Source organism: Methylobacterium sp. ARG-1, from assembly GCF_001262595.1.
In the GTDB taxonomy this organism is placed as follows: domain Bacteria; phylum Pseudomonadota; class Alphaproteobacteria; order Rhizobiales; family Beijerinckiaceae; genus Methylobacterium; species Methylobacterium brachiatum.
Map to the genome: position 1 here is coordinate 1 of NZ_LHCD01000026.1, position 54,977 is coordinate 54,977.

Annotated in this window: 58 protein-coding genes and 1 pseudogene (1 of these 59 running past the window's edge); 33 read left to right on the forward strand and 26 right to left on the reverse strand. The window is 71.1% G+C overall.

The genetic code is table 11. The features are described 5' to 3' along the window. From AKJ13_RS20905 to AKJ13_RS20925, 5 genes and pseudogenes are all read right to left on the reverse strand, one after another. Positions 1-346: pseudogene (locus AKJ13_RS20905) on the reverse strand (two-component sensor histidine kinase); the annotation flags it as partial. Beyond that, entirely contained in the window at positions 343-1,089 is a 747-nt protein-coding gene (locus tag AKJ13_RS20910) for a response regulator transcription factor (protein WP_007563949.1), read from the reverse strand. The gene AKJ13_RS20910 and the pseudogene AKJ13_RS20905, both read right to left, overlap by 4 nt. Positions 1,090-1,101: 12 nt before the next feature. Then, positions 1,102-1,788 carry a hypothetical protein gene (locus tag AKJ13_RS20915; RefSeq protein WP_007563950.1) on the reverse strand — a complete coding sequence of 229 codons (687 nt, stop codon included), beginning with the start codon at positions 1,786-1,788 and terminating at the stop codon, positions 1,102-1,104. 7 nt (positions 1,789-1,795) lie between these two features. Beyond that, complete coding sequence (locus tag AKJ13_RS20920) at positions 1,796-2,782, reverse strand: cation diffusion facilitator family transporter (RefSeq protein ID WP_050735097.1); 987 nt, start codon at positions 2,780-2,782, stop codon at positions 1,796-1,798. A gap of 47 nt (positions 2,783-2,829) precedes the next feature. Beyond that, the gene (locus AKJ13_RS20925) at positions 2,830-3,585 is read right to left on the reverse strand and encodes a cation transporter (RefSeq protein WP_050735098.1); all 756 of its coding nucleotides are present in this window, start codon (positions 3,583-3,585) and stop codon (positions 2,830-2,832) included. 106 nt (positions 3,586-3,691) lie between these two features. Between AKJ13_RS20925 and AKJ13_RS20930 the strand changes: the two genes are divergently transcribed. Next, positions 3,692-4,198, forward strand: a complete 507-nt coding sequence (locus AKJ13_RS20930) for a helix-turn-helix domain-containing protein (RefSeq protein WP_306308044.1) — start codon at positions 3,692-3,694, stop codon at positions 4,196-4,198. A 145-nt stretch (positions 4,199-4,343) separates the two neighbouring features. Here the strand turns inward: AKJ13_RS20930 and AKJ13_RS20935 are convergent, their stop codons facing one another. Continuing rightward, positions 4,344-4,769: a helix-turn-helix domain-containing protein gene (locus AKJ13_RS20935; RefSeq protein WP_007563956.1), complete on the reverse strand. Its 426-nt coding sequence runs from the start codon at positions 4,767-4,769 to the stop codon at positions 4,344-4,346. Between the two features lie 69 nt (positions 4,770-4,838). Here AKJ13_RS20935 and AKJ13_RS20940 point away from each other — a divergent pair, with 69 nt between their 5' ends. Both AKJ13_RS20940 and AKJ13_RS30635 read left to right on the forward strand, forming a co-directional pair. Beyond that, positions 4,839-5,261: a hypothetical protein gene (locus AKJ13_RS20940; protein ID WP_007563959.1), complete on the forward strand. Its 423-nt coding sequence runs from the start codon at positions 4,839-4,841 to the stop codon at positions 5,259-5,261. Beyond that, a complete protein-coding gene (locus tag AKJ13_RS30635) occupies positions 5,261-5,485 on the forward strand; it encodes a GDCCVxC domain-containing (seleno)protein (RefSeq protein WP_007563961.1) in 225 nt (74 codons plus the stop codon). Before AKJ13_RS20940 ends, AKJ13_RS30635 begins: the two co-directional genes overlap by 1 nt. Positions 5,486-5,614: 129 nt before the next feature. Here the strand turns inward: AKJ13_RS30635 and AKJ13_RS20945 are convergent, their stop codons facing one another. From AKJ13_RS20945 to AKJ13_RS20995, 11 genes are all read right to left on the reverse strand, one after another. Then, positions 5,615-5,890, reverse strand: coding sequence for a MerR family DNA-binding transcriptional regulator (locus tag AKJ13_RS20945; RefSeq protein ID WP_007563962.1), 276 nt, complete (start codon positions 5,888-5,890; stop codon positions 5,615-5,617). A gap of 327 nt (positions 5,891-6,217) precedes the next feature. Continuing rightward, positions 6,218-7,522 carry a hypothetical protein gene (locus AKJ13_RS20950; RefSeq protein WP_007563965.1) on the reverse strand — a complete coding sequence of 435 codons (1,305 nt, stop codon included), beginning with the start codon at positions 7,520-7,522 and terminating at the stop codon, positions 6,218-6,220. 66 nt (positions 7,523-7,588) lie between these two features. Beyond that, on the reverse strand, positions 7,589-8,386 hold the full coding sequence (locus AKJ13_RS20955) for a GNAT family protein (protein ID WP_050735099.1): 798 nt from the start codon (positions 8,384-8,386) through the stop codon (positions 7,589-7,591). A gap of 121 nt (positions 8,387-8,507) precedes the next feature. Further along, positions 8,508-9,218 carry a transglycosylase SLT domain-containing protein gene (locus AKJ13_RS20960; protein ID WP_050735100.1) on the reverse strand — a complete coding sequence of 237 codons (711 nt, stop codon included), beginning with the start codon at positions 9,216-9,218 and terminating at the stop codon, positions 8,508-8,510. Then, a complete protein-coding gene (locus AKJ13_RS20965; protein ID WP_050735101.1) occupies positions 9,218-9,928 on the reverse strand; it encodes a copper-binding protein in 711 nt (236 codons plus the stop codon). Before AKJ13_RS20965 ends, AKJ13_RS20960 begins: the two co-directional genes overlap by 1 nt. Positions 9,929-10,003: 75 nt before the next feature. Next, positions 10,004-10,294, reverse strand: coding sequence for a copper-binding protein (locus tag AKJ13_RS20970; RefSeq protein WP_050735102.1), 291 nt, complete (start codon positions 10,292-10,294; stop codon positions 10,004-10,006). Positions 10,295-10,457: 163 nt separating this feature from the next. Beyond that, complete coding sequence (locus tag AKJ13_RS20975; protein ID WP_043380886.1) at positions 10,458-11,876, reverse strand: copper oxidase; 1,419 nt, start codon at positions 11,874-11,876, stop codon at positions 10,458-10,460. 41 nt (positions 11,877-11,917) lie between these two features. Then, positions 11,918-13,450: a TolC family protein gene (locus AKJ13_RS20980; RefSeq protein WP_050735103.1), complete on the reverse strand. Its 1,533-nt coding sequence runs from the start codon at positions 13,448-13,450 to the stop codon at positions 11,918-11,920. 47 nt (positions 13,451-13,497) lie between these two features. Then, positions 13,498-13,794, reverse strand: a complete 297-nt coding sequence (locus AKJ13_RS20985) for a hypothetical protein (protein WP_050735104.1) — start codon at positions 13,792-13,794, stop codon at positions 13,498-13,500. 168 nt (positions 13,795-13,962) lie between these two features. After that, a complete protein-coding gene (locus AKJ13_RS20990; protein ID WP_064774651.1) occupies positions 13,963-14,400 on the reverse strand; it encodes a hypothetical protein in 438 nt (145 codons plus the stop codon). A gap of 236 nt (positions 14,401-14,636) precedes the next feature. Then, positions 14,637-15,248, reverse strand: coding sequence for a DUF2231 domain-containing protein (locus tag AKJ13_RS20995; protein ID WP_050735106.1), 612 nt, complete (start codon positions 15,246-15,248; stop codon positions 14,637-14,639). Positions 15,249-15,770: 522 nt separating this feature from the next. On the opposite strand from AKJ13_RS20995, the gene AKJ13_RS21000 reads away from it, so the two are divergent. The 8 genes from AKJ13_RS21000 (at position 15,771) to AKJ13_RS21030 (ending at position 24,217) form a co-directional block, all read left to right on the forward strand. Next, complete coding sequence (locus tag AKJ13_RS21000; RefSeq protein WP_039903061.1) at positions 15,771-16,325, forward strand: sigma-70 family RNA polymerase sigma factor; 555 nt, start codon at positions 15,771-15,773, stop codon at positions 16,323-16,325. Then, on the forward strand, positions 16,322-16,972 hold the full coding sequence (locus AKJ13_RS21005) for a DUF1109 domain-containing protein (protein ID WP_050735107.1): 651 nt from the start codon (positions 16,322-16,324) through the stop codon (positions 16,970-16,972). The genes AKJ13_RS21000 and AKJ13_RS21005 overlap by 4 nt, the downstream gene beginning before the upstream one ends. A gap of 359 nt (positions 16,973-17,331) precedes the next feature. Then, positions 17,332-17,574: a hypothetical protein gene (locus AKJ13_RS31480; RefSeq protein WP_039903393.1), complete on the forward strand. Its 243-nt coding sequence runs from the start codon at positions 17,332-17,334 to the stop codon at positions 17,572-17,574. 577 nt (positions 17,575-18,151) lie between these two features. Then, the gene (locus AKJ13_RS21010; protein ID WP_050735108.1) at positions 18,152-18,565 is read left to right on the forward strand and encodes a hypothetical protein; all 414 of its coding nucleotides are present in this window, start codon (positions 18,152-18,154) and stop codon (positions 18,563-18,565) included. Between the two features lie 81 nt (positions 18,566-18,646). Beyond that, positions 18,647-19,051, forward strand: a complete 405-nt coding sequence (locus AKJ13_RS21015) for a FixH family protein (protein WP_050735155.1) — start codon at positions 18,647-18,649, stop codon at positions 19,049-19,051. Then, on the forward strand, positions 19,048-20,571 hold the full coding sequence (locus tag AKJ13_RS21020; RefSeq protein ID WP_050735109.1) for an efflux RND transporter periplasmic adaptor subunit: 1,524 nt from the start codon (positions 19,048-19,050) through the stop codon (positions 20,569-20,571). The genes AKJ13_RS21015 and AKJ13_RS21020 overlap by 4 nt, the downstream gene beginning before the upstream one ends. Beyond that, positions 20,568-23,720: a CusA/CzcA family heavy metal efflux RND transporter gene (locus AKJ13_RS21025; protein WP_050735110.1), complete on the forward strand. Its 3,153-nt coding sequence runs from the start codon at positions 20,568-20,570 to the stop codon at positions 23,718-23,720. The genes AKJ13_RS21020 and AKJ13_RS21025 overlap by 4 nt, the downstream gene beginning before the upstream one ends. 20 nt (positions 23,721-23,740) lie before the next feature. Then, a complete protein-coding gene (locus AKJ13_RS21030; protein ID WP_050735156.1) occupies positions 23,741-24,217 on the forward strand; it encodes a DUF411 domain-containing protein in 477 nt (158 codons plus the stop codon). Positions 24,218-24,459: 242 nt separating this feature from the next. Here the strand turns inward: AKJ13_RS21030 and AKJ13_RS21035 are convergent, their stop codons facing one another. From AKJ13_RS21035 to AKJ13_RS21055, 5 genes are read right to left on the reverse strand one after another with little or no spacing between them, the layout of a single operon-like run. Then, positions 24,460-25,620, reverse strand: a complete 1,161-nt coding sequence (locus tag AKJ13_RS21035; protein ID WP_050735111.1) for an MFS transporter — start codon at positions 25,618-25,620, stop codon at positions 24,460-24,462. Positions 25,621-25,627: 7 nt separating this feature from the next. Beyond that, positions 25,628-26,923 carry an arsenic transporter gene (locus AKJ13_RS21040; protein ID WP_050735112.1) on the reverse strand — a complete coding sequence of 432 codons (1,296 nt, stop codon included), beginning with the start codon at positions 26,921-26,923 and terminating at the stop codon, positions 25,628-25,630. A gap of 35 nt (positions 26,924-26,958) precedes the next feature. Beyond that, complete coding sequence (gene arsC / locus AKJ13_RS21045; RefSeq protein ID WP_050735113.1) at positions 26,959-27,384, reverse strand: arsenate reductase (glutaredoxin); 426 nt, start codon at positions 27,382-27,384, stop codon at positions 26,959-26,961. Then, on the reverse strand, positions 27,384-27,911 hold the full coding sequence (locus AKJ13_RS21050; RefSeq protein ID WP_050735114.1) for an arsenate reductase ArsC: 528 nt from the start codon (positions 27,909-27,911) through the stop codon (positions 27,384-27,386). Before AKJ13_RS21050 ends, arsC begins: the two co-directional genes overlap by 1 nt. Next, positions 27,904-28,263 carry a metalloregulator ArsR/SmtB family transcription factor gene (locus tag AKJ13_RS21055; RefSeq protein ID WP_050735115.1) on the reverse strand — a complete coding sequence of 120 codons (360 nt, stop codon included), beginning with the start codon at positions 28,261-28,263 and terminating at the stop codon, positions 27,904-27,906. Before AKJ13_RS21055 ends, AKJ13_RS21050 begins: the two co-directional genes overlap by 8 nt. A 50-nt stretch (positions 28,264-28,313) precedes the next feature. Here AKJ13_RS21055 and arsH point away from each other — a divergent pair, with 50 nt between their 5' ends. The 9 genes from arsH (at position 28,314) to AKJ13_RS21095 (ending at position 36,599) form a co-directional block, all read left to right on the forward strand. Further along, positions 28,314-29,060, forward strand: a complete 747-nt coding sequence (gene arsH / locus AKJ13_RS21060; protein ID WP_050735116.1) for an arsenical resistance protein ArsH — start codon at positions 28,314-28,316, stop codon at positions 29,058-29,060. A gap of 35 nt (positions 29,061-29,095) precedes the next feature. Further along, on the forward strand, positions 29,096-29,401 hold the full coding sequence (locus AKJ13_RS31485) for a hypothetical protein (protein WP_124262909.1): 306 nt from the start codon (positions 29,096-29,098) through the stop codon (positions 29,399-29,401). Between the two features lie 131 nt (positions 29,402-29,532). Next, on the forward strand, positions 29,533-29,745 hold the full coding sequence (locus AKJ13_RS21065) for a heavy-metal-associated domain-containing protein (RefSeq protein ID WP_050735117.1): 213 nt from the start codon (positions 29,533-29,535) through the stop codon (positions 29,743-29,745). Between the two features lie 94 nt (positions 29,746-29,839). Further along, entirely contained in the window at positions 29,840-30,316 is a 477-nt protein-coding gene (locus AKJ13_RS21070) for a hypothetical protein (RefSeq protein WP_050735118.1), read from the forward strand. A gap of 371 nt (positions 30,317-30,687) precedes the next feature. Beyond that, on the forward strand, positions 30,688-31,020 hold the full coding sequence (locus AKJ13_RS21075; protein WP_050735119.1) for a four-helix bundle copper-binding protein: 333 nt from the start codon (positions 30,688-30,690) through the stop codon (positions 31,018-31,020). 56 nt (positions 31,021-31,076) lie between these two features. Beyond that, complete coding sequence (locus AKJ13_RS21080; protein ID WP_050735157.1) at positions 31,077-31,574, forward strand: DUF305 domain-containing protein; 498 nt, start codon at positions 31,077-31,079, stop codon at positions 31,572-31,574. Positions 31,575-31,658: 84 nt separating this feature from the next. Further along, positions 31,659-34,100 carry a heavy metal translocating P-type ATPase gene (locus AKJ13_RS21085; RefSeq protein WP_050735120.1) on the forward strand — a complete coding sequence of 814 codons (2,442 nt, stop codon included), beginning with the start codon at positions 31,659-31,661 and terminating at the stop codon, positions 34,098-34,100. A gap of 8 nt (positions 34,101-34,108) precedes the next feature. Continuing rightward, positions 34,109-34,843 carry a DUF4396 domain-containing protein gene (locus AKJ13_RS21090; RefSeq protein WP_050735121.1) on the forward strand — a complete coding sequence of 245 codons (735 nt, stop codon included), beginning with the start codon at positions 34,109-34,111 and terminating at the stop codon, positions 34,841-34,843. Positions 34,844-35,480: 637 nt separating this feature from the next. Further along, positions 35,481-36,599: a DNA-binding protein gene (locus tag AKJ13_RS21095; RefSeq protein WP_050735158.1), complete on the forward strand. Its 1,119-nt coding sequence runs from the start codon at positions 35,481-35,483 to the stop codon at positions 36,597-36,599. Between the two features lie 464 nt (positions 36,600-37,063). Here the strand turns inward: AKJ13_RS21095 and AKJ13_RS21105 are convergent, their stop codons facing one another. From AKJ13_RS21105 to AKJ13_RS21120, 4 genes are all read right to left on the reverse strand, one after another. After that, complete coding sequence (locus AKJ13_RS21105; RefSeq protein WP_050735159.1) at positions 37,064-38,386, reverse strand: hypothetical protein; 1,323 nt, start codon at positions 38,384-38,386, stop codon at positions 37,064-37,066. Positions 38,387-38,574: 188 nt separating this feature from the next. Then, the gene (locus AKJ13_RS21110) at positions 38,575-38,889 is read right to left on the reverse strand and encodes a metalloregulator ArsR/SmtB family transcription factor (RefSeq protein ID WP_050735123.1); all 315 of its coding nucleotides are present in this window, start codon (positions 38,887-38,889) and stop codon (positions 38,575-38,577) included. Positions 38,890-39,516: 627 nt separating this feature from the next. Continuing rightward, positions 39,517-39,849 carry a hypothetical protein gene (locus AKJ13_RS31490; protein WP_050735124.1) on the reverse strand — a complete coding sequence of 111 codons (333 nt, stop codon included), beginning with the start codon at positions 39,847-39,849 and terminating at the stop codon, positions 39,517-39,519. Positions 39,850-39,866: 17 nt separating this feature from the next. After that, positions 39,867-40,652 carry a hypothetical protein gene (locus tag AKJ13_RS21120; RefSeq protein WP_050735125.1) on the reverse strand — a complete coding sequence of 262 codons (786 nt, stop codon included), beginning with the start codon at positions 40,650-40,652 and terminating at the stop codon, positions 39,867-39,869. A 758-nt stretch (positions 40,653-41,410) separates the two neighbouring features. On the opposite strand from AKJ13_RS21120, the gene AKJ13_RS21125 reads away from it, so the two are divergent. From AKJ13_RS21125 to AKJ13_RS21180, 13 genes are all read left to right on the forward strand, one after another. After that, the gene (locus AKJ13_RS21125) at positions 41,411-42,439 is read left to right on the forward strand and encodes a hypothetical protein (RefSeq protein ID WP_007565570.1); all 1,029 of its coding nucleotides are present in this window, start codon (positions 41,411-41,413) and stop codon (positions 42,437-42,439) included. 89 nt (positions 42,440-42,528) lie between these two features. Further along, complete coding sequence (locus AKJ13_RS21130; RefSeq protein WP_050735126.1) at positions 42,529-42,960, forward strand: hypothetical protein; 432 nt, start codon at positions 42,529-42,531, stop codon at positions 42,958-42,960. Between the two features lie 54 nt (positions 42,961-43,014). After that, entirely contained in the window at positions 43,015-43,806 is a 792-nt protein-coding gene (locus AKJ13_RS21135; protein WP_050735127.1) for a metallophosphoesterase, read from the forward strand. Between the two features lie 84 nt (positions 43,807-43,890). Next, positions 43,891-45,834: an AAA family ATPase gene (locus AKJ13_RS21140; RefSeq protein WP_050735128.1), complete on the forward strand. Its 1,944-nt coding sequence runs from the start codon at positions 43,891-43,893 to the stop codon at positions 45,832-45,834. After that, on the forward strand, positions 45,831-46,811 hold the full coding sequence (locus AKJ13_RS21145; RefSeq protein ID WP_050735129.1) for a hypothetical protein: 981 nt from the start codon (positions 45,831-45,833) through the stop codon (positions 46,809-46,811). Before AKJ13_RS21140 ends, AKJ13_RS21145 begins: the two co-directional genes overlap by 4 nt. A 68-nt stretch (positions 46,812-46,879) precedes the next feature. Continuing rightward, positions 46,880-47,755, forward strand: a complete 876-nt coding sequence (locus AKJ13_RS21150; RefSeq protein WP_236961630.1) for a 3'-5' exonuclease — start codon at positions 46,880-46,882, stop codon at positions 47,753-47,755. A gap of 503 nt (positions 47,756-48,258) precedes the next feature. After that, positions 48,259-49,665: a hypothetical protein gene (locus tag AKJ13_RS21155; RefSeq protein WP_082317051.1), complete on the forward strand. Its 1,407-nt coding sequence runs from the start codon at positions 48,259-48,261 to the stop codon at positions 49,663-49,665. Positions 49,666-50,193: 528 nt separating this feature from the next. After that, positions 50,194-50,694 carry a hypothetical protein gene (locus AKJ13_RS21160; RefSeq protein WP_050735132.1) on the forward strand — a complete coding sequence of 167 codons (501 nt, stop codon included), beginning with the start codon at positions 50,194-50,196 and terminating at the stop codon, positions 50,692-50,694. Positions 50,695-51,166: 472 nt separating this feature from the next. Next, positions 51,167-51,337: a hypothetical protein gene (locus AKJ13_RS31965; RefSeq protein ID WP_160320619.1), complete on the forward strand. Its 171-nt coding sequence runs from the start codon at positions 51,167-51,169 to the stop codon at positions 51,335-51,337. Between the two features lie 92 nt (positions 51,338-51,429). Continuing rightward, entirely contained in the window at positions 51,430-52,629 is a 1,200-nt protein-coding gene (locus tag AKJ13_RS21165; RefSeq protein WP_050735133.1) for a hypothetical protein, read from the forward strand. Then, positions 52,629-53,324 (forward strand): TnsA endonuclease N-terminal domain-containing protein, encoded by a 696-nt coding sequence (locus AKJ13_RS21170; protein ID WP_050735134.1) that lies wholly within the window; start codon positions 52,629-52,631, stop codon positions 53,322-53,324. The genes AKJ13_RS21165 and AKJ13_RS21170 overlap by 1 nt, the downstream gene beginning before the upstream one ends. Continuing rightward, positions 53,321-53,542 (forward strand): hypothetical protein, encoded by a 222-nt coding sequence (locus AKJ13_RS21175; RefSeq protein WP_050735135.1) that lies wholly within the window; start codon positions 53,321-53,323, stop codon positions 53,540-53,542. The genes AKJ13_RS21170 and AKJ13_RS21175 overlap by 4 nt, the downstream gene beginning before the upstream one ends. Further along, on the forward strand, positions 53,524-54,977 hold the 5' portion of the coding sequence (locus AKJ13_RS21180) for a DDE-type integrase/transposase/recombinase (protein ID WP_050735136.1). 808 nt of this gene lie beyond the right edge of the window; only the first 1,454 of its 2,262 coding nucleotides appear in the window; the start codon lies at positions 53,524-53,526; the stop codon falls past the right edge of the window. The genes AKJ13_RS21175 and AKJ13_RS21180 overlap by 19 nt, the downstream gene beginning before the upstream one ends.

Here is a 54,977-nt window from a genome sequence, read left to right on the forward strand (position 1 = left end):
CGAGGACCGGTTCGAGGGCGAGGAGGCGGTCGCGCAGGTCCCGGAGCGCGGGATCGGTCGCCCCCGGGGGGCGAGCCGGCGCTGGGGCGTCCCAGCCGATCTCGAAATGGTTCGACGAGAGGGCCTCGGCCTCGTCAGCCCGCTCCTCCGGCGGGCGCCGCGACACGGCCTCGCGCGCGATGACGAGTTGGCGGGCGACCTCGGTGGCGAAGGCCTCGTCGGCGGCGGCCGCCGCCGAGAGGCGGTAGATCGCCAGCGCGCCGCCATGGACGAGGAGCACGGCCAGGAGCAGGACGACGACGGTGCGCCCCTCCAGGCTGCGGGCGAGGCCGAGGACGCCCCTCATGCCCGCTCGACCTTGGCGGCCAGCATGTAGCCGGTGCCCCGCACCGTCTTGATGACGGCGGCCGTCCCCGCGGGCGGTTCGAGCTTGCGCCGCAGCCGGCTGACCAGGGTGTCGACGCTGCGGTCCGACGGCGCGGAGAGGCGCCCGCGGCCCATCTCCAGGATCTGCTCGCGGCCGAGCACCCGGCCCGGGTGTTCCAGGAACACCAGCAGCAGGTCGTGCTCGGCGCCCGACAGGTCGACGGCGGCGCCTTCGGGATCGGTCAGGGCGCGGCTGCGCAGGTCGAGCCGCCAGCCGGCGAAGGCGAGGGATTCCGGCCGCGACGCCGCGCTCGGCACCGGCGCGAGCGCCGACCGGCGGAGCACCGCCCGGATCCGGGCGAGGAGTTCTGGGCGCCCGAACGGCTTGGCGACGTAGTCGTCGGCGCCCAGTTCCAGGCCGAGCACCCGGTCCGCCTCCTCGTTGCGGGCGCTCAGCATGATGACCGGGACGGTGCCCTTCGCCCGCAGGGCCCTGAGCAGGTCGAACCCGGACGCGCCCGGCAGCATGACGTCGAGGAGGACGAGGTCAACCGGCGTGTCGGGCAGGAGCGACCACATCTCGGCGCCGCCGCGGCAGCCCGTGACCCGGAAGCCGCTCTCCCGCAGGATGCGGCCGACGAGCACGCGCATGCCGTCGTCGTCCTCGACGAGCAGGATGTGGGCCTCGTCCGGGAGGGACCTGGTTTCGCCCGCGGCAAGCATTCCGGATACAGCCTAGCCGATCATCCCGTCGAGCAGGAGCAGCAGCAGGAAGCCCGCGAAGAACATCGCCGTCACCCAGGGGCGGTCCTCGGTCTCGTGCGCCTCGATGAGGAGTTCCTCGGTCACGAGGTACAGCAAGGCGATCAGGCCGAAGGAGAGGAAGCCGGCCTGGACGGCGGCGGGCAGCGAGCCGACGGGCCCGCCGAGCAGGGCTCCGAGCGGGAGCAGCAGCACGAGGGCGGCCGTCAGGCCGACCACCTTGCCCTTCGACGCGCCGCCCTCGCCGAGTTCGTTCGCCACGGTTAGTCCCAGGAACAGCACCTCGATGGTCAGCGCGACGGTGAGCAGGATGCCGGCCTTCGCCCCGGCCGCGAAGGCGATGCCGAGGACGAGGCCGTCCACCAGGATGTCGATGCCGGTGACCGACATCAGCCCGGCCGGCCCCTTCACCCGCTTCTCCAGGATACGGACGAGGAGCATCGCGGCGACGCCGAGCGCGCCCCCGACCAGCATGGCCCAGGGCGATCCGGCATGCTTGACGTCGGGCAGGATCTCGCCCGCGGCCGCCGCGAAGACGACGCCCGCGGCGAAGTGCTGGATGGCGCTGACCAGGACGGGGCCCGGCCGCAGGTTGACCGCCACCGCCGCGCCGACGACGGCGGCCGCGGCGGGGATCAGGGTATAGGACCAGGCTTGCATGCCGCGCTCAGACCACGTGGTCCGGAGCCAGGGCGCAGGCGGTGGCCTCGCTCGTCTCCACCTGGAGGGTCGTGTGGCTGATGCCGAACCGCTCCCTGATGCCGGTGGCCGCCGCCATCAGGAAGGCGTCGTCGGGACGGCCGCCGGGCATGAGGAGGTGCGCCGTGAGGCAGGTGTCCGTGGTGCTCATCGCCCAGATGTGCAGGTCGTGCAGGGCCGCGACGCCGGGCAGCCCTTCGAGGTGGCGGCGTACGGCGACCGGGTCGATGCCCGGCGGGACGGCGGCGAGGGACAGCGTAAGACTGTCTCGCAGGAGCCCCCACGTGCTCCAGACGATGACGGCCACGATGGCGAGGCTCACCACCGGATCGAGCCACGTCCATCCGGTGTAGAGGATGACGAGGCCGGCGATGACCACCCCGGCCGAGACGGCGGCGTCGGCCGCCATGTGCAGGAACGCCCCGCGGATGTTGATGTCGCCCTTGGCCCCGGAGGCGAACAGCCACGCGGTGATGCCGTTCACCAGGATGCCGATTGCGGCCACGACCATCACGGTCTTGCCTGCGACCGGGACGGGCTCACCGAACCTCTGGATCGCCTCCCACGCGATGGCGCCGACGGCGACCAGCAGGAACACGGCGTTGAAAAGGGCCGCCAGGATCGACGAGGCCTTCATCCCATAGGTAAACCGCGCGCTCGGGGCCCGCCTGGCCAGCACCGTCGCGATCCAGGCCACGATGAGGCCGAGCACGTCCGAGAGGTTGTGGCCGGCATCGGCGAGCAGGGCCACCGAGTTCGCCAGGACCCCGTAGGTCGCCTCGACGGCCACGAAGCCGACGTTGAGCGCGATGCCGATGGCGAATGCCGTCCCGAAGCTTGCGGGGGCATGGCTGTGCCCTGGCCCATGGGAATGCCCGGCATGGTCGTGACCCGCCTCGCCGTCGTGGTCATGCGATCCGTGATCATGTCCTGCGCGTGCGTCGTGTGATGTCATGGTCGTCCCTGTATCCGTCTTGGTCTGTACGCGGATCGGTGCGCGCCTTATCCGGACGCCGCGGTTCGCGTCGTGACGGCGCCTTCGCGATACTCCGCCCAGGCCTGCCGCAGGATCTGCACCGACGAGGTCAGGAAGATGCCGGCCATCACCGCCGCGACGGCGAGGTCGGGCCAGGCCGACGCGGAACCCCAGACACCGAGCGCAGCCACCATCACCACGACGTTGCCGATGGCGTCGTTGCGCGAGCACAGCCAGACCGAGCGCACGTTGGCGTCGCCGTCCTTGTAGGGGCGCAGCAGCAGTACCGAGCCGAGGTTGGCTGCCAGGGCCATCAGCCCGATGACGCCCATGACCTCGGCCTTGGGCACCCCGAGCACCAGGACGTGGTAGGCAGTCGAGCCAAAGACCCAGACTGCCATCACGCTGAGGGACAGCCCCTTGGCGAGCGCCGCCGTGGCCCGAGCCCTGAGGGACGCTCCGATGACCGCGAGGCTCAGGCCGTAGGTGACCGTGTCGCCCAGGAAGTCGAGGGCGTCGGCCTGGAGCGCCTGCGAGCCGGCAAGGTGCCCGGCGGCCATCTCGGTCAGGAACATGGCGCCGTTGACGGCGATGACCGTCCACAGCACGCGCTTGTAGCGCGGGTCGACCCCGTCGAAGACGGGCACGCCCCCAGAGCAGCCGCAGGCATCCCCCGTGCCGCAATCGCCCCCCGCGACGACCTGCGGCGGCGCCGCCGGATGCGCACGTTCCGCCCTCGATGCCTGACAGCCAACGGTCGAGCCGCAGCACTCCTTGGCCATGACGCCTCCTTTCCAAGTCGTGGACGACTGCCTACTTCCTCCAGCGACTAGAGGAGCAAGCGGAAAAATGGAGCTGTCGATAGGCGAGCTGTCGCGGCGTACCGGCGTGCTCGCCACGACCATCCGCTACTACGAGACGGCCGACTTGATGCCGCCGCCGCCGCGGACGGAAGGCGGCCGCCGCCGCTATGGGCGGGCTGACATCGAGCGCCTGGCCTTCATCCGCCACGCGCGCGAGCTCGGCTTCGAGGTGGACGCCATCCGTGAGTTACTGGCGCTGGCCGCCCAGCCCGACCGCTCCTGCGCCGAGGTCGACAAGATCGCCCGGCGTCACATGGCCGAGGTCGAGCGCCGCATCGAGCGGCTCATGGCCCTGAAGGGCGAGCTCGCCCGCATGACCGACGCGTGCGGCCAAGGCCGGGTCGGCGAGTGCCGTGTCATCGAGGTCCTCTCGGACCATGCCTGCTGCGAGGATGAGGGCCACCGCGCTACCCGGAGCCGGCGTCCCACAAGGCCGGAAGCGAAGCAGGGAGCCCGGCCCCGGAGCGCATCGTCGTCGACATTCGATCAGGAAGACGACATGATATTTCGGGAGGGCCGGGCTCAGCCGTGATTGGGACTTCCGAACATTCGAGGTTTGAAGCAACCGAATGCCAGGACCGCTTCCTGTAACCGCTCTGGTTCGCGGCCGGAGCGGACCGACGGTGGGGGCCTCTGGGTCTACCGAGGATGCAGGCGTCGGATGGGTGCTCCGAAGCTCACTCGGCGGGGTCGATCATATCGAGCACCGGGCATCCAGGAGCCGCCCCACCGGGGCACTGCTCGATGGTTTCGGCCAGGAGACGTTCGAGCCTTGACAGGTCCGCGATCTTCGCACGCACCCGGTCAAGGTGGTGCCTCGCGATCCCCTGTCCCTCGCGGCAGGTTGCCTTACCAGGCCGACGCAGTTCGAGCAGCGCCCGAACCTCGTTCGGCGTGAAGCCAAGTTCGCGTCCGCGACGGATGAAGGCCAGGGTGCGCTCGTGCTCGACGCCGTAGGACCGATGGCCACCCTCGGTGCGCGGGGGCGAAGGGAGTAGGCCGACCTTCTCGAAGTACCGGATGTTCTCGATGTTGACGCCGGTCCGCAGCGACAATTGACCGATGGTCAGGGCCCCGCTTCGCGCCCCCTTAGCCGTACCCATGAAGATCGCCCTTGATCCTGTAGTGGCTACAGGATGCAGGGTAGCCGAGGATCACGATGGATACGAGACATGACCCTCGATCAGACACCGCCTGCCGAACGACCCGTCCACGAACCGGCCGCGGTCAGCGTTGGCAGCATCGCTGCGCTCGGCGCCATCACGGGGCTCGGTGCCCTGGCGGCCTCGTCGTGCTGCGTGCTGCCCATAGTCTTGGGCGGCCTCGGGATCGGTGCTGGGGTCTTCACGGTCCTCGGCGTGCTCGCCTCTCTTCGCACGCCGCTGATGCTCGTCAGCGTCCTGGCGGTCATCGCCGGCTGGTTCTTCTACGCGCGGCGGCGACGGGCTGCTTGCGGGCCGGATGGATCATGCCCAGCTCCGCGTCGGTCATCCGCCCCCCTGGTGCTTCTCAGCCTCGCCACGCTGTTCATCGCCGCCGCTGCGGCCGGGAGCTACTTTGAGCCCGCCCTGATCAAGATGCTGCGGACAGCCTGATGAAGCTGATCTCGATCCTGACCTGTCCGCATTGTGGGCACCGGGCTTCGGAAACGATGCCGACCGACGCCTGCCAGTTCTTCTACGAATGCCCTGGCTGCGGCACTCTGCTCCGCCCGAAGAAGGGCGATTGCTGTGTATTCTGCTCGTACGGCGATGTCCCGTGCCCGCCGATCCAGGAAGCTCAGGAACGAAATGAACCGGCGAGCTGCTGCAAGGGCTGAGCAGCCATACTGTTTAGCTCCATCACGCCCACCCGGTGAGTGGCGCTGCGCCAAAACCGAGGTCGGCTTGCGCAAACCCATCCGAACGCCGTGCGGGTCGCCTGATGCAAAGCGTCCCAGTCTGGCGCGCTAAGGACAAAAACACTGCCGGCGCAGCAGCCAGAAACCTGCCCAGAATCGTAGGATTGTGAACGTGGCGCACGCGCGCCCCATGGCAGCCAGCGGCGGCGCGACTATCGACGGATGCCGCGCGTGCACGAACCGCAGCCTGCGCACCTCGTCCTCGGCGTAAACCCGAAGGCCCGACACCGACCGGGTCGGTGTCGGGATCAGGCCCGTCCGCACGTAGTAGCGGATCATCTTGGGCGAGATCCCGCAGGCGCGTGCCACCTCCCCGATCCTCATCGCCCCACTCCTAGTTCCGTCGAGGCACGTCGGCGCACCCGGATGAGTCTGGACGCCGCGACCGACCCGGCCCCGCGACCGCTTCGCTCGGCTCGAACGCCGGTGTGATCCGGAGCGTGCTCGCATCGCCGCCGGCCGAGCCGCGCCGGACGGCCTTAGGGCACGCGACGTCGCCGTGGCCGGAAGCACCGACGGTGGAGCCCCGAGGGCCGCGGTCGCCTTCGCTACCGGGGGCGGCCGCGCCAGGACCTCGTATGGTGCGGGCCCCGGGAGGCGGAGCGGGGGGAGGCCGCGGTCGGGGAACGGCACAGGTTGGGCGCCCGTCGGCTAGGCCGCCTCCCGTGCCGAAACCGACCTCGTGATGCCTGGCTGAACGGCAGCCGGAAGGTCGACGGCCCGCGTGACCTCGGCGAAGCGCGCCGCCGCGTCCGACCAATCCTGGGCGAAATCGAACAGCTCCCTGAGGGCGGGCGCGATCTCCTTGTAGGCCGCGAGCGCCGCCACCAGGGCGCCGAGCGTGAGGCGGCCTTGCACGACGAGATAGCCGCCGATCAGGAAGAAGAAGAACGGCGTGAGGTTGGACGTGTAATTGTACAGGCTCTTGATGCCGCCCTTCATGTCGTTGATGGCGACGCGGAGCCGCTCAAGCTCCTCGACGTGCGCCATGTGGCGCCGCAACGACGAGGCGGATGCATCGCGCTCCGCCGCGGAAGGGGCGAGGCCCGGACGCCCGGCGACCTCGGGCGTGGTGACGAGGGCGCCCAGCGTCCGCGTGGCGAGGACGCGCTGCCGGACCTTCGCGTTCAGACGCCTTTGGAGGCGCGGCAGGACCGTAAGCTGCACCGGCAGCATGATCAGCGCGGCGAAGGCAAGGGCGACGTCCTGGAGCAGGAGGAAGGCGACGCTCGTGACCAGCACGCCCCCCTGCACGATGGGGACCGCGACGAGGCTGCCGCCGAAGTAGCCGATGGGCTCGACTTCCTGGACCGCCACGGCGGAGAGCGTCGTGCGGCGTTCGACCGAGCGCTCCGTCCGCACGCGCCGCAGGACGGCCAGGCGCAGGCGTCGCACGACCCGCTCGTTGACGCGTCCGCGGACCCGGTTCGCCGCGTACTTCAGGAGGCCGTTCACGGTGAGGACGGCGAGGTAGCCGGCGCACAGCGCGAACAGGAGTTCCGTGCGGCCGAGGGGGAGTCCCAGGAACGTCATGCCGGGATGCCCGTCGCCCCGCGCGTCGTCGAGCGTGTGGTTGACGATGTGCTTGGGTATCTCAAGGGTCAGCCAGGCGGCCGGCAGCGTGGCGAGAGACAGGAAGACCAAGCGGACCTGGATGCCCGCCGTGGCACCCAGGACGTATGCCTCCAGGCGCCGTCCCGGCCGGAGCGCGAAGCCGCGATGCCGACGGCCACGGGACGGGGCGTCCCGCAGGGCATCGGTGGCTCCCGCCGCGGCGACAGCATCCGCCGTCCGCCGACGGCGGCGCAGCGCGGCGCGGCCGACGAGCCACGCGGTCCACACAGGCGCCACGACGAAGACGAGGAGGGCATCGGCGACGATCCACCAGTGGCCGTGTGGGTAGTCGAGGCCCGTGAGCCTGTGGGCGAGGGCGTGGATGGCTTCGATTGCCGTCACGGGGCGGATCGGTCCGAATGTCCGGGAGGGGAGGGCGCGCTTCGCGGCCCGGCGTGATTGATGGGCTCAGTCGGCATCCGGCGGCTCCGCCTCTCGTGCGTCCACCTCCGACTGGATGCCGTCCCCTGGGTGAGCGCCGTAGCCCTCGTCCCGCGGCGTGGCGCGCGCGCCGCGACCCACGGCCCCCGCCCGCGGTTCGAATCGGACGGTTCGGAACGTCCCGAAGGCGAACTGGCGTCTCGTGCGGATCGAACAGGGTCTGAAGCCCGCCCGTTCGACCGCCTTGAGGGAGGCGGCGTTGTCGGCGTCGACGAAGGCCACCAAGTGTCCCTTGCCCAGTGACCGGGCGCGTTCGGCGATCAGGTACACGGCGGCGGCCATGGCGCCCAGGCCGCGGAAGCCCTTCGGCGTGAAGGCGTTCTCCAGCATGGCCTCGTCGGCTGCCAGAACCGGCAGGGCCCCGGACCGACGGACCGCGTCGCCGTAACCCGGGTCGGTGAGCCACTGGACGTGGCACGGGCGGCCCGACCTGACCTCTTCGAGCACGTAGCAGCGGCTCGGCAGGACGCCGTGCGCGGCGGCACGCAATCGCCACTCGACGTCATCGCGTTCGCGTTTCGCCGCCTCGTCGCCGCCGGAGGGGAAGAGGGCCGCGAGGTCGTCCGGCCGGAAGTCGCGCAATCGCACCGGGATTTTGGCGACCGGCGGTTCGATGGCGACCGACAGGTTCCGCCCAAAACCTATCGAGACCCGCCTGGAGTAGGGGCCCAGGGCGATGCGCCGGGCCACCCTGGCGCGCAGCATCGCCAAGCCATCGCCGAGGGAGCCGTCGCCGCGCGCGTGCGGGTAAGGCTTGAACGTCATGCCGAGCCTCCCTCCATTCGCCGCCGGCGCACCAGGGCGGCCATGCGTCGACGCGCACGGGTGACCGGCGCCTTCCGGCGCACCCAGGGGAGCGGCGGGAGCGCCGCCCATTCGGGCCGCATCAGCCGCCCTCCATGATCCGGGCGGTCCGGATCTCGACGGCCCGGACGCGCGCGACGTGCGCGGCCCAGAACCGGTTCGCGAGGAACATGACGGCCGTCGGCGCCGCGCGGGTTTTCGATGCGGATGTCCGCGGGATGCCGGGACCGGCCGTCGCCGCGACCGCCGCGAGCGGCGACCCCATGGCGGCCAGCCGGTCGTGGGCGCGCCGGCAGTGATCGACGGAGTGCGGCGTCATGCGCTCCTCGCCGTGGCCGGCACGATACTTGGCCAGGGCACGGCAGACATCGCCGCCCGCGAGGCTCCAGGCCCGTGCGAGGTAGGCGACGCCGAAGCGGATGTTCGTGGCAGGGTCGAGAAGTTCCGCGGCCGGCCCGCGATGACCGAGCATCGCCGCCGTGGCCGGCCGGACCTGCATCAACCCGAGTTCGCCGACCGTTCCGACCGCCCCGGCGTCGTAGCCGCTCTCGACGAACGCGACCGCCTCGGCGAGCGCGGGCGGGACCCCGCGTGCCGTCGCCTCCCGCATGAGGAGTTCGCCATAGGCGGTGCGACCGCGGGCCTTGGCGTTCCCGGGGGCCGTGGCCGTCGCGGATGGTCCCGCGGTGCCCTCCGCCGCGGCCGCCCCGGCGCCGGCAACGGCGGCGAGGCCGAGGAGGACGCCCAGGGCGCGAGGTGCCGCCGGGCGTGGGACGTTCCGGCCGTATCCCACTACTTGGCTTTCTGGATGCGGGTGACGGCGATCGAACCGTTCACGCGGTCGGCCGAGAACCGCACCCGCTCGCCGGGCCTCAGGCCCTTGAGCATGGCCGGGTCCTGGACCTTGTAGGCCATCGTCATCGCGTCCATCCCGATGTTCGGGATGGTCTCGTGGTCGAGGGTCACCTTGCCCGCGGCGTCGTCGACCTTCTTGACGGTTCCGGCGACGAGCGGGGCGTTCGACGGCGTCGCCTGCGGAGCCGGCTGCGGGGCCGCCTTCTCCGCGGGGGGCGTTTCCGGCTGACCCTGGGCCGGGTCGCCCTTCGCTCGACGGTCCAACGGTCCCTCGCCCGACGGCGTCTGGTTCGGCTGCGGCCGGTAGCCGGCCTCGCGGCTGCGGACCTGCCACTGCTTCAGGGCGTCGATCTTGGCCTGCTGCTCGTCCTGGATCTTCTGCGCGAGCTCGCGCAGCTGCCGGTCACCGCCGTAGTCGAGCTGCGTCTTGGCCAGGAACAACGTCTCCTCGTAGCTGGCGATCAGCAGCTCCGCGAAGTCCCGGTCCGGGTCGCCGGTCAACTTCGTGTCCCGGAAACGGTTCGACATCGTTTCGCGCGCCCGCTCCAGGGCTGCGGGCGCGCCCTTGGCGGGCTGCGCGCCGGCGTGCTGCGGGATCGGGGCGACGAGCGCGGCCGCGAGCGCGGTGGACAGGATCAGGCGTCGCATGGTTGCTCCATCTCAGGGCTCCGAAGCCCTCGCGCGGGACCGGGCGGAAGCCGCACGGGGCTTCCCTCCAGGGCGCTACTTCGTCTTCTGGATCTTCGTGACGGTGTACGCGCCGCCGGCCTCCGCGACGTCGAAATCGACCTTGTCGCCGGCCTTCAGATCCTTGAGCATCGCGGGATCCTTGACGGGGTACGCCATCGTCATCGCATCCATGTCGAGCTTCGGGATCGCCGCGTGGTCGAGCGTGACCTTGCCCGCGGCCGGGTCTACCTTCGTCACCGTCCCCTTCACGGACTGCGCCCATGCAGGCGCCGCGACCGCCAGGAAGGCCGCCGAAAGGACGGCGAGCGGGAACTTGCTTCTCATGGTTTCTTCTCCTCAGGTCGATTGAACCGCCACGCCGGCGCCGTTGAGGGGATCGGCGACCGGCGCGGCGGACTTCGGACGGGATCGCTCCCGTTCCGAACGGGTTCGCCTGCCTCGCTCGTGGCGATTCCGGCAGGCCGTCTGGCGCGTTGTGGGCGTCCGCCTAGTGCTCGTGGCCGCCCGCGTTCGAGGCCGTGCGGCGCGTCCGCGGATCGACGACCCGCAGGTCGGTCTGCCGGGCGCGCCGGGCCTTCGGGGTGTCCGGGGCGCGGGCCGGCTCCGGCATCGGCTCGCCGGTCCACTCGTATGCGAGGGTGCCTTCCGGATGCCTGTACCAACCGGGGTCGCGGTAATCGCCGGCCGCCAGTCCCGGACGGACCTTCAGGACCGTGAACATCCCGCCCATCTCGACCGACCCGAACGGGCCCGCGCCGGTCATCATGGGCAGCGTGTTCTCGGGCAGCGGCATCTCCATCTCGGACATCATGCCACCGCCCGTCGAACCCATCGGCATGTAACCTGGGGCGATCTTCTGGATCTGCTTGGCCGTGCTCTTCAGGTTCACGCCGATGTAGGTCCGCACGTTGTGGCCCATGGCGTTCATGGTGTGGTGCGACTTGTGGCAGTGGATCGCCCAGTCGCCCGGGTTGTCGGCGTTGAACTCGATGGCCCGCATCTGCCCGACCGCGACGTCGACCGACACCTCCGGCAACTGATAGTTTTCGTTGATCCAGCCGCCGTCCGTGCCGGTGACCTTGAAGTCGACGCCGTGGACGTGGATCGGGTGGTTGGTCATGGTCAGGTTGCCGAAGCGCATCCGGACCTTGTCGCCCTGGCGCGCGACCATCGGATCGATGCCCGGCCACACCCGGCTGTTGAAGCACCACATGTTCATGTTGAGCATCGTGTTGACCTTGGGCACATAGGACCCGGCCTCGATGTCGTAGGCGTTCAGCAGCCAGACGAAGTCGCGGTCGACCCGCCGCTCGGCCGGATCGCGCGGATGCACGACGAAGAAGCCCATCATGCCCATCGCCATCTGGACCATCTCGTCCGAGTGCGGGTGGTACATGAAGGTGCCGGAGCGCCGGAGGATGAACTCGTAGACGAACGTCTTGCCCGGCGGGATGCCGGGTTGGGTCAGGCCGGCGACCCCGTCCATGCCGTTGGGCAGCGTCTGCCCGTGCCAGTGCACGGCGGTCGCCTCCGGCAGGCGGTTGGTGACGAAGATGCGGACCTTGTCGCCCTCGACCGCCTCGATGGTCGGTCCCGGCGACTGGCCGTTGTAGCCCCAGAGCCGCGCGTCCATGCCGGGCGCCATCTCGCGCACGACCGGCTCGGCGATGAGGTGGAACTCCTTCCAGTCGCCGCGCATGCGCCACGGCAGCGTCCAGCCGTTGAGCGTCACCACCGGCTGGTAGTCCGGCCCGCTCGTCGGATAGAGCGGGGGCTGCATGGTCGCCTTGTCCATGATCGGGGCTTCCGGAAGCCCGGCGGCCTGGACGCGCCCGCTGATCATGGAGGTGCCGGCGAGCACGAGGCCGCCCGCACCCAGGATCCCCCTGCGCGAAATGTCTGTCATGGTTTCCCTCCGAATGTCATGGGCGGTCCGGGGTCCGGATCTCAGCCGCCGGGCGTCGCGACGGCGAGGCTCGTCCCCGGGGTGCCCCCGGCGGCCTCGCCGCCGAAGTTGCCCCCCGAGAAACCGCCGCCGACAGTCGCCGCCTTGAGGTCGGTCGCCGCGATCCAGAAGTCGCGCTGCGCCTCGATCGCCTGGATGTTGCTGAGGATCCTGGCCCGGGCGTCGACGATCAGCGTCGTGACGTCCAGCAGCATGCCGCTGTACTGGAGCAGCGCCTGGTCCTGGATCGTCCGCCGCAGGGGCAGGACGCTCGTCTGGTAATGCCGGGTGATGTCGTACTGGCCGCGATAGCGCTGGTACGCCTCGCGCACCTCGGAGCGGGCGTTGACCGCGCGCTCCGCCAGGCGGTTGGCGCTGGCGATGTAGCTTTCCTGCGCCCCCCGGACAGCGGTGGCCCCGAAGTCGTAGATCGGGATGACGAGATCCGCCGAGAACCCGTTCAGGCTGGCCTTGTCGACCTTCGGGGCACCGCCCTCGCCCCCCGCGGTCCTCGACCGCGAGAACCGGTTCGCGAAGCCCGCATCGAAGACGCTGACGAAGCCGCTGGCCTGGTTCAGCCCGAACTGCCCCACGAGCGATTGCAGCTCGAAGCGGGCGGCCTGCACGTCGGCCCGCTTGCTCATCGCCTCGGCCTCGATGGCGTGCCCGTCGACGAGCCTCCCAGGCAGGGGCGGCAGGCCGTTAGGCAGGCGGAAATCGATGTCCCGCCCCCAGAGACCGAGCAGTCGGGTGAGCCGCTCCCGTTCGGCGCGTTGCTGCACCCGCGCCTTGGCGAGCTGCGCGCCCAACTCGCTGTAGAAGGCGTGCTCGCGCGCCTGCTCCAGCTTGTTCAGCGCGCCCGTCTCGCCCAGCTGCTTGGCCAGCGTCGAGGCGGATTCCGCGCCGGCCAGCGCCTGTTCGAGGAAGGCGGTCGCCTGGTTGGCCGCCACGGTCCGGTAGAATTGCCGGCGCGCCTCGCCCCCGAGCCGCAGGACCTGCTCCGCCGCGTTGTACTGGTCGGCCGTGAACCGCTGCCGCGCGATCTCGGCGCGCACCGGGAGCGTCGCCAACTCCAGCACGCTGGCGGCGACGGCGCGCTCGATCTCCGTGTTGAACCCCAATCCCCACTGCGTGATCGAGAGGCGCGGCGAGGGCGGCAGCGTGGCCTGCACGTACTGCGCCTCGGAGACGCCGAGGTCGTTGAAGGCGGCCTGCAAGCCCCGGTTCCTCAGGAGTGCGACCTGCACCGCGCCGTCGGCGGTCAGGGGACGGCGCAGCAACGCGTCCACGCGCGCGTCCGCGCTCGGCGCGACGCCCTGGTCGTCCGCCTTCACGATGTCCTTGCGCAGTTCCAACGCTGCGTAGCCGCCTGCGACGGAGAGGCCCGCGTCCGGCGAGAAGCTCGCGCAGCCCCCCAAGGCGAGGCCGAGGCCGGTAACGCTCGCGGCCACGCGCACGAACCGCCCCCGGACGGCCTCGTCCGGCGGTCGCGCGGTCGTACCGGCGTGTCCCGGCGCGGTCGTCGTGCCACTCATGTCCGGTAGTCCGGCGCCGCCGCCCGTTTGGTTACAGCGACGGGCCATCACCGCCCCCCCGAATCGCGCTTGCCGCCCATGCCGGGCATCCCGTCCATGCCCGGCATGCCCCCCATCCCGCCGGACCCGGCCTTCGGCGCGACCTGACGATTGAGCTCGCGCCAATCCTTAGGGTCGACGACGCCGAAATCCTTCACGCCCTGCGTCACCTTGGCGTAGCGGGGCGGCCGGACCGGGATGTCCGGCTCCGAGGGCAGGACGAGCCCGGCGGGAACGGCGGCGGGCAAGCAGCCGGCGAGCGGCAGGACCGCCGCGAGCGCGGCCGGTCTCGGCAGCTTGAACATCTTGGATTTCCCGAATTGAGGCGGACGGCCGAAGGCAGTCCCAGGCGTTGCACGGGCCGCGGGCCGAGCGGCGACGGCGTCGCGCCCAGCGAAGGCGTCGGCTCGTTGTGGGTGTGCGAGGCCGTCCCTTCGGAGCGGCCGGGGGCGGGCGCTAGATCCGCCCGCGCGTCACGCTTGGCGCCTCGGCGGCCGCTCGATCCGTAGCGGATGCGCGTCGACGGCCCCGTCCACCTGGACGATCAGGACCCGCTCGGACGGATGAAATTCCAGGGTGATGCTCGCCCATGGCAGGGTGGGAAGCGCGGCTTGGCACGCGAGCGGGCAGCAGGTCGCCGGGCAGGGAGGATGCTTGGGGCGATGCCGATGGCCGGGGCATCCTTCGTCGGCGGCCGCCGCCGGCACGGCGAGGGAAGTCCCCCGTATCCCAGCCTCGTCCGGCTCGTTCTGGCCGCCCAAGGCGCCGGCGGCGTGCGCGAGAGGCGTCGCCGCGGCGGCTGCTATGTGGCGGTGAGCCATCGACTGCCGGCCCATGGTGCACGGCGCTGCCGGCGCGATGGCCAAGGCCAAGGCGAGTACGGCAAGCAGCAATGCGCGCACGACATTCACTGATCAGGGCCCCTGCCTAATCTTCGCGGACATTCTCACGCCGGGGTGGAAGCTGCAATCCGTGGTGCTCGACCGATGTCCCACAAACTCAGCGTGTTGGAAGTTCGCCACATGCCGGTGTCGACGGCGAAGCCGCACTCGGCGGATTGACCGCCACACCGGTGCCAGGACCCCCGCCGCGTTCATGCGACGGGCGCTTGGGGGTACCCGGGACGGGTATCACCGCGGCCCGTCCGTCAATGAGCGTGTTCGTGCGGTGTGGAGGGGGCGTCCGGCGCCGGGCGCGTCACTACCTTGCCCGCGGCGGCATCGGGCGTCTTTGGGGCGTCCGCGGTCTCGTGGTCGTGGCCGTGCTCATGGGGATGGCCGCCGCTTGCGGGGTGGACGTGGTCGCCCGATCTCGGGAGCGCCATGACGCCCAGGCCGTAACGGTAGACGTTCTCGCCGCCGAGCCAGCCCGTGACCACGAGGGCCCCGGAACCTCCGGCGAGGAGCACCAGCAGCAGGACGCCCGCGCCTGCGACCTTCCGGCGCTCCAGCCAGGCGACGCCGGCGGCGGCGAGGAACACGAGCGCGGTGGCGACGGCCCAGCGAAGGTGGACGGTCATGTTCGCGTGCGAGGGCGCGTCGTGATCGACCGTGTTGTACGCCGACCAACCCGTGGCGAGGGTCGCGACCGTGACTGCCGCGCCGATCGCGAGGTTCCATCGGGCGGCGGCCGTGAGCGCGCCTCCCGATGCCGCTTTCCTGAACAGGGTCCCCGCGGCGAAGAGGACGCTGGCCGTGATGAGGAGGGCGACCGTGAAATGGACCGCGACCGGATGCCAGTTCGGGATCACCTCGATCATGATCGTACTCCTAGGAAAACGTCGATGGCGGGACGGGCCGGCTTCTTGCCCGGACCGCCCGCGGTGAGGGGAAAAGCGATGGCGCCGAACGCCGGCCCCGGGCCGAGCCCGCCGTCTTCCCCGGATCGGAGACCGCCCTCTCCGCGGCGCTCTCGGCAAGCCTGTCCATGCGAAGGGAGAGCGCCGGCGGCGAGGCTCCGGAGGCTTCCCGCCCGGCCCGTGGCGTCGGGTACGGCTGGGTCTAAGATCGGGGCATAGGCTTGGCAATTATGCGCGGCACATGCCTACGCTCCCGGGCATGCCGCGAGCGCTGTAACGTTTCGGCGGCCGCTTGCGGATTGTTCTCCGAGCGGCGCGGCCGATCATACGTCGCTTTCGGCCGACGAGCCTCAGGGCGCAGATCGCCGTACGACACGCTCCTACAGGATGGTGCTGCGGTCGTGAGGACACGGTGGGGTGGCGGAACATGCGACGTATCTCTGACATCCGCTCAGCGGCTACGAACCGGCCCGCCTAGTCCCGGTGCTGCAGGTGGAAGAGGAACTGCGCGCGCTGCTCATCGCCAGCCTTGCGGGCAGCGCGGCCGACTACCGGCGCTTCCTGGGGCGGCTCGGGTCGCACCTACGCGCGTATTACAAAGGCAAGCTGGCTCGCTCCGGCCGTACCGACACCGAGGCGGAGGATCTCGTCCAGGAGACGCTGATGGTGATCCATGTGCGGCGGCACACCTATGACGTCACGCAACCGGTGACGCCGTGGATCCACGCCATCGCCCGCTACAAGCTCATCGACCATTTTCGGCGTACGCGTACGGCCGCGGCCGACGTCCCGGTCGAGGATGCCGGCGTGCTGGTGGCTCGCGACGATCATGTCGCGGCGGAGAGCTCGCTCGACGTCGAGCGCCTCCTGGCGCACCTACCGCCCAAGATGAGGAACGCGATCCTCTCGACGAAGGTCGAGGGCCTGAGCGCCGCCGAGGCGGCCGAACGTGCCGGGATGTCCGAGACCGCGATCAAGGTGAGCGTCCACCGCGGCCTGAAGACCCTGGCCAATCTCGTGGGAGGCAAGGCGAGATGAAGACCGACGAACTCATCGGCCTGCTGGGCGCCAGCTTCGAGCGCGAACCGGTCGGGGCCCCCTGGATGACCCGCCGGCTCGCGCTGGCGGTCGCGGTCGGCGCGACGGCCGCGCTGTGCCTGGCGCTGGCGTTTCTGGGCCTGCGTCCCGGCCTGACCGAGGTCCGGCCGCTCCTGTTCCTCGCGTTCAAGTTCTCGTTCGCGGCCGCGGTCGGGAGTCTCGCGCTCCGGTATCTCGTCAGGGCGGTCAGGCCCGGCGGCGAGAGCCGCGTCCATCTCGGGGTCGCCGCCTTGCCGTTCCTCGTGGTCGCGGCGCTGGCGTGCGTGAGCCTTTTGATGGCGCCGACCGAACATTGGCACGGCATGGTATCCGGTCACACCTGGCTCGAATGCCTCATCTCGATCCCCGTGATCGCCGTCGTGCCGTTCGCCGTCGTCACCTGGGCGGTTCGACGGTTCGGAGCGCCGACGGATCTCGTGCGGGCGGGTGCCCTGGTCGGCCTCTCCGCGGGAGCCGTGAGCGCGCTCGGCTATTCACTGCACTGCATGGACGATACCGTACCGTTCGTCGCCGTCTGGTACGGGGGGACGATCGCGATGTGCACGCTCGTCGGAGCGCTCCTGGGACCGCGCCTCCTTCGCTGGTAGCGAGCCGGTTCGGAACATCCTCCGGATCGCCTGCCGGGGTTCAAGGGGCGACGCGACGGTTTGGGGGCCTGTCGCCGGCCGACGCTTCATGTCACGGGCCTCGCTGCGGTATCGCCGCGGATGGGATCCGGCACGACGACGGGCATGACCCTCCCACCCGCCCGGCCGCGCGAGGCAATGCGGCCGCCGCGCATCCCACAATCGCTTGCAGGATCATCCCCCCGGTGAGCGAGGCGCCGCGCCGGGCGACCCCGGCCCAACCCCACAAAGGTTCGCAGCGCGCTGTAACGGTACGTCCAAGACATCCGGACTTAAAGACAAGGAGCGGCAAGCTTCTCGTCAGATCAACGGGTTCCGCCATGAAAAGCAAGATCATCCCCGCCTTTGCAGGAATCGCCATGCTCGCCGGACTGCCGGGTTACGCGCTCGCGGGATGGATGGACAACGTCCCACCCCGTTTTCTGCCCCAGACGCATCAATCGCAACGGACCGAAACGCCTCAGGTCGAAGCTCCGGACGTCGGCCTGACGACCGGATCGATCAGCGCGGTGCCCCGTCGCCCTGCCGCCGCCCGGTCGGCACCCCCCGCCCAGCACTTCTGAACCTCCCGCGGGGTCCGAACCGCCGGACCGGCCGATTGGGGTTGTACGGGGTGAGGTTTGGCGCGCCGCCCTGCACCGCCTACCGCGCGGAGGGCCAAGTGTGCGGTAGGTTTCCCAGATGCCCGGACAGCACGCGCGCGGATGCCGGGAGCCCGGAACCTGCGCCCTTGCGATGGGCGGCCAGCGCAACAGCCCGAGGGCGACGACCGGCTCACGCCTGCGATGCACGCGACCATTCCCCTGTTGACCGCCTTCCAGATTGCGCGCCCGGCAGACGGCCACCCCATGTCCGCGGGCTTGCCAGGGGACCGACGGTGTCGATGCGGCTTCCATGGGTAGCGGCCTCGATCCGGCCTCTGCCTGCCGTTCGGGGACGGCCATGGCACGGCAGGCCGGACGCGCCATGGCGCGGTCCGGCGGGCTCACGAGAAACGGGTCGCCGAGACGCCCGCCCGGCGAGGTCGGTCGGCGGATCGACCGCCCGACGGAACGAAACCTTGACCCTCAAGACTTGAGACGCGCCGTCTCCCGTGACACTGGCCTTCCGCCCGGATCGAAAAGCTGGCATCGTACCTGCGTGACGTTCTTGATCGCCCTTCGGCGACTGTTGCCGCTCCTGGCGGTACTCAGCCTCGCCCTGACGCCGGTGGCCGCGCCCGCGGCCGCCGCGGGGATGCGCGCGTTCATCATGGCGCAAGCCGCGCCTGAGGCGACCTCGGCCATTGCCCATGCCGAGATGGAGGGGATGGACGTGGGCGACGCGGACATGGCCGACATGCCGTGCTGCCCGCCCGGGAAGGTGGCGAAGCCCGACTGCGCCAAGGCCGGCTGTCCGCTTTTGGCGCTCTGCCTCGCCAGCGTCGCCTCCCTCCTGCCGACCGCGGCGTCCGTCCCGGCCCCGGTGGCGACGCGGACGAGCCGGGTGTGGCCCGATGCGGCGTCCTTCGCCAGCCTGTCCGGCCGCCCCCTACCTGAGCCCCCCCGAGCCTGAGCCCGATGCCGCCGGCGTGAACGCCGGCACGACGCCGCGCGTCCGCGCGTGGCCATCCATCGCGTTCAGGAGACGAAATCCGTGACCACGTACCCCTTCGCGCGCGCCCTCGGTGCCGCGCTGCTCGGCGCCGCGCTGTCGGTCCCGGCCCTGCCGGCGCTCGCCGGCATCAAGGACTACGCCTTCGAGCCGACCCGGACGGAGGCGAAGGTCGGCGAGACCATCCTCTCGGTGCGCCTCATGGACAAGCGCACCGGCAAGCCCGTTCCGGACGCGGTGATCTTCGCCAAGCGCATCGACATGGCGCCCGACAGCATGGACGAGATGACCTCGACGATCGAGCAGGTCCCGTCGACGGAGCCTGGCATCTACCGCTTCAAGGCGAAGCTCACGATGGCCGGGGGCTGGCGGCTCTCGCTGGGGGCGAAGGTCCAGGGCGAAACCGGCACCGTCGAGGACAGGCTCGTCTTCCAGGCGGTCAAGTGAGCCGCTCGGCATGGCTCGCCGGGATCCTCGCCGCGTTGGCGGCGGGGGGCACCGGGTACTGGGCGGGGCGCGATGGCAGCCCCGTTCCGGTCCTCGTCGAGCGCGCACGGACCGAGTTCGCCCACTGGCTGCCGACCGGCATGCCGGGTCCGCAGGCACCGGCGCCGCCGAAGGTCACGGGTCCGGTGGTCTACTACCAGGATCCGGATGGGAAGCCGGTCTACTCCGCGTCGCCGAGAACGACTGCGGAGGGGCACGACTTCCGGGCGGTTCGGGCCAGCGAGGACGTGCGCTTCGACCAGGCACAAGGGAGCGAGACGACATCCCCCGACATGGCCGGCCACGACGTGACCGGGCACGGCATGGCGGCGCCTGGAACGGCGGCGGCCGGAAAGCCCGACCGGGGCACGCGCAAGGTGCTCTACTACCGCAACCCGATGGGCCTGCCGGACACCTCGGCGACCCCGAAAAAGGATTCGATGGGGATGGACTACATCCCCGTCTACGCGGGCGAGGACGAGGGCGGCAACGTCGTGACGGTCTCCCCCGGCAAGGTCCAGCGGACCGGCGTCCGAACCGAAACCGTGGAGCGGCGGGTGGTGGCGCAGCCGGTGCGCGTGCCCGGTACCGTCGCCCTCGACGAGCGGCGCGTGACGGTCATCGCGACCCGGTCGGACGCGTACGTCGACCATGTCGAGGACGTCACCACCGGCGACCGCGTCCGCAAGGGCCAGCCGCTGGTCCACGTCTACTCCCCCGACATCAATTCCGCCGCCGCGCAGCTCATCGCCAACCCCGGCTTCGACGGAGCTCGGCGACGCCTGCAGAACCTCAACGTCTCCGAGGCCGTCATCGACGACATGGAGCGCACCCGGAAGGTGCCGATGGCCATCACTTGGTCGTCGGCCCGGGACGGCTTGGTGCTGCAGCGCTCGGCCGTCGAGGGCATGAAGGCCGCGGCCGGCGACACCCTGTTCCGGATCGGCGACATCTCGGTCATGTGGGTGCTGGCCGACGTGCCCGAGCGCGACCTGGCCGGGGTTCGCGCCGGACAGGCCGTGACCGTGCGCCTGCGTTCGGCCCCGGGCCGGACCTTCTCCGGCAAGGTCGGGGTGATCTATCCGCAGGTAAACCCGGACACCCGGGCCACGCGGGTGCGCATCGAGCTGCCGAACCCGGACGGCGCGCTCCTGCCGGACATGTACGCCGAGGTCGAGATCGCCACGGGGGCGGGCAAGCCCGTCGTGGCGGTGCCCGACGACGCGGTCATCGACACAGGTGCACGGCAGGTGGTGCTGCTCGACAGGGGCGGGGGGCGCTTCGAGCCCCGCGAGGTCAAGGTCGGGGTTCGCGGCACGGGCTACGTCGAGGTCCGCGAGGGCGTCGACGCCGGCGACCGGGTCGTCACGGCGGCGAACTTCCTGATCGACGCCGAGAGCAACCTGAAGGCGGCGCTTCAGTCCATGTCCGCCCCGAAGGCGAGCGACCGGCAGGCCTCGAACCTTGAGGGCAAGCCATGATCGCGCGCCTCATCGGCTGGTCGGCCCGCAACCTCGTCCTGGTGCTGGTCGGCACCGTGTTCGCCGTGGCCGCTGGCGTCATGGCGCTGCGAACGCTGCCGCTCGACGCCATCCCCGACCTCTCGGACGTGCAGGCCATCGTCTACACCGAGTACCCGGGCCAGGCCCCGCAGGTGGTCGAGGATCAGGTCACCTATCCTCTCACGACCGCCATGCTGACGGTCCCGAAGGCGAAGGTGGTGCGCGGCTTCTCGTTCTTCGGGGTCAGCTTCGTCTACGTGATCTTCGAGGACGGCACCGATCCCTACTGGGGCCGTAGTCGAGTGCTGGAGTACCTCAACGCGGCCGCCAGCCGCTTGCCGGCGGGCGTGACCCCGACCCTCGGTCCGGACGCCACCGGCGTCGGCTGGGTCTACCAGTACGTGGTCGTGGCCAAGGAGCGCACGCTCGCGGAATTGCGCTCCCTCCAGGACTGGGTGGTCCGTTTCGGGGCGTCGCGGGCCGAGGGCGTGGCCGAGGTCGCGGGCGTCGGCGGCTTCGTCAAGCAGTACAACGTCGTGGTCGACCCGAACCGCCTACGGGCGCAGGGGATCTCGCTCAACAAGCTCCGGGACGCGATCCGGGCGAGCAACGCCGACGTCGGCGGCCGCACGGTCGAGCTCTCCGAGTTCGAGTTCATAGTGCGCGGACGCGGCTACCTGCGGAGCGTGGCCGACATCGACAACATCGTCCTGAAGACCACCGGTGGTGCTCCCCTGCGGGTGCGGGACGTCGCCCGGGTCGAACTCGGGCCTGACGAGCGGCGGGGCATCACCGAGATGAATGGTGACGGCGAGGTCGCCGGCGGCATCGTCCTGCAGCGGTTCGGCGCGAACGCCCTGACCGTCATCGAGAACGCGAAGGCGAAGCTCGCGGAGGTGGCGAAAAGCCTGCCGGCCGGCACCGAGATCCTGCCGGTCTACGACCGCTCGCAACTCATCGACGCGGCCATCGAGACGCTGCGGCACACGCTTGTCGAGGAGAGCGTCGTCGTCTCCCTCGTATGCATCGTGTTCCTCCTACACGTCCGAAGCGCGCTGGTCGCCATCCTGATGCTGCCCGTCGGCATCCTGATGGCGTTCGCCGGGATGAAGGCGCTGGGGCTGGGCGCCAACATCATGTCGCTCGGCGGCATCGCCATCGCGGTCGGCGCCATGATCGACGCGGCCATCGTGATGATCGAGAACGCCCACAAGCACCTGGAGCGGGCGCCGCCGGACAAGCCGCGGGTCGAGATCTTGGTCGAGGCGGCGGGCGAGGTCGGCCCCTCGCTGTTCTTCTCACTCCTCATCATCACCGTGAGCTTCCTGCCCATCTTCACCCTGGAGGGCGAGGAGGGGCGCCTGTTCGGGCCGCTCGCGCTCACCAAGACCTTCGCCATGGCGGCGGCGGCGCTCCTGTCGGTGACCCTGGTGCCGGCGCTGATGGTGTTGTTCGTGCGCGGACGGATCGTCCCGGAGCATCGCAACCCGGTGAACCGGCTCCTGATCTGGCTCTATCGCCCGGTCATCGCGGGCGTACTGCGGGCGCGGTTGCCCACGATCCTGCTCGCCCTCGGCGTCCTGGCGGTCACCGTCTGGCCGGCGCGCCAGCTCGGCTCGGAGTTCATGCCGGAACTCGACGAGGGGACGCTGATGTACATGCCGACGACCCTGCCCGGCATCTCGGTGACGAAGGCGGGCGAGTTGCTGGCGACCCAGGACCGGATCATCAAGTCCTTCGCGGAGGTCGCCTCGGTCTACGGCAAGGCCGGGCGCGCCAGCACCGCGACCGACCCGGCGCCGATGGAGATGGCCGAGACCATCATCAGCCTCAAGCCGAAGGCCGAGTGGCGCCCGGGCGTGACGCTCGCGAGCCTCAAGGCGGAGATGGACCGGGCGCTGCAGTTCCCGGGCGTCTCGAATGCTTGGACGCAGCCGATCCGCGCCCGCATCGACATGCTTTCGACCGGCATCCGGACCCCGGTCGGCATCAAGGTGCTCGGCACCGACCTCGGCGCCATGGAGAAGGTCGCCCGTCAGGTCGAGGCGGTGGTGCGCGACGTGCCGGGCACGTCGAGTGCCTACGCGGAGCGGGTCATCGGCGGGTACTTCCTCGACATCACGCCCGACCGGGAGGCGCTCGGCCGCTACGGGCTCATGGTGGGCGACGTCCAGGACGTGGTCGCCTCGGCTCTCGGCGGGCAGAGCGTCACCAACACGGTCGAGGGCCGCGAGCGCTACACCGTCAACGTGCGCTACCCGCGCGCCTTCCGCTCCGACCCGCGGGCCATCGCCGACGAGGTGCAGGTGCCGCTGCCGGCCGGCGGGACGGTGCCGCTCGGTGAGGTCGCGAAGGTCGAGCTCACCCGGGGGCCGACCTCGATCCGGACCGAGAACGGCCAGCTCGCGGTCTACATCTTCGTCGACCTCACGGGGCGCGACCTCGGCGGCTACGTGGCCGACGCGCGGGCCGCGGTCGACAGGGAGGTCAGGTTGCCCCAGGGCACGACCCTGCAGTGGAGCGGGCAGTACGAGTACCTGGAGCGCGCCGAAGCCCGCCTCAGGATCGTTGTGCCGCTGACGCTGCTCGTCGTGTTCCTGCTCCTCTACCTGAACTTCCGCCGTCTGACCGAGACCCTCATCGTCATGCTCTCGCTGCCGTTCGCGCTCGTCGGCGGCGTCTGGCTGATGTGGTGGATGGGCTTCAACATGTCGGTGGCGGTGGCGGTCGGCTTCATCGCGCTCGCCGGCGTCGCAGCCGAGACCGGCGTGATCATGCTGGTCTACCTCGACCACGCCCTCGACGAGGTCCGGGCAGGGTGCCGGCGTGAGGGACGCCCCCTCACGCGCGAGGACCTGCGGCAGGCCATCATGGTCGGCGCCGTCGAGCGGGTGCGGCCCAAGATGATGACGGTGGTCGCCATCATGGCGGGTCTCCTGCCCATCCTCTGGAGCACCGGTTCGGGCTCCGAGGTCATGCAGCGCATCGCCGTGCCGATGATCGGCGGGATGGTGTCCTCGACCGTGCTGACCCTCGTCGTGATTCCGGCCGTCTACGCGTTGGTGAAAGGTCGCGGGTTGCCGGAGGCCGCCGCGGAGGGTGCACGGATGCCTCTGGCGGCCGAATGAGGAATCAACAGGAGCGAATGATGAAGTCAGACATGATGCCGTCCCGGCGTGCCGTGCTCGCGGGCTTGGCGGCGGGAGTGTCGCTCGGACGACCCGTGATGGGGGAGAGCCTGCCGACCGTCGCCGTGACGAAGGACCCGAGTTGCGGCTGCTGCGCGAAGTGGGTGGACCACCTGCGACAGGCCGGCTTCACGGTGACGGTGACCGAGGGTCCCGTGAACCCGGTCAAGGCGCGTCTCGGCGTGCCGAGGGACCTCGCCTCCTGCCACACCGCTCTCGTGGACGGCTACGTGGTCGAGGGACACGTTCCGGCGGACGCCATCAGGCGGCTGCTGGCGGAGCGGCCGAAGGTGACGGGACTGGCCGTTCCGGGCATGCCGGCAGGGTCGCCCGGCATGGAGGTCGAGGGCAGGGAGCCCGACATCTACGAGGTGGTCCTGTTCGGGCCGGAGGGGCGCGGCGCCTTCGCCCGTTATCGTGGAGGCGCGCCGGCTTGAGCGCAGCCGTCGCGCGGGCGCTCGCCGTCACCGTACTCGTTCGGGGCGGTGAACCGACGTTGAGGCATCCCCCCAGGAGCCGATGCCCGGCTTCTCGCGGAGCTTGGTCGGCCGGCCGGTCCGCCCACCCTGGCCGAAGCGGACGGACGGCGTGGGGGGCGATTGTCCCGGGGACTGGGAAGTCGAAGCCAAGGATGCTGAAGCGCGACCGAGTTCCCATAGCTGCCGAAGCGGTGGAGCGATTACCGTGTCCGCCACAACCCGCCGACAAGTCCGAGGTTGGCGAGGCCGAGGATGAGCAGGAGCCACCAAAGGGCATCCGGGCTGGCGTAGGTCAGCACGAAAGCGCCGGCCGGCGGCGCTAGCGCCTGCGCGATCAGCCCCGGCCGTGCCAAGCGGCCGACGACCAGCGGATAGCGAACGGGGCCGAACAGGGCCAAGGGCACCGTGCCCCGCGCAATCGAATAGATGCCGTTGCCGCCGCCGTAGAGGACCAGCCAGACCCCGACGCCGGGCAGGCCGCCGGCGAGCAGCACCAGGCCGAGGGCGACGAGGCCAAGGGCTGCGGTCGGGGTCCACAGGGGATGGTGCCGGCCCTTGAACGACATTTCCGCGACGCGGGCGCCGACCTGAGCCGGGCCGATCAGCGCCCCGTAGGAGACGGCCGAAGCGAGCGCCACGCCCCGCGCCTGCAGGAGCGTCAGCAGGTGCACCGAAACAAGCGACATGATCGCGCCGCCGATTATCAGCACGCCGGCGAACAGCCGGAACGCCCGCCGTTCCTTCGCGGACAGCGGGCCGGTTCGGTCCTGGTGATGCCCCGCCGACGGCGGTGCCGGGGCCTTGGGGATCAGAAGGAGGACAAGCGGTAGCGTCACCGCGAGGTGCAGGCCGGCATAGGCCAGGCAGGCACCGCGCCATCCGAAATGCGCGACCAGGAAGGCGGAAAGTGGCCAGCAAACGGTGCTGGCGAACCCGCCCCACAGGGTCAGGGTGGTGATCGCCGGCCGCGCCGCCGCGCCGTAGAGCCGGCCGAGGGTCGCGAATGCCGGATCGTACAGGCCGCAACCCATGCCGAGGCCGAGCAGCAGCCAGCCGGCGAGGTAGACCGGCAGGATCGGAGCCAGCGCCAGCATGGTCAGCCCGGCAGCCAGCAGCAGCGCGGCCAGCGCCAGGATGGGCCGGCCGCCGTGGCGGTGGATCGCCGTCCCGATATGCGGCGAGGCGAACGCGGCGACCAGCAGGCCGAGTGACAGTCCGCCGACGACCCAGGCGAGCGGCCAGCCGGTGCTTTCGGCGACCGGGCCGGCAAGCACCGCCGGCAGGTAGAACGACGAGCCCCAGGTGAGGATCTGCACGACGCCGAGGGCGGAGATCACCGGCCAGCGGCGGGCCTCGGACACGGGCTGCCTACCGGGTGCCGAGAAGCGGCAGCCAAGCCGCCAGCGCCACGAGCGTGACCAGCAGCACGGGCGGGGTGATGACAAGCCCGACCTTCATATACTGGCCCCAGGTGATTTTCTGGCCCTTGCTGTCAAGGACGTGCAGCCAGAGCAGCGTGGCGAGGCTGCCGATTGGCGTGAACTTCGGGCCGAGGTCGCAACCGATCACGTTGGCATAGACCATTAGCTCGCGCGTCAGCGGGGACAGGTCCGGCGCCTGCTGGATCGAGAGCGCCCCGATCAGCACAGATGGCATGTTGTTCATCACGGACGACAGGATCGCCGCCGCGAAGCCGGTGCCGACCGTGGCGACCCACGGGCCATGGCCGGCGAGCCAGACCAAGCCCGTGGCCAGCTCGTCGGTCAGGCCGGCGTTCCGCAGGCCGTAGACCACGAGGTACATGCCGAGGCTGAACAGCACGATCTGCCAGGGGGCGCCGGTCAGCACCTTGCGGATCGGGATGACCCTGCCCCGGTCGGCAAGCAGTAGAAGAACGGCCGCACCGGCACAGGTGACGGCCGCCACCGGCACGCCGAACGGCGCGGTGACGAAGTAGGCGAGCAGGAGCACGCCAAGCAGCGGGAACGCCGCCCGGAACACCAGCGGATCGCGGATGGCCCCGACCGGGCGCTCCAAGGCGGCCGCCGGGTAGGCCGCCGGCACGTCGCGCCGGAAGAAAGCCCAAAGCACCACCAGGGTCGCCGCCAGGGACACCAGGTTCACCGGCACCATGACGGCCGCATACCTGCCGAAGGTCACGTCGAAGAAGTTGGCGGAGACGATGTTGACCAGGTTGGAGATCACCAGCGGCAGGGAGGTGCTGTCGGCCACGAACCCGCAGGCGACGATGAATGCCAGCGCCGCCGCCGGCTTGAAGTCGAGCCGGAGCAGGATCGCCAGCACAATCGGCGTCAGCAGCAGCGCCGCGCCGTCGTTGGCGAACACCGCAGCGATGGCCGCGCCGAGCAACACGACAAGCGGAAAGAGCCGCCGGCCGGACCCACTGCCCCAGCGGGCGACGTGCAGCGCCGCCCAATGGAAGAAACCGGCCTCATCGAGCAGCAGCGAGATGATGATGAGCGCCACGAAGGTGAAGGTGGCGTCCCAGACGATATGCCAGACCACCGGAATATCGCCCGGATGGATCACCCCCGTGGCGAGCGCGACCGCCGCGCCTGCCAGCGCGCTCCATCCGATCCCGAGGCCCCTTGGCTGCCAGATGACGAAGACGAGGGTGACGAGGAAGATGGCGAGCGCGAGCATCCGGGCGTTTTCTTCTTATGGGTCGGGGTTGGGGTTCAGGCAGTGCCGACGCGGCGGCCGTGCTCGTCCACGACCCGCTCGCCATCCTCTTTGACGAACTCGCCTTGCTGCCCCGGCAGGAGGTCCAGCACGGCTTCGGACGGCCGGCACAGCCGCACGCCCTTGGGGCTGACCACCAGCGGGCGGTTGAGAAGGATCGGATGCGCCTCGATGGCATCGAGCAGCTGCGCATCGGTCAATGCCGGATCGCCAAGGCCCAGCTCGGCGAACGGCGCGCCCTTCTCCCGCAGTGCGTCGCGGACGGGCAGGCCGGCCCGGGCGAGGAGCTGCACCAGCAGCGCCCGGGCGGGCGGCGTCTTCAGATACTCGATCACATGAGGCTCGATTCCGGCGTTGCGGATCATCGCCAGGGTGTTGCGGGACGTGCCGCAGTCCGGGTTGTGGTAGATGATGACGTCCATCAAGCGACCTCCGGCCGGAGCGCGGTGGCACCGGCTTGTTGGCCGATCTCTCTGACTTTGGCCGACAGGGCCGCCTGGTCGAGGCTGCCGAGCGGCAGGGCGATAAAGGCCGCGATGCGGTTCTTCAGGTAGCGCTGCGCTGTCACGAAGGCGCGCTTGCGCTCGATCTCCGAGCCTTCCGCAGCGGCAGGGTCCTCGATGCCCCAATGAGCGGTCACGGGCTGACCAGTCCAGAAGGGGCAGGGTTCGCCGGCTGCGTTGTCACAGACCGTGAACACGAAATCCATCACCGGAGCACCGGGCGCGGCGAACTCGTCCCAGGACTTCGAGCGCAGCCCGTGCACGGGGTAGTCGCTCTCCCGTAGCGTCTGCAACGCCAGCGGATGCGGCTCGCCCTTGGGCTGGCTACCGGCGGAGTAGGACCGGAAGCGGCCTTGCCCATCCTGGTTCAGCATCGCTTCCGCCAGGATCGAGCGGGCCGAGTTGCCGGTGCAGAGAAACAGGACGTTGTAGACGCGATCAGGCATAGAGGGTGTCTCCGGGTGGGCAGTTGCAGGCGGCGAGGGCGGCGACGGCCGGGGTGCAGACCTCCGGGTGGCCCTGACAGCAGTCGCGCATCAGGAACTGGATCAGGTCGGACAGGGCCGGATAGGCAGCACTGTAGATGATCGAACGGCCCTCGCGCCGCGAGGCGACCAAGCCCGCATGGCTCAGCTCCTTGAGATGGTGGGATACGGTCGCGGCAGAGACGCCGACCGCCTCGGCCAGAACGCCGGAGGCGAGGCCGCCTGGTCCGGCGGTCACGAGCGACCGCACCAGACGCAGGCGGTGTTCCTGCGCCAGGGCCGCAAAGGCGGCGAGGGCTTGCGGTTCATCCATTTTCGTTACAATCTTCAAACGATATTTTGAACGTACAAGAAAGACGTCCCTTGGACAAGCTCAGCCAGCCCTTCAAAGATGGCCTGCCGAACCTCAGCCAAGCGCATTTCGAGGTGCCGACCCGCGACAGCCTAGACGCGGCGGCGCCGTTCACCCATGCGCCCCGCTTCCTGATCCTCTACGGCTCGCTGCGGGAGCGCTCGTTCAGCCGCTGCCTCGCGTACGAGGCCGCCCGGCTCCTCGAAGCCATGGGCGGCGAGGTGCGGATCTTCCACGCGGACGGCCTGCCCCTGCCGGACGATGCGACCGCCGACCACTTAAAGGTGCAGGAGCTGCGCAATCTCTCGATCTGGTCCGAGGGCCAGGTGTGGGTCTCACCGGAGCGGCACGGTACCCTGACCGGCGTGATGAAAAGTCAGATCGACTGGCTGCCCTTGAGCGAGGGCAGCGTGCGGCCGACCCAGGGGCGCACCCTTGCCGTGATGCAGGTCTCCGGCGGCTCGCAGAGCTTCAACGCCGTGAACGCCTTGCGCGTGCTCGGCCGCTGGATGCGGATGATCACCATCCCGAATCAATCGTCCGTGCCGATGGCCTACAAGGAGTTTGACGACGCGGGCCGGATGAAGCCGGGGCCGCTCTACGAGCGGGTCGTGGACGTGTGCGAGGAGCTGGTGAAGTTCACGCTCCTGACCCGAGAGCGGGCCGACTACCTGGTGGACCGCTACAGCGAGCGGAAGGAGCGCGCGCCGGAGCGGCTGAGCGCGGTGGCCGCCGACATTGGCTTTGTGAAGCGCTGAGACCAGTCCCGGGAAACAACCCGAGGAGCATGCCGATGCTGACCCTTGAACGCCCGCACACGATGGCACCGGCCGCCGCCAGCGACATACCGCTGGGTGCCCTGCGCGCTGCCTGCGATACGCAGCCGGAGACGCCCATGGGTGTTCAGTCACGCCAGGCGGACGATCCAACGCGGCTGCCACGTCGCCGAGGTGAAGGCCGAACGGTTCGCCGCCCTCGAACGCGGCGCAAGCCCGGAAGCTTGATCGGATACCCTCATCCTCTCCGGGACGTGACCGAGGGCGACCGCACGCAAATGACCGTCGGCAAGTTCGCCGCGATCATCCGCACGGTGTCCTAACACGTCGGCCCCGACCTGGGCGCCCGCCCGAATCGACGCCATTCCCACCTGGCGGGAGGCATTCCGCGACCCTTGACCTTCCCACTATGGGAAGCCCCATCTGTGCGGGACGCCACCACAGGGAGAGCGTCATGTACCGCTACAAGGTCGACAGGATGGGTTGCGGAGGCTGCGCCAAGTCCGTGACCCGGGCCATCGCCGGCATCGAGCCGGGCGCCCTGGTCGAGGTGGACCTCGGGGCCAAGCTCGTGACCGTGTCCGGCGCGACCGGCCCTGCGGACCGCATTGCCGAGACCATAGTCGCCGCAGGCTTCCCCGCCGAGCCGCTGAGCCCGACGGCGTGAGTCGGGGGGACGAGCCGCAACCAAACCCGAATGCGCGCATTCACGTCCCAGGGACGACGCCGTCCCTACGTTTGGGCCGAGGTTGGCGACCGGCATGGGTTTCGACCGGCATATCGTGCGTCTGATGGCGGCGATGATCCTCGCGATCATCGCCCATGTCGCGCCGTCCGCCGTCCAGGCTCACGAGGGGCACGTCCACTGCGGCCACCGCGGTCGCATGGTCTCGGATGCCGCCACGGCGTCCCTTCCCGCGGCGAACCCGGGTCTCGACAAGGCGTCGGGCATCGCCGAGTTGGCGGTGACGCTGTTGACCGCGCCTCGCCTACGCGTGACCACCGGCAAGTCGACGGCATCCGTTCGGGCGGTCGATGCCGACCGATGCTGCTGCCCCGGCCCCTGCAAGCGACGCTGCTGTGGGACGACGGTGGGCGGCACATTCGGTGTTTTTGCCGGACCCGCATCACCCGCCATGCCCATGTTTCGGGCGGCCATGTTAATCCCGGATAATGTCGCCGGACGCGCGGGTATCGCTCCCGAGGCGCTGCGCAAGCCCCCACGAACCCTCGCGTGAGATGAGGCGCGCCCGAGGCGCGCGACGCCCGAGGTGCGACCGCAGTCGTGGCGTGCACCGACTATCCCGTGGCGAGGCCCATCTCTCATCTCGCGTTGATCCGGCGCCGCTGACGTAGGGTCCCTCTGCCGCTGTCTCAGCGGGATGCTCGCCCACGCTCAGCACAAGGTCGGCGACGCCTCGACGAGCCTCGCCGCCGCGTGCCCTCATTGCAGACCCGCGCCTAGACATACAGAAATATTATAGACAATAAATTGAACGTAATCCGACGAATATGGTTATGGATCTGATCGCAATTCAGCAAAAACGCAAATTACGTCTATGTATTTGCTGAACTTATGGCAGCACCCATCAACTTAAGGAGAACAAGGATGCACAAAATGTCTGGCGAGATGCAATCTTGCATCGACGAGTGCCTGCGCTGCTATCAAAGCTGCCTTGGCATGGCCTCCAACCACTGTCTCCCCGCCGGCGGCAAGCACGTCGAGCCGGAGCATTTTCGCCTGATGATGGCCTGCGCGGAAATATGCCGAACCTCGGCGCACTTCATGCTGATCGGCCTGCCCGAGCACACGCACACCTGTCGAGCCTGCGCCGAGGTCTGCGAGGCCTGCGCGCGGAGCTGTGAGGCGGTCGGCGACATGCAGGACTGCGTCGCGCAGTGCCGCCGGTGTGCCGAGACCTGCCGGAAAATGACCGCTTGAACCCTGACGGGGCGGCCGAGCCGGCCGTCCCGATTGATCAATTGGAGGAGATGATCATGAACGTTCGTACCCTGACACTCGCGATGACCCTGGCGCTGACCGGCATCGGCGCGGCCCTCGCCGCGGATAACGACCATGGCTCCAACGACCACGGCTCCATGCAGGCCCCGTCGTTCGAGCTGCCCGCAACCTGCAAGGCGGCGTCGGCCGGCAAGGAGTCCTCGATGAAGGACATGCAGGGCCACATGTCGATGGCGATGCAGGGCATGTCCGGTCAGGCGACCGACACCCAGAAGGGCCTGCAGCACGCCATGATGCAGATGAACGGCCCGATGATGGAAGGCATGATGGCCGGCGACCCCGACGTCGCCTGGATCTGCGCGATGATCCCGCATCACATGGGCGCCATCGCCATGGCCCAGGTCGGCCTGAGGAACGGCGACAATCCCGAGGCTAAGAAGATCGCCGAGAAGAGCATCCAGGAACAGGAGAAGAGCATCAAGGAGCTCACTGCCTGGCTCGACAAGAACGCCCGTAAGGAAGGCAAGCAGTAAGCCTGAGAGAACCACTTGTCCGCGGCCCAAATCGCGTCCGCTCTCGCGGGCCGCGGAGATCGAAGTCGCGCGGAGGGACCGGTCATGAGCAATTCGTCGAAAACGCATCTCGCCCCGGCGGCCCGCGCCTGCTCCGAAGGACACGGGCATGACCACTCCGTCGCTTCCCATGCGCACGACCATGCCGGCATGGCCGCGGATGACGCGGGTGCGTCCCGCGTGAAGGACCCGGTCTGCGGGATGATGGTCGACCCGCACGCGACCGAGCACCGGGCCGAGCACGACGGGCATCCCTACTACTTCTGCTCGAACGGCTGCCGGACGAAGTTCGTGGCCGAGCCGGTCCGCTACCTCGACCCCGGCCAGTCCGCAGCCAAGTCCGACCCGGTGCCGGAAGGCTCGATCTACACCTGTCCGATGCACCCGGAGATCAGGCAGGTCGGCCCCGGGGCATGCCCGATCTGCGGCATGGGGCTTGAGCCGGCGATGGTCGGCGCCGACGACGGCCCCAGCGAGGAGCTCGTCGATATGACCCGCCGGTTCCGGGTCGGGCTGGTCCTGACCCTGCCGGTGTTCGTGCTGGAGATGGGCGGGCACCTCTTCGGCCTGACCGAACGGCTCGGGCAGCAGACCTCGAATTGGATCCAGTTCGCGCTCGCCACCCCGGTGGTGCTCTGGGCCGGCTGGCCCTTCTTCGTTCGGGCCTGGCACTCCGTCCTGTCTCGGAACCTGAACATGTTCACCCTGGTCGCCCTCGGGACGGGCACGGCCTACCTCTACAGCGTGGTGGCGACCCTTGCCCCGGGGCTGTTCCCGGAAGCGCTACGCGGGCACGGCGGGGCGGTGCCGGCCTACTTCGAGGCGGCGGCGGTGATCACCGTGCTCGTGCTGCTCGGACAGGTCCTGGAGCTTCGCGCCCGCGAGAGCACCGGCGGCGCGCTGCGGGCGCTCCTCGACCTCGCGCCGAAAACCGCCCGCCGCATCCGGCCCGACGGCGAGGACGAGGAGGTGCAGCTCGATGCCATCGCCATCGGCGACCGGCTGCGCGTGCGCCCCGGCGAGAAGGTCCCGGTCGACGGCGCGGTGGTGGAGGGCCGCAGCGCCGTCGACGAGAGCCTCGTGACGGGGGAATCGATGCCCGTCACCAAGGAGGTCGGCGGCGCGGTGATCGGCGGCAGCCTCAACCAGTCCGGCTCGCTCGTGGTCGAGGCGACCAGGGTCGGGCGCGACACCATGCTGGCGCGCATCGTCCAGATGGTGGCCGAGGCGCAGCGTTCGCGGGCCCCGATCCAGCGCCTCGCCGATCAAGTCGCGGGCTGGTTCGTGCCGGCGGTCATTGGCGTGGCGGCGCTGGCCTTCGCCGCCTGGATGGCGTTCGGGCCGGAGCCGCGCTTCACCTTCGCGCTCCTCGCCGCGGTGGCGGTGCTGATCATCGCCTGCCCGTGCGCGCTCGGTCTCGCGACGCCGATGTCGATCATGGTCGGCGTCGGTCGCGGCGCCGGGGCCGGGGTGCTCGTCAAGAATGCGGAGGCACTGGAGCGGATGGAGCGGGTCACGACTCTTGTGGTCGACAAGACCGGCACCCTGACCGAAGGCAAGCCGGCCGTGACGCGGGTCGTGGCGGCGGCCGGGTTCGACGAGGACACGCTCCTGCGCCTCGCGGCGAGCGTCGAGCGGGCGAGCGAGCACCCGCTCGCCCTGGCCATCGTGGCGGCCGCCGGGAAGCGCGGGATCGCGACCGGCCCCGTCGCGGATTTCGACAGCCCGACCGGGAAGGGCGCGCTCGGCACCGTTGAGGGCCGCCGCGTGGCGCTGGGCAACGCCGCCTTCCTGCAGGAGCAAGGGGTCGACGTATCGACCCATGCGACCGAAGCCGACGAACTCCGGCGTGACGGCGCGACGGCGATCTTCGCCGGCGTCGATGGCCGGGTGGCCGGCGTCATCGCCATCGCCGACCCGGTCAAGGCCACGACGGCCGAGGCGCTGGCGGCGCTTCGGGCCGAGGGCATCCGGGTGGTGATGCTGACCGGTGACAACCGCACCACCGCCGAGGCGGTGGCACGCCGGCTCGGCATCGAAGAGGTCGAGGCGGAGGTGTTGCCCGACCAGAAGGCTGCGGTGGTCGAGCGCCACAAGGCGGCCGGGCAGGTGGTCGCGATGGCCGGCGACGGCGTGAACGACGCCCCGGCGCTCGCGGCGGCGGATGTCGGCATCGCCATGGGCACCGGGACGGACGTCGCCATCGAGAGCGCCGGGTTGACCCTGCTGAAGGGCGATCTCCTCGGCATCGTGCGGGCACGGCGGCTGTCGCGGGCGGTGATGGGCAACATCCGCCAGAACCTGTTCTTCGCCTTCATCTACAACGCCGCGGGCGTGCCCGTGGCGGCGGGCATCCTCTACCCGTTCCTCGGCATCCTGCTCTCGCCGGTCATCGCCGCGGCCGCCATGGCGCTCTCCTCGGTGAGCGTCATTGGCAATGCCCTGCGCCTGCGGGCGGCCAACCTCGACCCTTCCTCGGCCCGCTAGGAGCGCGCATGTTCCCGACCTGGCTCCATGCCATCTCGATCGCCGCGCTGCTGCTCGGGGCGGCCTGCTCGCTGCTGCTGTCGGCGCAGGTGATCCGTCACCCGCAGCACATGACCGTGATGAACGTGGTCTGGCCGATCAGCGCCCTGTTCGGGACGGTGGTCGTGGTCTGGGCCTATTTCAGTTACGGCCGGCTCGCGACCATGGAGGCGCACCACGACGCGAAGGAGCGGGGCGAGAAGCCGCCGAACACGACGGGGATGCCCTTCCCGGTGATGGTCGGCAAGGGTGCGCTCCACTGCGGCAGCGGCTGCCTGCTGGGCGATGTCGCCGCCGAGTGGCTCGCCTTCGTGGTGCCGGCCGTCGCCGTCTGGTTCGGCTGGCACTCCCTCTTCGATGAGAAGATGTACGCGGTCTGGGTCCTGGATTTCGTGTTCGCGTACGCGCTCGGGATCGCGTTCCAGTATTACGCCATCGTGCCGATGCGCGGGCTATCCCCCGGCGAGGGTCTGGTGGCGGCCGTGAAGGCGGACACCGTCTCGCTGATCGCCTGGCAGGTCGGCATGTACGGCTTCATGGCGTTCGCCCAATTCTTCCTGTTCCCGCACTGGGCCGGCCAGCGCGCCCCGGTGAACTCGGTCGAGTTCTGGTTCGCCATGCAGGTCGCGATGGTGGCGGGATTCCTGACCAGCTACCCGGTGAACTGGTGGCTCGTCGGCTCCGGCATCAAGGAGCGGATGTAGGCCGGTCCGCGCCTATCGGCGGATCACGAGGAGCCAGAAGAGGACGGCGCACGCGTCCGCGAGCATGCAGATCCGGTATGCCGCCTCGTTCGGGGAAGGGCGCATGCCCGCCCCGGTTGCGGCGCGACAGCTCGGGCACCTCGTCGCGTCGGTGCGAACCGTCCGCCCGCAGCAACCGCACTTGGATAAGAGCATGGGCGCCCCTGCCGTCCCGTGCCGAGATCTCGCGGGCCGCCGCACCTCGGTGAGGCCCCTGCGTACGGGCCGACAGGATCACCTTCTGGTCGGCCGCGACGGTCCTGAATGGCTTCGTAGTGCGGCGAGGCAGGCCGACGAAGTACGTCTTCGGTGGTAGCGAGGTTTCCGGCGGCTCAAGGCGGGATGGCGGCTGCTGCCGCCGGCGGTTGGCACGCGACTCCGAGGCGTACGCATAACGGGTAACGTTATGCGTACGCGTTACACGATGGGGGCGTTCGCCGACCGGGCGTTCCTCAATCCGAAGGCCTCCCGCGGCCTATCTGTCCGGTCGCCTTCGGGTCCGGCTCGCGCTCGCGCCCACACCGAGCCTCCACGCGGACCGCGACCGTTTCTTCACCGCTCGCGGCGATGATACCGGTAACGGCTTGGGATGGCGGGCATGGTGACGGAGAACGGGGTCTGGACAGCCGCGGATCGGATACGGGCCAGGCCGGCACCGCCCGGTGGCACCAAGGAGCGGGTCTCGGTCCGCACGGTCCGGAGGGAGCTCGGCGGCGGGTCGTTCGGCGACATCGCTCGCGAGCTCAGGAAGTGGAAGGACAGGGAGGACTACCGGCCGGCCATCGAACGGGCGGACCTGCCGGAGGCGTTCGAGAGGCGGCTTACGGTGATCGGGCGGGAGCTGCTTGAGTTGGCCCGGGTCGAAGCGGCCCGGGCGGGTCTGGCGGACTTCGTCGGAGCCGAGGATTGCAGGGCCGCGGCGAGGGATCTGCTCGACGAGGCGCTGGACCGGGTCGATCTCTTGGAGGAGCGGGTCGCGGCGTTGCAGGTCGAGCTCGACCGGGTGCGGGCCGTCGGCACTCAGGCCGGCGGGGCCGCGCCGCCCGTTTCCGCCGCGGGAGAGGCGGACTCCCTCGCGCAGGGTCGCGCCGGGCCCGGGTTTGTCGATACCGCGCACGGGCTCAAGCTGGCGCGAGAGGCGAACGACTTCTGGGGGCAGGTGCGGGACGCGGTCGAAGCGGCGGTGCGCCAACGCGGCCCCATGGCGGTCCACCCGCTCCTGAGAGCGCTCCCGACCCGGCTCAAGCAGGAGGGCGAGCGGGCGGGTTTCCCGCTCACCGAGGCGTGGCTGCGCTATCACCTCCTGCGCCTGGTGCAGGACGGCAACGGGCTGACCCTCGTCGGCCATCGGTTCGGGCTGGCCGAGCCCGAGCCGGACGTCGCGGCGACGCCCGAGCCGCCACTCGCCGAGGCGGTCGCGGCGATGGGAAAGCGGCCGTTCTGGCGCTTGTTCATGCGGGAGGTCCACGCCCTTCTCGCCAGAGGCGGGGCACAGACGGCGGAAGGCATCCTCGGCGGCCTGGATCCTGAGTTGGTCGCGGCGACGGGGCGCTTCCAGAGGATCACGCCCCGGCTGCTCCGGTGGAAGCTGCGCCAGCGCATAGCGGAGCGGAGGCCGTTCGAGGAACTCCCGGACGAGCGCTTCGCCGCCCTCGTGGGCGAGGCTCCCTGGGACGGTGAGAGCCCGGCCGAGGCCCCGGCGGCGAGGGCCGGATGACGCCCGCGGCCGAGGCCCGCGGCGAGCGGGGCCACCGCGACGCGACAGCCGACTTATCCGACGCCCGCTCGAAGGCTACGCCGCGGGGTCCGGCCGCACCGGCGGAGTTCGTTGTCGTGGGGCCACCGGCATCCCGGCCGACGGCGGAACATCGGCCGCGCCGCGAACGTCTTCGGTGACCGTCGGGATCCGCGCGTGCGGTCCGGCGCCCTCGGAACCCGCGCCCGCGGCTGGACGCCCGATGACGACGGCGGCCACCCGTGACACGGTGCTCGCCCATCGCGCGATGGTCGGACGGCACCAGCGGATCGGGTCCAGGGCGTCGGCGTGGTGGTTGGTCGGTCCCTCGTCGAGGACGGCGCGATAGTGGCCGATGCGGTTGCGCGACCTCCGGACGCTCTCGGCCAGCCGCTGGAATGACGACCGAATCCCTCCGGCCGGCTTCGTCGCGCCGGTCACCGGGGTCAGCGCGGACGCCCGACGGGCTTAGCGATGGCGAGCACGCCCTTCAGGCCGCTCCCGAAGCGGGCGATCGTCTCCCGGTGCCCGCGCAGCTCGCTGTAGGGCAGGTAGCGCAGGTCGAGCTCGGCCACCCGCGAGAAGGCGGGCCGGGCGAACTGCGCGCGCACGTCCTCCTCGCGGTTGTCGGGCGCCACCAGGAAGAAGTTGCGCGCGGCCCCGCCCTCGACCCCGAGCGCCAGGTCGAGCATCCGCACGATGCCCGAGTAGATGCTCGTCGTGTGCTCGACCTCGAAGGCGGCCGCGACGTCGCCGTCCGCCTTGTCCAGCCAGATCACGTCGATGAGCCGGACCATCTCGGCCGACCCATTCGCCGTCAGCCGCCCGGGCAGGCGGTCGAGGCAGCCGTCGGACAGGCGGCCGGAGGCATAGGGGCGGTTGCCGTCGTTCGACGCGATCCAGACGTCGAAGCCGAGGGCGAGGCCGAGGTCGCGCAGCCAGCCCTGGACCTCGGTGTGGGTGTGGTCCGCCTCACGCGCGGCGAGCGCCGCCTTGGAGGCCGTGGCCGCGGCCTCCGCCCGCACTCGGTCGAGATCCTCGCGCCAGCGCGCCAGCGCGGCGGCCCCGTCGCGCTCCGGCAGCGGGTATCGCCCGGACCCGACGTCGAACAGGAAGCCCGCGATGGCGCCGTAATCGTTGGAGAGCAGGCCGCGATGGGCGGCGTTGAGGGCGACGATGCCCCGGCGCATGGCGAGGTACTCGTCCCACTTGCCGAGCTTCACATTGGCGCCGGCGATGGCGTTGTAGCCCTTCACGATGGCCGTGTTGAACGGGGGCACAAGTGTGGGGTGCAGGAAGTACAGCAGGTTCGCCGCGGCCGGACCCAGCCCCTTGATGCGTTGCCGGTCGAGGCCGTGGATGGCGGCCAGCACCCCGTCCTCTGCACTGCAGCACAGGCAGGCGTCGAGGAACCGGCCGAACGCAACCTGGTTGGCGCGGTCTTCGTAGATGTCGGGGATGCGCAGCTTAGGCTTCCAGAGGAATGCGTGGTCGGCGCCCTTGAAGACCTGGCGCTGCTCCGCGATGGAGTGGACCACCGTTTCCAAGGACGAGCCGCGATAGGCGTTGCCGAACGCGTCGGCCCGGATCTCGTCTATCACCGCCTGGAGGCCGCGCCGGATCGAGCGGAAGTTCTTGATGCGCTCCTCCCACAGGAACCAGGTCCGATAGGAGGCGCCGGGGTCCTCGCGCCAATGCCGGATCAGGTTGCCGATCCAGGCCTCGTCCGAGGGGCGGTGATCCGTCCCGGTCTCTTCCGTCAGGCGCATCGGCGCGGCATTCCCAAAATCCGGATTCGGGCCGGAGCATACCATCGCCGCCCCGATCGGCGCTGTCGTCGGCAAGTCTCAGCGGCGCGCCTCCGCCGGGCAAGGCCGCGCGGGCCCGGACGGGTCGCGGCGGTCGGAACGGCGCCGGTCGAGCGAAGGTTGCATGCCCGGTCGCGGACAACGGTCGATCAGGCCGACATCGACGCGGGACCGGCCGACCGCTCCCGATGCCCACCCTCATCGAGGAAGCCGATCAGGGCGTTCATCGCCGGATCGACCGCCCGGCAGACCAGTGTCGTGGCTTGGCGTTCCTGGGCGACCAGACCGGTCTGGATCAGACGGTGGAGATGATGGGAGAGCGTCGAGGCCGGGACATCGACGCGCCGCTGGAGGGCACCGACCGGCAGGCCGTCTCGGCCCGCCCGCGCGAGCGTACGGTACACCCTCAGGCGGGTCAGATTGCCGAGGGCCTCCAACTGTCGTGCCGCGAGTTCGAGCTCCATGGAAGCACCATGGAGACGCGGCACGGGGTGCGCAACCCTTATTTCTGTATATCTAGAACTATGGCCGCGGCATGGGCGTCCGACCGCGCGCGCCGACGCACGGAGGTTCCGCTCCCTCGTGACCGGCCGCTGCGTCCCTGCACGCTCGCCAGTCCCGCCCCATCAGCGCGGCGCGGTGCCGTGGGGCAGCGGATGCATCGGCACCGGCGCCGAGACCGGTCGCGAGGCGCGTGACAACGGTGACCGGCTCCATCCTCCGGCACGCCCGGCGGACCCGAACCACCTCCGGTGCCTCCGCCTGCCGGGGCGTCCGGCCGCGGCGCGGCATCCTCGATGCGGCGTCGCCTCGTCCCTCCCGGAGACAACCTGGGCGGCTCGACCGACCGCTCCCCGACCATGCCACAACCCCGTGTCCCGGCTTCCCGATCAAGCCGAAGGGTCGACGCCCGTAACGCGTCACGCATAACGATACCCGCTACGCGTTCGCCGAGACGCCGCGTCCGAGACGATTTCTGAGGCTCCGAAAGCCGGTCCTTCGCCGTGCGCCGGCTCCCGCTGCGACGCGGAAGCCGGTCCGTGCCGGCTCGCATCCCCCGGGCGCCCTCGCCGTGGGGCCCCGGGAAGCGGTCACGCGTCGTCCGGCTCGTCGCCGCGGTACGGCGACAGCCCGACGAGGACGCACGGGTCCAAGTCCCAGTCGTCGAAACCGGGGTCGAGCAGGCCGACACCGTCCGCCGACAAGGCGTAGAACGCCTCGTAGGGGTTCGCGTCCCGGTGCGGGGGCGCCGTCGGCGCCCGGTCGCGGGAGAGGTCGCCCTGTCCGATCCGGGCGCGGGAGAAGCCCGCCCCGGCGCGCGCCCGGCGGGCGCTTCCGGAGCGACCGGGACGAGCGGTCCCGGGCGAGGCGACGCGCGGCCGGGGCGCTGGCGAGAGGCGGTTCGGTTTCGTGCGGTTGATCATCGCTCTGGTCCTTTCCGTCAGGCGCGAAGGCGGGCGGGTTGCGTTGCGCGGAGGCGAGCGGTCGCCACCGGCGTCGGGCGGGCTTTGCGGATTCGGTCGCCCGCGGCCTCGGCGGTGCCGACGGGGGCGTCTCGGAGAACCGGGTCGGCCAGGGCGGCAGCGCAGTCGAGGAGCCGCTCGTGCAGGGCACGGTCCCGGGCCGGGGAAAGCGGCGACATGAGCGCGGCCAGGTCACCCGCCTCGAAGCGCTCGGCGTCCGGATCCGCCGAGACGGCGAGGAGGGTGGCGGCGAGCGCGACCGCCGCGTACCGCATGCCGCCGCCGAGATCTCCCGCGAGCAGCCGCATCTGTTCCAGCGGCGAGAGCCTCGGCAGCCGGAGGGGCAGGACGCGCGGGGCGATCCGCCAGGCCGGCTGGCCGAGCCCGCTGTCGCAGCGAAGGTGCCACGCCCCCGACGCGGTCGCGTGCAGGGCCTGGGCCGCGGTCAGCCGGCACGCCGTGGCCACGACGCGAAGGTGCCCGGGTTCGCCCGGACCGCCCTCGCGAAGCAGGTCCGTCGGCAGGACGGCGATCACGTCGCCTTCCGACCGTGCCGCCAGTCCCGACAGGACGGCCGCCGCGTCGCCGGGATCGGGGCGGAGCAGGTCGAACGAACCCGAGAGGCGTGCCAGGCCACAGGCCTGGGCGCCGTTGGCGCCGACGGCGACGACGGTGGGACGGGAGCCGGCGGCGGTCAGGCCGCCGGCCACCAACGCTGCGGCCAGGAGGCCGGTGCGGTCGTTGGAATGGATGGTCGCGATCACGGCGTCCTCCTTTGGGCCGATGCATCGAGGGAATCTTGCCATCTGTATTTCTATAAGTCTAGAAATACAGAAATTACTGGTTATCGGATCCCTGGTCGCTCCCGGCGCACTGTCTATCGCGCGTCGCGCGGTCCCGCGCTCGTGCCGACCGCCGTCGGCGTCCCGCCCTCCTCGGGGCCGGGCCGCGGGCACGGCCCCTTGTCGCGTCCGTCAGCGCCCGCGAGATCCGCACCCGTCAATTCCTGAACTGCCTGAGGCGTGGTCCCCCCTTGCGACCCGGCCGCCGGCTCGTCCCGGCATCGGTGCTGACCGGGCGACCGTCGCGCCGAACCGGCGGTCACGGCGGTCGGTCAAGCCCGGCTCTCAGGGGCGCAGCGGGTCATCTGCGCGACGACGGCATGGGGCGTGGGGATCCAAGCACCGGCCGGCTTCGACCGCAGGTCGCCGCTCGGGTCGCCGGGCGCGGTCCGGACGTGTCACACGGGGCCCCGTGCCGGTCGCAGGAAGCGTACCTCCGGCACCGTCACGCCGGTCCACCTCGCGCGTATGCGTAAGTAATCCGAAGCGCCCAAGACTATATGCCACGACGCCGTTAACCATCCCGAAAATATGGCTCTTGATAATAGTCAGATTATGCTGTTCATTTCCGCTCTTTTGCCTTAAGATTCACGGATCAATCACAACGTGTCCGACGTCGCGCGCCCGGTGGCCATTCCACCGGGCGCGCCGGCGTCCGGATTCCGTCATGGAGATTGCCCTTGATCTCTGCCTTCTTCGGTTCCGCTGGCCGGACCCATGCCGCCTACGCCGCGCTCCTCCTCGCCGACGCCTATGGCGTTCTCGGCCGCCCCGTCACGCTCCTGCGCGTCAGGTTCCCCGAGGAGGCCCCGTTGCCGGGCCGGACGGTCACGGAGGAGGGCCTCACCGTCAGCGAGCGCGAGGCGCGCGACGCACGGGAGGCGGGAGAGATCGCGGCCGAGGCCGTGGGGCGGGACGACGATCTCGTCCTCGACCTGCCGGCGGCGTGCCTGGGGAACCTCGGGCTGAGGGCGCGCATCGACGCGCCGGTGCTGCCGGTGGGCCCGACCCCCTTCGAGGAGCATGCCGCGGCGTCGGCGCTCGCGGGCATGAACCCGTCGGAGGATTTCGGTCTGGACGTGGTCTCGCCGCCCTGGCTCCTCGGGTGCGGGCGCAGCGGCGGAGCCGCCGCTGCCGACGCGTTCGGCCGCGTCATGCGTGGGCACGAGGCGCTCGTGCCGGGTCGAGGCCGTGTCCGGACCCTGCCGACGGTCGTGCCGGCGTTCGGCCGCGGGGAGGCACAGCGCATCGCCGAAGGGGATCGCACGAGCCGCAGCCTCGGGGCCTCCGTCACGCTGCTCGCCGCCCTGCGCGCCGCCGCCGCGAACCCGCACGCCGCCGAGGTCGACCCCGCCGCGTTCGCCGCGAACCTCGGTGTCGACGTCGAACAGGCTCGGGCGCCGGACGAGCGCGAGGCCGGCGACCGGCTGCGCGACCTCGCCGACGAGCTCCAGGGGATCCGCGACCAGGTCAAGCCGACGCGGGAGGACCTGCACGGCGCCCCGCGCCTTGAGCGGTGGCGGGCCTCCACCCGGTCCGTGAGGGTGCTCACCGGCGAGGTCCACGGGCATCCGAACTTCCCCGACGGCCGCCGCATCACCACCAGCGATCTGTACGCCTCCGATGGCCGGCGCTGGGCGCGCACCCTGTCGAGGTACTTCGTCCTGGGCCAACCCGACACGGGCGCCGAGCGCCTCGACCGGCACTAGCCACCGCCATCCCGTCCGAACGAACCCCGCCCGCGCGCCTCGGCGCGCGGGAGCGGGTCCGTCTTGCCCGTCACGAGCCCGGAGGACGCATGCGCGCGAGCGACGATTCCCATCCCCGCGACCGGACCCTCCCGCGCCGCGAGCCGCCCGCGGGAAGCCATCCGCTCGCGCTCTGGCGCACGGCACGGCTTCCGGACATCGAGGCCTCCGCGATCCGGGAGGTCCGCCGAGCCCTCGCCGGCGGCGTCTGCCTGCATCATCGGTCCTGGCCCGCGGCCCGGAGGGGTGAGGCCGCGGCCGCCATCGCCGTCACGCTCGACCTCACGCGGCGCGCCGAACCGGACCCCGCCGTCGTGGACCTCGCGCTCTCGACGGTGCTCGTCGCCGCCTGGCGGGGCGATGCGGCGGCCCGCACCGTCCTCGCCCACGTCCTCGCCGGCCTACCGCCGGACGTGCGCGGCGGGCGTCCGGGCCGACCCGGAAGGCGGCGGGCCGGGCGCCGCCCCCCGCCTCGGCGGTGACCGCCGCCGCATCCCGAAGAGCGAGAAGTTCCCGAGAACCCCGGAGTCGATCACGTGCGGATCTGGATCTTCAGCGACTTGCATCGCGACCTGTCGGGGGCGCCGTGGACGCCCGGGCACATCCCCGAAGCCGACGTCGCCGTCGTCGCGGGCGACGTCGGCCAGGGTCTGGCGGACACCATCCTCTGGCTGGGCCAGGCCATCCGACCGATCATGCCGGTCGTAGTCGTGCCGGGAAACCATGAATTCTACGGCTCGGCCGTTGACGAGGAGCGCGCGCTCGGACGCCGGGCCGCGGAACGGCACGGCGTAACCCTGCTCGACGACGACACCGTCGAGATCGGCGGCGTCGCCTTCTCCGGCGGCACGCTCTGGACCGACTACGGCATCGACGGCGCGGGCAACCGCCGGCGGGCCATGGCGGCCGCGCAGGCCGGCCTCAACGATCACCGTTGCATCGCGACGACCCGCAACCCGGGCTGGCGCACATTCCGGCCGGGGGACGCGGCGGCCCTGCACGCCGCCAGCCGCGCCTTCCTGGAGCGCGCGCTGCTGGAGGTCGACCCGCCGGGCACGCGGGCGCGACCGCACGTCGTGGTCACGCACCACGCCCCCGCCCGTGCCTCGCTCGACCCGGGCTTCGCCGGCAGCGTGCTGAACCCGGCCTTCGCGAGCGACCTCGGCAGCCTCATCGCCGCCGGCCGCCCGGACCTCTGGCTTCACGGCCACGTCCACGCCCGCCGCGACCACCGGATCGGTCCGACCCGGATCCTGTGCAACCCCCTCGGCTACGACGGCGAGAACCCCGCCTTCGACCCGGCCTGCGTCGTCGAGGTGCCGTCGTAGGCCGTCGCCGGCGGATGCGTGCCGCGACCCGGGCCCGCCGTAACCCGGCCCCGGACCTCGACCCACCCTCGGAGCAAGGCGACCATGCCCCACCTGACATTCCTGCGCGACGACCTGAACGAGGCGGAGACCGGGGACGTCGCCGCCGACGAGCGCCGTCCCGCGACCGAGACGCTCGCGGCCTTCGCGCTCGAAGCGGCGCTCTCGCCCGCCCAGCGCCGCCGCATCGCCGCCGACCCCGCCTTCGCCCTCGTCGTCCAGGTTCCGGCCGCAGACTGGGTCGAGCCGGTCCGCGAGGCGTGCGGGCGCCTGGCGGCGTGGGGTTACGTGGCGGCGCGCACCGGCGCTTCGAGAAGCGAGGACCGTGCGGACCGCGGAAACGACCGGGTGGCGGACCGGCTCGCCCGCGGCGACCGGGTGCTCGGCGTCTCGCAATCGCCCGCGCGCTACCTGCCTTCGGCCCTCGTCGCCGCGGCGGACCTGCACGTGCGGCTCCCGGGCGCGACCGACGCCGTGATCGCGCGGGTCGTCCGGGCCGCCACGGGGCGGCGTCCGACCCTGCCGCCCGGGATCGCGCGCGGGCTGGACTTCTTCGAGATCGCCGCCGCGGTGCGCGGGACGACGGCGCGGGCCTGCGTCGCGCGCCTCGCCGCGGCGGCGCGCTCGAAGGCCACCGCGGATCCCGCCGTCGGGTCGGCGCCCGATTTCGCGACCCTGGTCGGCTTCGGCGATGCCCACGCCTGGGGCACGCGCCTCATCGACGAGATCGCGACCTGGCGCGCCTCCGGCGGCGCGCCCGCGTTCCAGCGGCTCGACAGGCACGTCGCCCTCAGCTCCGCCCCGGGACTAGGAAAATCATCTTTCGTCCGCTCGCTCGCGAAGGCCGCGGGCCTGCCGCTGGTCGCGACCTCGGTCGGCGCCTGGTTCACCGGATCCGACGGACATCTGGGTGGCGTGCTCCGCGCATGGGATGCCGCGTACACGCACGCGTGCGCTCTGGCGCCGAGTATTTTATTCCTAGATGAAGCTGACAGTATTCCTAATAGGGCCACGATGGACAACCACGCACGCGAGTGGTGGACCCCCTTGTGCACGAGCATTTTGCTCGGTTTCGATGCGCTCAACGCGCCCGGCGCCCCCGAGGTGTGCATCATCGCGGCGACGAACCACGGCGATAGGCTCGATCCCGCCTTGATCAGGCCCGGACGGCTGGGCCGGGTGATCGAGATCAAGCCGCCCTCGGCCGCCGACCTGGCGGTCATCTTCCGGCAACACCTCGACGACGGCGAGGTGCCCGACATGGACCTCGCGCCGCTCGGCGCGCTTGCGCTCGGCGCCAGCGGCGCCCAGGTCGCCGGGTGGGTGTCCGAGGCCCGTGCCGCCGCGCGCGCCGCCGGACGGCCGATGCGCCCGGAGGACCTGCTCGGCCGCGTCGCGCCGCCGGATCAAGGGAGCCCGGCGGACCGACGTCGGAGCGCGTACCACGAGGCGGGGCACGCCGTGGCGTTCGAGCGGATCGGCGCCCGCGTCGCCCAGGTCGACCTGGTCCCGCGCCGGGATTCGCTCGGCGCGACCTCCGTGGCGACCCGCCTCGGCCAGTCCCCGACCCGCGCGGAGATCGAGGGCCTCGCGGTCGCGCTCCTGTGCGGACGGGCCGCCGAGATCCTGTTCCTCGGGGAGCCGAGCGCCGGGGCGGGCGGCGATAGCCGCTCGGACCTCGCGCGCGTGACGACCCTGCTCGCCGGCAACCACGCCTCGCTCGGCCTCGGCGACCGGTTGGCGTATCGCGGCGCCCCCCACGAAGTGGCGGTCGCGCTGTCGCTCGACCCCACCCTTCTCGGGGCGGTCGAGCGCGACCTCGACCGGCTGAGCGGCGAGGCCTTGGCCGTCATGGAGGCGAACCGCACCGCCGTGGCGGCCGTCGCCGAGCTGCTGATCGCGCGGCGCCTGGTCTCGGGCGACGCGCTCCGGGCGCTGATCGCCGAGGCGGACCAACACCGCGCCGCGCAGGACGGAGGACAGCCGTGACGCTCCACGTTCCCGATCCGGTGGCCCGGGCCGAGGTGCATGCACCGGCACCGACGGAAGGCCCGTCCGCCGTGCCGGCCGCCCCCGGGGCGCGGTCCGCCCCGCCGAAGCCCGTCCCGTTCCGTCTATGGACCCTGTCCGACCTGAGGATTGACCGGGCGCCGCACGTGCTGCCGGACCCGCTGCCGGACTTCGACGCCTTGCTCGTCCCGGGCGGGATCGCGCCCGGCCTGTGCCGGTCCGTGCGCTGGCTTGCGGACGCGCTCGGCGGCCGCCAGGGTCGGCGGCCGGTCGTCCTCGTCCCTGGACCGGCGGAGTACCTCGACGGCGAACCCGTGGGCGAGGCGCTCGCCGAGGCCGTGCCGCTTGGGGCGGCGCTGGGCATCACCGTGCTCCACGACGGCGCCGTTCGCCTCGGCGATCCGCTCCGGCCCGGCCTGATCATCCTGGGGGCGACGCTCTGGACCGACTTCGCCCTGGACGGCGTCGAGAACGCCCGGACCGCCCGCGCGCACGCCCGCAGCCGCTGGACGGTGTCTGACAAGGCGGCGAGCGCACCCGGGGTGCCCTTCTTCCCGCACGACGCGGCCGGCGCGCATGCACGCTCGCGGGCGTTCATCGAGGATGGGCTCAACGCCGTCGCCGTCGGTGCCGGCCTGTATGGCCATATGCCGAACCCGGTCCTGCGTGACATCGGCCCGGGCGACCGCGCCGCGGTCGTCACCGCCTTCGCCCCGTCCCGGTCCTGCCTGCCGCCAGCCCTGGCGAGGCCCGTGCTCGACCCGTGGCGGGTCTGCTGGCACGCCTCCGCCCTGGACCCCGTGATGGAGGGGTGGGGCGCCCCGGCCGTCTGGATCCACGGGAACGTGCCGCAGGCCTGCGACCTGCGGCTCGGGCGCACGCGCGTCGTGAGCAACCCCTACGACCCGGACGACCCGACGAACGGGTTCGACGCCAGCCGCACGATCCTGGTCTGACAGCCGCCCCGGAGAACCGCCCCATGCACCAGACCCGCTCCCCGTCGCCCCGGCTTCGGCTCCCCTCCATGTCCGACGCGAGCGCACCCGCGGCCGGCGCGCGCTCCGCCGTCCGCCACGACCGTCGGCCGGCGGCGGAAACCGGCGTCGATGCGGACGCGCTCCTCGTCGTCGATATCGAGACCGTGCCGGACGAAACCCTGATGCCGCCGCCCGAGGTGTGGGCCAGGGACAGGTTTCCGAAATGCGCGTGGCACGCCGTGGTCGCCGTCAGCTTCGTGCAGGCGGAGATCCTGCGCGACGGCGATACGGGACTGGAGGAATATCGGGTCACCGCCTGCAGGAGCGGCGGCGAGGCGGGCTGGGACGAGGCCCGCATCCTGCGCGGCTTCTGGCGGCATTTCGCCTCCGGCAGGTTCCGGCTCGTCACCTGGAACGGCCGCGGCTTCGACATGCCGACGCTGCTCCACCGCACGATGCTCCACGGCATCTCGGCGGAAGCCTGGTTCCGGCGCGGCACGCGCTGGTCAAGCTACGGCAACCGGTACGGCGGCGCCCACGTCGACGTCATGGACGAGATGTCCGGGTTCGGGTGCGCCAGCCGGCTCACCCTGGAGGAGGCCGCCGCGCTGGTCGGCATGCCGGGCAAACTCGGCGAGCACGGGTCGCTGGTGGCCGACATGGTCGCAGCCGGACAGATCGAGCGCGTCCGGGCGTATTGCGAGACCGACACGATGACGACCTTCGGCATCTACGTCCGCCATGCGTATCTCGCCGGGCGGACCGACGCCGCGGCCCACGACAGGGCGATCGCGGGCCTCCAGGATTACCTGGAGCTGGAGCGGACCCGCAGACCGCATCTCGGCGCCTACCTCGACGCCTGGCGACGCCTGTCCGACACGCGGCCGGCGTTCGTCGTCGACAGGGACCGCCGGGGCGGATGACCCTCGCCCTCGGGTCCCGGCCCCGTCTCCCGAGGGCGCGGGGCGCGGCACCCGGATCGGGCTCGGGGCCCCGGTCCGAATCGCCGCGTCTCGGGCCCGGGCCGCGCGGCGTCGCCGGCACAACGGACCGGCCGGCGGCGCCCGCGCCCGGACCGGTGACGCCCACCGCGAGCGCCGTCGTGCGACGGATGCCGAAGCGGCGCGCCGCGGTCCGGCGCCCCGTGCATTCGCGCCGGGCCGCCTGAGGCGGCCCGGTCCCCGAGAACCCCTGGATGTCGAGGCGGGACATGGCGGAACGCGCGAGCGGAACTTCACCGGGCTTGCCGTCGGGAACGTCGCGGCCGACGGCGGCGCGGCGGCACGTCCCGGCAGGGTCGGGGAGGGCGTTTGTGCCTTGCCGCGCGCCTCGCACAATGGGCTGTGCGCCCGATTCCCGGGCGCCGTCCAAGGACAGGACCGACCCGGCCCGGCCTCCGCGCACAATCCCGGTGCGAGGCCGTGCCGTGCGCCTCGACCGGACGCCCGCGCGCCTGGGGCACCGTCCGGCCATGCATCCCGACCCCGACTTCCCGCTTTCCCCCGCCGACGTCCGCCCGATGCGGGCGGACGTGCACGAACTCGCGCGGGCGCGGCAGGCCATCTCCGCCCTTGCCCATCCCGACACGCGGCCCATCGTCGACACGGCCATGGGCACCCTGCATGCGGCGCTTTCCGGGGGCGGTCTCCAGGTCTCCAAGATCCCCGGGCTGCAGAGCGCCATCCGCAAACACGTCAGGCAGGCCTGGATGGACGGCATCGTCGCCCCCCTAGCCCGGTCGCGCCATCCGGCCGACCGCGCCGTGCTCGACGCGATCCCGAAGGATTTCGCCCTGAGGGCCCACGCCGAGGTGCTGGCCGCCCTGGAACGGATCGCCCGTTGGGTCCCCGAGGATGCCGACGGCACGCGGGCGCACCTCGGGCGGGCCTTCGAGTACCTGCGGATGCTGCCGCTCATCCTACAGGCCCTCGCCGATCTCGAAGGCCTCGCGCCGGGCGCCACACGAACGGGCCGCCCCGCATCCGGACCCGGTTCGTCGGCCCTCGCCGACGCCGCCGCACTGGTCCAGCGCCGGCTCAAGGCGGCGCTGTCGCCGGGCCTTCCATCCTTGATCGGCGACCTGGCCGACCTGGTTCACCGCGGCCCCGCGGCCGCGGCCGACGTCCCCGCGCTGCGCTGGACGGCCGCCGCGCTCCTCGCGCCGACCGCGCGCGGCACACGGACATCGGACTGGGGCGGTCCGCAATGGCGCCGGAGCCTCGCCGGCGCGCTCTCCCGCGACCTGATCGACGAGGCGCTCGCGCCGGCCGCAGTACGACTGCTGCGCCGGCATGCCGGCCTGGAGATCGGGGACGCCCGCTATGCCCGGGGCGAGAGACACGGAGGCCGGCTGGACCTCGCCCTGTCCCGCGCCGGCGTCAGGCTGCTCCTGGCGGTCCGCTTCGACGTCGCCGCCGGGCGGTTCGAGCAATCATCCGCGGTCGTCTCGTCGGACGGCGCGCCGACGACGCTCGCGCCCGAAGACGCCGATGCGCTCCTCGATGCGTCCATCCCCGACGAGCTCAACACGCCCGCACATCGCGCGATGCGTCGCCTCTCGCGGCTGGACGGCGCATCACTCCTCCCCATGCATGTCAACGGGACCGGCGAGCTCCAGGTCGCTCCTGAGGCGGTTCGGACGCAGGATGCCGGGTTGCTGGAGGAGCTTGTCCGCACCGCCGACGAGGAGGGAAGCGCCGTGAGGTTCGACCCGGTCCGCGACCTCGTGCTGGCGTCCGGCCTGGTCGAGATCGGCTTCGAGTGGCACGACGGGCCGGCCGGTCGGTGCCTGATCCGCGCCCCGGCCCAACCCACCGGTCGGCCAGGCCCGTGACGACCAGGTCCGGGACGGCCGGGTCGCCGGCCGGATCGGGGGCCCTGTCGACGGCAATGCCGCTCGGCCAATGCGAGGGTCGCGCTACCCGCCGACCCGCGGGGGCCAGCTCGATGAAATACGGCATACGCCTTCGTCTCGGCGCCGATGCTGATCAGAATACGGAGACCGACATTTGTTACGGCGGCCTGTGCTCGAATGAATGCTTCGTCGATTTGAAGATCCACGAACGCGGACGTCGCGTTTGCGGGTGTCCTAGGGTACGTCGACGGCCGCCCGCCGTTGGAGACAAGCGACACTCGGCCGGAGGATGACCCGGGGACGGGACGGACAAGGTTGGCCGGGGGCGCGACCCGGTTTTATTCAGCCACTCAACCGGGTCGACCGGGTCAGCTTCCGTTTACCACGTCCGGTGGACCTGGGCGAAAGAACTTGCGGCTGGGCGGGCACCCGGTCTATGGTCCGATCATCAGGTCGCGGAGCTCCTCCGGACCTGGATGCGGACCTGGACCTGGTCGGGGGTGCCGAATGGATGTGATCACCCAGATGTGCCAGGAGCGCGACCGGGCCCGGCAAGCCGCCGCGGACAGGACGCGGCAGCTTCAGGAGCTCATGTTGGAACACGTGAGCGCCATCGCGGCGGAGACCGCCAAGGCGGCCCGCCTCGACCAGATGATCGCGACCCTGCAGCAAGGGGCGGCATACGCCCCGGAACCGGCCCAGGCGGCCGACCAGGCCGAGACGAAAGCGGAGGCCCGGCCGGCGCCGGACGACGAGCCGGTACCGGACGAGGCCGAACGGATGCCGGCGCCGAAAGTCTCCGGCCTGGTCGCCCAGGTCATCGTCGACGCTCTCGCGAAGGCTGGCGCCAAGGGGTTGTCGGGGACTGAAGTCAACGACGCGGTCCGGGACGCCGGCTACACGCTCGATGCCTCGGAGAAAAATAAGACCCGTCTTAAGAATAAAAACCTCGTTTACCATGATCGGAAGGCACAACATTGGTATCTGAAAGATCCAACGAAGGCCTGAGCGTCATAAGATCAGTCTAGATCCAACAACTCATCAATTATCGAGGAGAATTTCGATGCGCAACCGATATCGCGCAGCCCTCCGCGCGCGCTCCCGCGACCCTCCGGGCCAGGCAGTGATCGTCGAGGCAAAATAAAAGCGCACGGCCCGATCCGGGCCGCACGCTTTGAGCTTGCCCGCTACGCAGCCGAAAGGCTGTAGCGGGTAAGGTCCGGCACGCCGGACGAGAGCTTGAGCCCTCTCGACCACGTCACCGCCGGACCTCGTGATCACGACCGCCGCATACCAAACCGGCCAACCACCGGGACAAGGCCGACATTCGAGACCGATGACGTATGCCAGCTCTCGCCTGCGAAAGCAAGCGGGCTGCGCTCCGCCTCCTCGGGATCCGCCGGCCCAAGCCGGCCGCGCCCGGACCGTCCCCGCGACGGATCCGGACCGGCCCCGCGCGACCCCATCCGAGGAGAGCACCATGAACGAGCCGTACCGCGTCGAGACCCTCACGGCCGACTTCCAGCCGCCCCTCGCCCCCCTGATCGACCGGGCCTTCGATGCCTGGGACGGGGACGTCGCCGCGCTGCTCGGCGTCCCGCGGGGGACGTTCGAGCCGGAGACCGAGGCCAGCGAGCCCACCGAGTTCTGAGCCGCCGCCGAAGCCCCGGCCTCCGGGCCGGGGTCACCGCCCATCCCACCACCAAGGCTGGCTCCGTCCGCCTTTCGAGGACCCGCGCGATCATGAAGCAGCTAGAACTCTTTCCCGCGACGACCGCCGACACCGACCGGCTCCGGGCCGAGATCCAGGCCCTCAACGAGATGACGGAGCGCGAGCGCGCCGCCGCGCTGCGCCGCCACCGTTACGTGCGGGCGGTCGAGGACCTCCCGCCAGGACGGCGGGGCGACCGCCACCTGCGGGTCGCGATCCGCGCCGTCTGCGAGCTGAGCGACGACGTCGATCCGCCCACGCCGCGCCAGGTCAGGGCATGGGAAGCGCGGCTCCGGGAGGCCGACGGCAACCCGGCCGGCCTCGCCCACCGGCGGATGGCGCGGTCGCCCCGGCAGCAGACCCACTGGGCCCCGTGGATCGGCGAGCTTGTCGACCAGGTCGTGGCCGAGGCCGACCCGCGCCGGGGCGTCACTCTGACGGCCATGGCCCGCCTCGCACAGGCGAGGTGCCTGGAAGCGTCGCATGCGCGGGGAGGCGCGGCCGCTGACGTTCCCGCTTTCCGCACCCTCGTGCGGATGGTGGGCGACCGTCTGCGTCCCCTGCAGCAGGCGTACCGGTTCCGGCACCTCTCGTGCGGGCGTCCTCTCGCCGAGGTCGTCGTCGCCCGGGAAGCCCTGCGGGTCGCCGTCCCGGAACTCGGCGCCGACCGCGTTCACCTGGTCACCGCACGCGACAGCTACAGCGGCGTGATCGTGGCGGCGGCGCTCGGCACCGCGCCGCCGGACGGGGAGGACCTGCTCGGCCTGTTCGGGGCGCAAACCGCGACGGCGGCCCCGGAGCCGCTCGGCGCCGCCCGCCTGTGCATGGGGCTGCCGGAGGTGATCGTGCTGGACCGGGATCCCGCCTTCCTCGGCGCCACGTTCCGGCATTCCGCGGCGGCGCTCGGCATCCGGCTGCACTTCGCCGCGGTCGACGATCCGGGCGCTCCCTGCCGGGTGGCGGGTCTGCAGCGCTGGCTGACGGCCCGGGGGGAGGTGGTCGAGGACGCAGGAGGCTTGATGGCGGCCGCGCACGCCTGGCTCGCCGATCTCGACGTCCGCCGCTCCGGACCGGACCGGTCGACCCCGCTGGACCGCTGGCAGGAGGGGGTCGCGCGCTATCCGATCCGGCTGTCGCCCGGGGCCACCCCCGCGATCCCGACCGGCGAGGAATCGGGTGGCGCCGACGCGGCCGAGGGACCTGACGGCCCTGACGCCCGGCGGAGGTCCTGATGCCGGCGACCCTGCGAAGCCGCCATGTCGGCAAGCCGAGCCCGTCGCGCCCGATCGTCACCGGCCGACGGGACTGCATCACGGGCGAGGTCCCATCCGGCAAGGCGGGGATGGGCTACCGCATGGTGGCCTACGAGGGCCTCCTCGCGCGGGACTTCATCCTGATCCTGGAGCAGGACGATGCCGTCCTGCGCTACCAGGAGGAGCCCGCACCCTTCCGTTGGCACGACGGCGTCCGGTGGCGCAGCTACACGGCCGACTTCGGCGTCGAGATCGACGACGGGCGGCGCCTCGCCGTCGAGGTCAAGCCGCGGAAGAGGGTGATCAGGCTGGGCTGGGACGGGATCCGGCACCGCATCGAGGCCGGCGCCAGGGCCGCCGGCTACGACGGCTTCGAGCTCTGGACCGAGGTCGAGATCGACGCGCTCCGCGTCGCGAACGCCGCGCTCGTCGCGAGCGAGCGCACCTTCATGGTCGACGAGGCGGAGCAGCACACCATGCGCGTGGTCCTCGACCGCTTCGGCGGCCGGGGTCTCGTCCGGGAACTCCGGGCGGCGTCGGGGCTCCAGGCCCGCGCCTTCCGGGCCGTCGTGGCCCTGGTCGCGCGCGGCGAGGCCGAGCTGGCCGACCCCGGCCGACCCTTCGACGACCACGCCATGATCCGCCGCCCCGCGAACCTCAGGAGTGCACCTTGAACAGGCTCGACCAGCAGTTCCGCCTTCCCATCGGCGCGGTCGTCGTCGTCGACGGCGTCCCCTACGCCTCCGTCGCCCGCGAGCGGGCGGGCCTCGCCCTGCGCAGGCTCGCGGGCGGTTCCGAGACCGTCTTGCTGAGCGACGCCGTCCTGGTGGACCTCCACCGCGGCGGGAGGGTGCGCATGGCGGGACCCGGCGCATGCGGGGGGCTGCGCTGACCATGGGCGCGTGCCAGATCCGTCTCCAAGCGGACGCGCTCGTCATCGTCGAGGGCGTCTACCACAAGGTGCTCTCGCGCGACGAGGCCGGCGTCACGCTGCGCACGCTCGGGGCGAGGCCGGTCACGGTCACGAAGACCCATGCCGAGTTGGCCGACCTCTACTTCGGCGAGCCCAGGCGGCTCCAACTGGTGGAGGACACCGCCGCCGGGCTCCCCCAAGGCGTCAGGGACAACCTCCTTCGCAACATCGACACCTTCGACGTTCGCCAGCAGGACGCGGCGCTGATGCGCCTCGACTACGTGCAGGCCTGCGACCGGTGCTTCGCCGAGCGGACCCATAGGAAGGTCCCGAAGGGCTACGCCGATATCGCGAGGCTCGTCGCGGCCGAGCGCCGGCAGCGGGCCATCGAGAACGAGGGCTCCCATCCCGACGACGTGCCGCTCGAACGGGTGAGCGGCTCCTCGCTGAAGGGTTGGTACGGGCGTTGGCGCAAGGGCGGCAAGTCCATCGTGGCGCTGATCCCGCTGGACGACCTGAAGGGACGGGCGGGTTTCCGCCTCGATCCCGAGGTCGAGATGATCATCGCGGAGCGCGTGCGCGAGGACTGGCTCACCCGGAACGGACCGCCGCTGAGCCATGTCATCGTCTTCATCCAGGGCAGGATCGAGCGCGAGAACAAGACGCGCACCGTGCCCTTCGACGTGCCCGATGGCATGACGATCCGGCGTTGGGTGAAGGCGAACGTCAGCCAGTTCGACGTGATCTACCATCGCGAGGGCCCCGCGGCGGCGGAGCAGGCCTTCCGGCACGTCAAGAAGGCCCCCCAGGCGACGCGGCCGCTCGAAATCGTCGAGGTCGACCACACGCCGCTCGACGTGCTGGTCCTGGAGGGCGACGGCACGCCGGCGCGGGACCGGCGCCGCAAGGACAAGCGCACGAGGCGGGTCTGGCTCACGGTCGCGATCTGCGCCGCGACCCGCATGATCGTGGGATTCCACCTCAGTGACGAGCGTCCCTCCTGGACTTCGGTGATGCACTGCCTGCGCATGGCGGTGCTGCCGAAGGACCTGACCGGCATCCGGGTCGACACGGCGTGGCCCGTGTTCGGCGTGCCGGAGGTCGTCAAGCTCGATAACGGGAAGGAATTCCACTCCCGGTCGATGAAGGCGGCCGCCGGACAGCTGCGGTTCGAGCTCCGCTACATGCCCCGGCGCAAGCCCCACCTGAAGGGCAAGGTCGAGCGCGCCCTCGGCACCATCGCGCGCGACTTCTGCGCCTACCTTCCCGGCCGGACCTTCCGCGACGTGCGCGAGCGCGGCGACTACGACAGCGTCGGGCAGGCCGCCCTGACCCTGGCCCAACTCGTCGAGTTCTTCACGATCTGGGTCGTCGACATCTACCACAACCGCAAGCATGGCGGGCTGCTCGGACG

What these genes read in the sequence shown, in the direction of transcription:
- AKJ13_RS31480 (WP_039903393.1), top strand. Translation starts at nt 17,332, where the DNA reads ATGAAAAGCAAGATCATCCCCGCCTTTGCAGGAATCGCCATGCTCGCC.
- AKJ13_RS21065 (WP_050735117.1), top strand. Translation starts at nt 29,533, where the DNA reads ATGTACCGCTACAAGGTCGACAGGATGGGTTGCGGAGGCTGCGCCAAG.
- AKJ13_RS21030 (WP_050735156.1), top strand. Translation starts at nt 23,741, where the DNA reads ATGAAGTCAGACATGATGCCGTCCCGGCGTGCCGTGCTCGCGGGCTTG.
- AKJ13_RS31490 (WP_050735124.1), bottom strand. Translation starts at nt 39,849, where the DNA reads ATGATCAACCGCACGAAACCGAACCGCCTCTCGCCAGCGCCCCGGCCG.
- AKJ13_RS21005 (WP_050735107.1), top strand. Translation starts at nt 16,322, where the DNA reads ATGAAGACCGACGAACTCATCGGCCTGCTGGGCGCCAGCTTCGAGCGC.
- AKJ13_RS21110 (WP_050735123.1), bottom strand. Translation starts at nt 38,889, where the DNA reads ATGGAGCTCGAACTCGCGGCACGACAGTTGGAGGCCCTCGGCAATCTG.
- AKJ13_RS20925 (WP_050735098.1), bottom strand. Translation starts at nt 3,585, where the DNA reads ATGGCCAAGGAGTGCTGCGGCTCGACCGTTGGCTGTCAGGCATCGAGG.
- AKJ13_RS20955 (WP_050735099.1), bottom strand. Translation starts at nt 8,386, where the DNA reads ATGACGTTCAAGCCTTACCCGCACGCGCGCGGCGACGGCTCCCTCGGC.
- arsC (WP_050735113.1), bottom strand. Translation starts at nt 27,384, where the DNA reads ATGGACGTCATCATCTACCACAACCCGGACTGCGGCACGTCCCGCAAC.
- AKJ13_RS21040 (WP_050735112.1), bottom strand. Translation starts at nt 26,923, where the DNA reads ATGCTCGCGCTCGCCATCTTCCTCGTCACCCTCGTCTTCGTCATCTGG.
- AKJ13_RS21070 (WP_050735118.1), top strand. Translation starts at nt 29,840, where the DNA reads ATGGGTTTCGACCGGCATATCGTGCGTCTGATGGCGGCGATGATCCTC.
- AKJ13_RS21080 (WP_050735157.1), top strand. Translation starts at nt 31,077, where the DNA reads ATGAACGTTCGTACCCTGACACTCGCGATGACCCTGGCGCTGACCGGC.
- AKJ13_RS21025 (WP_050735110.1), top strand. Translation starts at nt 20,568, where the DNA reads ATGATCGCGCGCCTCATCGGCTGGTCGGCCCGCAACCTCGTCCTGGTG.
- AKJ13_RS21165 (WP_050735133.1), top strand. Translation starts at nt 51,430, where the DNA reads ATGAAGCAGCTAGAACTCTTTCCCGCGACGACCGCCGACACCGACCGG.
- AKJ13_RS31485 (WP_124262909.1), top strand. Translation starts at nt 29,096, where the DNA reads ATGCTGACCCTTGAACGCCCGCACACGATGGCACCGGCCGCCGCCAGC.
- AKJ13_RS21170 (WP_050735134.1), top strand. Translation starts at nt 52,629, where the DNA reads ATGCCGGCGACCCTGCGAAGCCGCCATGTCGGCAAGCCGAGCCCGTCG.
- AKJ13_RS30635 (WP_007563961.1), top strand. Translation starts at nt 5,261, where the DNA reads ATGAAGCTGATCTCGATCCTGACCTGTCCGCATTGTGGGCACCGGGCT.
- AKJ13_RS20985 (WP_050735104.1), bottom strand. Translation starts at nt 13,794, where the DNA reads ATGTTCAAGCTGCCGAGACCGGCCGCGCTCGCGGCGGTCCTGCCGCTC.
- AKJ13_RS21140 (WP_050735128.1), top strand. Translation starts at nt 43,891, where the DNA reads ATGCCCCACCTGACATTCCTGCGCGACGACCTGAACGAGGCGGAGACC.
- AKJ13_RS21050 (WP_050735114.1), bottom strand. Translation starts at nt 27,911, where the DNA reads ATGCCTGATCGCGTCTACAACGTCCTGTTTCTCTGCACCGGCAACTCG.
- AKJ13_RS20940 (WP_007563959.1), top strand. Translation starts at nt 4,839, where the DNA reads ATGACCCTCGATCAGACACCGCCTGCCGAACGACCCGTCCACGAACCG.
- AKJ13_RS21095 (WP_050735158.1), top strand. Translation starts at nt 35,481, where the DNA reads ATGGTGACGGAGAACGGGGTCTGGACAGCCGCGGATCGGATACGGGCC.
- AKJ13_RS20975 (WP_043380886.1), bottom strand. Translation starts at nt 11,876, where the DNA reads ATGACAGACATTTCGCGCAGGGGGATCCTGGGTGCGGGCGGCCTCGTG.
- AKJ13_RS20920 (WP_050735097.1), bottom strand. Translation starts at nt 2,782, where the DNA reads ATGACATCACACGACGCACGCGCAGGACATGATCACGGATCGCATGAC.
- AKJ13_RS21085 (WP_050735120.1), top strand. Translation starts at nt 31,659, where the DNA reads ATGAGCAATTCGTCGAAAACGCATCTCGCCCCGGCGGCCCGCGCCTGC.
- AKJ13_RS20910 (WP_007563949.1), bottom strand. Translation starts at nt 1,089, where the DNA reads ATGCTTGCCGCGGGCGAAACCAGGTCCCTCCCGGACGAGGCCCACATC.
- AKJ13_RS20965 (WP_050735101.1), bottom strand. Translation starts at nt 9,928, where the DNA reads ATGCGACGCCTGATCCTGTCCACCGCGCTCGCGGCCGCGCTCGTCGCC.
- AKJ13_RS21105 (WP_050735159.1), bottom strand. Translation starts at nt 38,386, where the DNA reads ATGCGCCTGACGGAAGAGACCGGGACGGATCACCGCCCCTCGGACGAG.
- AKJ13_RS21160 (WP_050735132.1), top strand. Translation starts at nt 50,194, where the DNA reads ATGGATGTGATCACCCAGATGTGCCAGGAGCGCGACCGGGCCCGGCAA.
- AKJ13_RS20945 (WP_007563962.1), bottom strand. Translation starts at nt 5,890, where the DNA reads ATGAGGATCGGGGAGGTGGCACGCGCCTGCGGGATCTCGCCCAAGATG.
- AKJ13_RS21150 (WP_236961630.1), top strand. Translation starts at nt 46,880, where the DNA reads ATGTCCGACGCGAGCGCACCCGCGGCCGGCGCGCGCTCCGCCGTCCGC.
- AKJ13_RS21130 (WP_050735126.1), top strand. Translation starts at nt 42,529, where the DNA reads ATGCGCGCGAGCGACGATTCCCATCCCCGCGACCGGACCCTCCCGCGC.
- AKJ13_RS20915 (WP_007563950.1), bottom strand. Translation starts at nt 1,788, where the DNA reads ATGCAAGCCTGGTCCTATACCCTGATCCCCGCCGCGGCCGCCGTCGTC.
- AKJ13_RS21075 (WP_050735119.1), top strand. Translation starts at nt 30,688, where the DNA reads ATGCACAAAATGTCTGGCGAGATGCAATCTTGCATCGACGAGTGCCTG.
- AKJ13_RS20935 (WP_007563956.1), bottom strand. Translation starts at nt 4,769, where the DNA reads ATGGGTACGGCTAAGGGGGCGCGAAGCGGGGCCCTGACCATCGGTCAA.
- AKJ13_RS20970 (WP_050735102.1), bottom strand. Translation starts at nt 10,294, where the DNA reads ATGAGAAGCAAGTTCCCGCTCGCCGTCCTTTCGGCGGCCTTCCTGGCG.
- AKJ13_RS31965 (WP_160320619.1), top strand. Translation starts at nt 51,167, where the DNA reads ATGAACGAGCCGTACCGCGTCGAGACCCTCACGGCCGACTTCCAGCCG.
- AKJ13_RS20995 (WP_050735106.1), bottom strand. Translation starts at nt 15,248, where the DNA reads ATGATCGAGGTGATCCCGAACTGGCATCCGGTCGCGGTCCATTTCACG.
- AKJ13_RS21055 (WP_050735115.1), bottom strand. Translation starts at nt 28,263, where the DNA reads ATGGATGAACCGCAAGCCCTCGCCGCCTTTGCGGCCCTGGCGCAGGAA.
- AKJ13_RS20980 (WP_050735103.1), bottom strand. Translation starts at nt 13,450, where the DNA reads ATGAGTGGCACGACGACCGCGCCGGGACACGCCGGTACGACCGCGCGA.
- AKJ13_RS21090 (WP_050735121.1), top strand. Translation starts at nt 34,109, where the DNA reads ATGTTCCCGACCTGGCTCCATGCCATCTCGATCGCCGCGCTGCTGCTC.